This is a genomic window from Psychromonas saccharinae (genome assembly GCF_051201515.1).
Classification (GTDB): Bacteria; Pseudomonadota; Gammaproteobacteria; order Enterobacterales; family Psychromonadaceae; genus Psychromonas.
Window position 1 is genome coordinate 1 of the sequence record NZ_CP195153.1, and the last position, 57,671, is coordinate 57,671.

The window sequence follows — 57,671 nt, forward strand, 5'->3', positions numbered from 1 at the left end:
ATGTCCCTCGCAATTTGGCAAGAGTGCTTAGCACAATTAAAAGATGAACTGTCAATGGGAGACTTCAGTACTTGGTTACGTCCACTTCAGGCTGAATTTAGCAACTCAACACTGTCACTGTATTCACCCAATAAATACACCAGTGAATGGGTACGGAATAAATATATGGATCTGATCGAGAGCAAGATCCAATCATTAATTCAGCAAGAAAATCCGAATTTGACCATAAAAATTCGTTTATTAGTGGGTAATATTAATTCTGCGGAGCCAAAAGCAAATCCAAAGGAGACGGTAAAAAATAATACCTCTCAACCTTGGGAAGGTGAAAGTAAAGCTTCCAATATTATGCATAAAAGTAATTTGATAAAAAAATATACCTTCGATAATTTCGTGGAAGGTAAATCAAATAACTTTGCATTAGCAACCACCCAGCAAATTGCAGAAAATCCAGGCGACGTTTATAACCCGCTTTTTTTATATGCTCATCCAGGTTTAGGTAAAACTCATTTACTACACGCTGTAGGTAATGCAATCGTCACCAATAATCCAGAAAGCAAAGTTGTGTATATCCGTTCAGAACGTTTTGTTCAGGATATGATCAACTCAATTCGTAATAATACCATTGAACAGTTTAAAGAATATTACGCATCACTCGACGCTTTATTAATTGATGATATTCATTTCTTTGCCGGTAAAGATCGTTCACAAGAAGTATTATTCCAAACTTTCAACTCAATGTTAGATGCTCACCAACAAGTCATTCTAACCAGTGACCGTTTTCCTAAAGAAATCGAAGGTATCGATGAGCGCTTACGAACACGTTTTGGTTGGGGATTATCAATTCCAATCGATCCACCTGAATTAGAAACACGTGTTGCAATATTAATAACCAAAGCAGAAGAGCGCGGATTACAACTGCCTGATGATGTTGCTTTCTTTATTGCTAAACGTTTAACAATTACTGATGTACGTGTTTTAGAAGGGGCAATTGCAAATATCTCAGCAAAAGCACAGTTTACTGGTCAAGATATCACCATCTCCTTGGTACAAGATGCACTACGCGATATGCTTGCAGTACATACTAAACAAACTACTATCGAGAATATCCAAAAGGTAGTTGCAGAACATTACCGTATAAAGACATCAGATATGTCATCAAAACGCCGTACGCGCACCGTCGCACGTCCAAGACAAATTGCGATGGCTCTCGCCAAAGAATTAACCCAGCATAGTTTACCGGAGATTGGCGAAGCATTTGGTGGTCGTGACCATACAACGGTTTTACACGCTTGTCGTAAAGTTGAAGAATTACGTCGAGAAAATAATGATATTCAGGAAGACTACAAAATCCTGATCCGCACACTGTCGATGTAAGGTAAATTAGTCATGAAATTCACAATCTCTCGCGAACTTTTTCTCCGTCCATTGCAATTAGTTGTTAGTTCTGTTGCAGGCGGTCGCCCAGCATTGCCTATTATGGGAAATATTTTACTTAAAGTTCAAGATAATATTTTGAGCCTAACGGGTACTGATTTAGAAGTAGAATTAATCTCTCAAATCAATCTCGATTCACCTAGTGAAGAAGGTGAAATAACTGTTCCAGCAAGAAAGCTTTTAGATATTTGTCGTGGGCTCTCGGATCCCTGTGAAATCACATTTCAAGTAAAAGATGAGAGAGTAACAGTAAGGTCAGGAAGAAGTAGGTACTTACTATCTTCTTTACCAGCTGTTGATTTTCCTAATATTGAATCTTGGCAAAGTCTGATTGAATTAACCGTGGCACAGAATGAATTTAAAAAGCTCATCGAATTCACTCAGTTTGCTATGGCAAGTCAAGATGTGCGTTATTATCTTAATGGAATGTACTTTGAAGCATCGGGTAATACATTACGTAGTGTAGCAACAGACGGACACCGACTTGCTTCATGCTCTATTGCGTTATCGCAGACCATCGAAGAACAATCAGTTATCGTACCAAGAAAAGGGGTGATTGAACTGGTTAAGCTACTTGATAATGACCAAGCTAATTTGACCATTCAAATCGGTCAAAATAACTTACGAGCTGTTATTGATGGTTTTATCTTTACCACTAAATTAGTCGATGGGCGCTTTCCCGATTATCGACGCGTGATCCCGCGTAATGGTGATAAAGAACTGATTTCTAGTCGTGAAACATTAAAACAGGCCTTTTCTCGCGCAGCCATTCTATCGAATGAGAAATTTAGGGGGGTACGTTTAACATTATCTGAAAATTTATTGCAGATAACGGCAAACAATCCAGAACGAGAAGAGGCTGAAGAATATATAGACGTAAATTATCAGTCAGCAGATCTAGAAATAGGATTTAACGTTAGTTATGTACTGGATGTTTTAAATACCTTAAAAAGCGATCAAGTTAAAATGACCTTTAGCAGCTCCGATAATAGCGCTTTAATTGAATCAATCGATGATGATAATTCGCTTTATGTCCTCATGCCGATGCGTTTGTAGCACGGAGAATAGAGCTTTATGCCCTTAGAAAAGTTGATTATCAATCAATTTCGCAACATTAGCTCAGCCAATCTCACTTTTAACAATAAAATTAACCTTATTGTTGGCCCCAATGGAAGCGGTAAAACATCGCTTCTTGAAGCTATCTATTTTCTTGGTTTAGGTCGTTCATTTAGAACACGTTTAAGCAATAGGGTAGTCAATTATGAACAAAATGAATTTACCCTATACAGCGAGATTAATAACCATGACGTAACCATTCCTATTGGTTTACAAAAATCAAGAAGTGGCGAAAGCATACTGAAAATTAACGGTGCACTAAGCAATAAATTAGCAAATTTAACCCAATATTTGCCATTACAACTAATTACCCCCGAAAGCTACACACTACTGTCAGGTAGCCCCAAAAATCGTCGAGCATTCATCGACTGGGGCGTTTTTTACCATGATCCACAGTTTTATCTCAATTGGGCAAGAATAAAGCGCCTATTAAAGCAACGTAATGCAGCATTAAAGCAATGTAACGCTTACAAAGAGCTTCAATTATGGGATAATGAACTTTGTTTTTTAAGTGAAACAATCAGTAAACAAAGACAGGATTACTTTAATCTGTTGATGCCTTTGGTCAATGAGACCATTACTGAATTTTTACCTGAGTTTTCAATTAGTAGCAGTTTCTTTTGTGGATGGGATAAAAAAAATAAACCACTTCAAGAGTACTTAGCAGATAATTATTTGCGTGATAAACAACTTGGTTATACAACGGCTGGGCCACAAAAGGCCGATATAAAATTTAAAGTCAATGGATTGCCCATTGCAGATGTATTATCAAGAGGGCAATTAAAACTATTTGTTTATGCATTACGGTTAGCTCAGGGGCTTTTCTTAAATTCATTTAACGATAAAAAATGTATTTTTTTAATCGATGATTTTAGTTCTGAATTAGATCAGACTAAACAACAAATATTAGCAAAACACATTACAAACTCCGACGCTCAATTGTTTGTTACTGTTATTGATAAAAATAACATATCAACATTATTTGAGCAGGAACGCACCGTGTTTCACGTGGAACACGGCAAGATCACAGTAGAATAGGTGAAAGTTTTATGGCTGAAAATAGTTATGATTCGTCAAGTATTAAAGTACTAAAAGGACTCGATGCAGTACGTAAACGTCCTGGTATGTACATTGGCGATACCGATGATGGAACAGGTTTACACCACATGGTGTTTGAAATACTAGATAACTCAATCGATGAAGCTTTGGCGGGATACTGTGACGATATTGTCACCACCATTCATACCGATGGCAGTGTATCTGTACGTGATGATGGTCGTGGTATACCCGTTGGAATTCATGAAGAAGAGGGTGTATCTGCTGCTGAAGTTATTATGACAGTACTTCATGCCGGTGGTAAATTCGATGATAACTCTTACAAAGTATCAGGTGGCTTGCATGGTGTGGGTGTATCTGTTGTAAATGCACTATCAAGTAAATTACGCTTAACCGTTAAACGTGATGGCAAAATTCATCAACAAACATACGTTCACGGTGAGCCAGAAGCGCCATTATCCATTATTGGTGATTCTGAGCAAACAGGTACAGAAATTCGTTTTTGGCCAAGTGCTGAAACCTTTACAGATACACATTTTTATTATGATATTTTGGCGAAGCGATTACGTGAATTATCATTCTTAAACTCAGGTGTTTCAATTAAATTAATTGATAAGCGTGAAGAAGATAAATCCGATCATTTCCATTACGAAGGTGGTATTGAAGCCTTTGTTAATTACTTAAATACAAACAAAACGCCCATTCATAGTAAAGTATTTCACTTTTCTACAGAAAGTGACGATGGCACCTGTGTCGAAGTAGCAATGCAATGGAACGATGGTTTCCAAGAGAATATTTACTGTTTTACCAATAATATTCCACAAAAAGATGGCGGTTCTCACTTAACAGGCTTCCGTGGTGCACTAACACGTACCTTAAATGCGTACATGGAAAAAGAACTCGCAAAAGTTAAAAACAATAAAAATAAAGCAACCACAGAGGGCGGAGACTCACGAGAAGGTTTAACGGCTGTTATTTCTGTTAAAGTACCTGATCCGAAGTTCTCATCACAAACTAAAGACCGTTTAGTTTCTTCTGAAGTGCGTCCTATTGTAGAAAGTGCAATGGGTGAAAAACTACAAGAGTTTCTATTAGAAAATCCGTCTGAAGCAAAAATCATTACGTCTAAAATCATTGATGCGGCGCGCGCACGTGAAGCAGCCCGTAAAGCACGTGATATGACTCGTCGTAAAGGCGCATTAGACTTAGCAGGTTTACCGGGTAAATTGGCAGACTGTCAGGAAAAAGATCCTGCACTTTCTGAATTGTATATTGTGGAAGGGGACTCAGCGGGCGGCAGTGCGAAACAAGGCCGTAACCGTAAAAACCAAGCAATTCTTCCGCTTAAAGGTAAAATATTAAACGTAGAAAAAGCGCGTTTTGATAAAATGCTGTCTTCTCAAGAAGTAGCAACACTGATCACCGCACTAGGTTGTGGTATTGGACGTGATGAATATAACCCAGAAAAAACGCGTTATCACCGTATCATCATCATGACCGATGCCGATGTCGATGGTTCACATATCCGTACGCTATTACTGACATTCTTCTACCGCCAAATGCCGGAATTATTGGAAAATGGATATATTTATATTGCTCAACCACCACTTTATAAAGTGAAAAGAGGTAAGCAAGAAACCTACATTAAAGATGATCCTGCATTACAGACGTATCTAACGTCACTTGCATTAGAAGGTTCTTCTTTACATGTTAATGCTGATGCACCGGGTATTTCGGGTGTGTCACTAGAAACAATGATCCAACGCTACCGCAGTGTTCAAGATACGATTAAGCGTTTAGCACGTCGTTATCCATCGGTGATTCTAGATAAACTGATTTATAAATCAGCCCTAAGTGTTGAGCAATTAACAGATAAAGCATTCACTGAAACATGGATAAATGATATTACTGAAACACTAAATCATGAAGATTTACACGGCACAATCTATAACGCTGAAGTGGTTAAATCAGACGATGAGATCAGTAATAAAATTCTATTTACGGTGCGTATGCATGGTGTCGATAGCATATATACCTTTGATGAAGAGTTCTTTGCTTCCCATGAATACAAATCTTTTGTTTCTGTCGGTAATGAAATTCAAAGTCTGCTTGAAGAGGGTGCATACATCAAACGCGGAGAACGTACTCAACCCGTTGAGACTTTCATTGAAGCCGTTAATTGGTTAATGCATGAGTCTAAACGTGGTCTTTACATTCAACGTTATAAAGGACTAGGTGAAATGAACCCGGATCAACTATGGGAAACTACCATGGATCCAGAAGGTCGTCGTATGCTTCAAGTTACCATTGAAGATGCAGTAGGTGCCGATCAACTATTTACAACCTTAATGGGCGATAACGTTGAACCACGTCGTGCATTCATCGAAAACAATGCGCTACGCGTTGAGAACTTAGATGTTTAATATACGATAGTTGAATTAATCTAAAATAAAAAGCCAGCTTCTTGAAGTTGGCTTTTTTGTTTCTAAATATCAGTTATAAAAGAAGAGTCTATTTACAACGAACAATAAAAGGCCCGCTAATAATTAAATTATTAGCGGGCCTTTTTAGGGATGGCAAAAACGATTAAGTACTTGGTTTTTCTTCGTTTGAAGAGAAGATATCTGCAACGCTTTCTTTTTCAAGAGAGCCCTTCAGATTTCCTTCTTCGTCAACAACCGGTAATGAATAATCCGATGAAATACTGTCGGTTAACACTTCTTCAATGGCAGATTCAGGCGAAACCGTTGGTACGTCTTCGTAAATATCCGCATTGATAATATTAGAACCTTCACCATCGGCAACTTCTTGCAGACTTTCTTCGGTGATAATCCCTTGATAACCATCTTTAGTGACATGATAACCATAGTCTTCTTTGGTTTTCTTCATCTGTGCTAAGGCATCTGCAATGGTTGTTCCAGTAATCCGCATAGAAGGCTTCTGCATCACAGTCTCGACAGTCAACGCACGAGCACGATTAACGTCTTTTACGAAGGCTTCGACATAATCCGTTGCAGGATGAAGTAAAATCTCTTCAGGCGCTCCCTGTTGCACTAATTCGCCATCTTTTAATATGGCGATCTGGTCACCTAAGCGTAATGCTTCATCTAAATCATGGGTGATAAAGATAATAGTTTTTTGTAACTTTTCTTGAAGATCAATTAATTGATCCTGCATTTCACTACGAATAAGCGGATCAAGTGCGGAGAAAGCTTCGTCCATTAGCAGTATTTCAGCATTGGTACACAGTGCTCGCGCTAACCCAACACGTTGTTGCTGCCCACCGGAAAGCTGAGAAGGGTATTGCTCACCATAACCTTTTAAACCTACTGTTTCTAACCACTCATTGGCCATATCAGTTCGTTTACTTTTTTCTGTCCCTTGAATGTCTAATCCATAGGCGACATTATCGATGACTTTCCGATGAGGCAATAAACCAAAGTTTTGAAAAACCATCGACATTTTGTGGCGACGAAAAGCCATTAATTCAGCTTCGCCAAGTTCCATTACATCAATACCTTCTACATCAATTTTCCCCTCTGTCGGGTCAATTAAACGATTAAAGTGTCTGATTAATGTGGATTTACCTGAGCCAGATAACCCCATAATAACAAAGATCTCACCACGTTTTATTTCAAGGTTAATATCTTTCAATCCAACGGTATGACCTGTTTTTGCTAAAATTTCATCCTTACTTAATCCTTCTCGTACTAAGGGCATAACACTCTTTGGATTGTCGCCAAATACTTTATAAAGTCCTGATATTTTAATAAATGAATCGGTCATTTTTGATCTCCCAAGTGTGCTTGGCTACGTTTTGCATAAGCCTGCGTTGCTCGGTCAAACAAAATAGCTAAAGCGACGATCGCGAAACCATTTAATAAACCTAATGTAAAATACTGGTTAGTGATTGATTTTAAAACTGGTTGTCCCAGCCCTTTAACACCAATCATGGAAGCGATAACCACCATTGATAATGCCATCATAATGGTTTGGTTAATGCCCGCCATAATAGTTGGCATCGCGAGTGGTAATTGAACATCAAGTAATCGTTGTCGACGACTTGCACCAAATGCCATTGCGGCTTCCAGTACCTCTTTATCAACCAAACGAATACCAAGATTGGTTAAACGAATAACGGGCGGAATGGCATAAATAACCACCGCAATTAGTCCAGGAATTTTACCTATTCCTAGCAACATCACGACGGGAATCAAGTAAACGAACGCAGGCATAGTCTGCATCACATCCAAAAGCGGTGTCACTATTGCTTGTATTCTATTCGAACGCGCCATCGCAATACCAACGGGAATACCAATCGCAATTGAAACGAAGGTACAAACGGTAATAATGCTCAATGTCCGCATGGTGTCTTCCCACATACCAAAGTAACCAATCAACAGAAAGGAAATCACACAGGCAACGGTCAGTTTAATCGAACGACTAGCAAGATAAACCAAACCTGTTACAACAAGAAGTACAATCCACCAAGGTGTACTAAGCAGTAATTTTTCAAACCAGACGAGAAAAGAAAGAAGGGGATCAAAGATGGATTCAATAAAGTCTCCATATTCTCGAGAAAAACTTTTATAGGCGCCATCTAATGATTTACGGATAAGACGCATAGTTGAATGATCCATTTCTGGAAAGCTGGTTAACCAGCTACTATCAGCCATTTTTATTTCCTTGTAATGCAAAACCAATGCATCTAATTAACGACTCCCTAATATTTCGAAATGAATAGATAATTAAAAACATTGGCTTGGAAAAGAGCCATTCACACTGAATAACTCTTTTTATTTAATAGAAAGGGTAATTTACAGTTCAGCTGCCACTTTTTTAGCAATACTTTCAGGTAACCAAGCTTTCCATTTTTCAGGGTAGGTTTCTAGAAAATAATGCATTGCATCTTCTGATGTTGCTTGCTCATCTTCCATCCATGCTAATAATTGGTTCATCTCAGCATTGGTAAAGCTTCGTTTTGAAAGATAATCTAAAATTTCTGGATTAGTCGGTGCAAATTTCTTTGATACCATAGTGCTAACAGGTGCTTTAGGGTACATAGTCGCTTTAGGATTTTCACAACCGTCGATTGCTATACAGGTTGTAAATTGTTCCTCGTCGATACCTGTACCAAAGTCAACTTTAACCATATCGTATTTACCAAGAACAGCCGTTGGAGACCAGTAATAACCTAACCAACCTTCTTTACGTTCATAAGCTTTAGCAATAGAACCCGATAGACCAGCACTTGAACCTGGATCAATAAGTTCAAATCCAGCTTCTTCTAGCTTCATGGCTTTAAATAGATTAGCAGTAGAAATCTGACAGTTCCAACCAGCAGGACAGCTGTACAAACCACCTAAATCAGGATTTTCAGGGTGTTTGAATAATTCTGGATGTTGTTTCACACCTTCGATAGTTTTAAGTTCAGGATATTTATCAACGAGATAAGCAGGAACCCAAAAGCCTTCTTCACCGCCATCACTTAATGAATCACCCGTGTTAACTAATGTGCCATCTTTAATCGCATTATCAATGACTTCTTTCGCTGAGTTTGACCAAATTTCAGGAGCAATGTCTGGTTGGCCTTTTTCTACCATAGAGGTAATTGTAGGCATAGTATCGCCAGGCACTAATTCGGCCTCACAATCAAATCCCGAATTTAAGATGAATTGATCTACATTGGCAATAAAACTAGCAGAGCTCCAGTTCATATCCGCAATGGTGACAGCGCCACATTCAGCTGCTTGCGCAGTAGAACCCATAAATAAACTAAGTGCTGCAATTTTCCATTTCATAATCATTCCTTTTGAAGTTAGTTATGTATTGCTCATTAGCATACAGAAAAATTACTTTGTACTCAAACCATTCGTACTGTATGCATTTTTATAGACCGGTTAATAAATGTTTAAATACAGGAATTATTCGCCATTTTATTAACAGAAAGAGAGGGATTTTTATATTTTAGTTGATATAAGAAAAACATTGTATAAATAAAATACACAACGCATCACAAGTAAAAATTTAAATTAGTTTTTACACTAATCTTTTTATTTATTTCAACTAGAAAAAATCCCCTTGTAGCAAAAACCACAAGGGGATTAATCAAAAAAAACCAAAATTAAATTTAATTGTTTTCAGGAGGATCGGTAATATTACCCAAATCTAAAACAGGTGATACATCATAGCTTTCTGCATTCATCATACTTGCAATGCGTTGAACAGAAGAGAGCAATAAACTCTGTTCCCATTCTTCTAAGCTATGGAACTTATTAACAAAACTTTCCTGAAGCGGTAGTGGTGCTGTACCTAACAATAATTCGCCTTTTTCGGTAAGGTTTGCATGTACTTTTCGTTTATCAGATGTACTTCTAACACGTACAACTAAGCCATTCCTTTCTAACCGATCTAAAATAGTTGTTGCCGTAGCAGGGCTTACATTGGTATGTTCAGATAATTGACGAAGTGTCACTTTTCCGAGCTCTTTGATCGATCGCATCAAAATAAGTTGTGGCCCAGTTAGGCCAGATTCTTTACTCAATTTTTTTGAATATAAACCAATAGCGCGGATAATTTGTCTAAGAGAAACGAGAACCTCTTCATGTTTTTCCAATGCAGTACTCCAGAGATAAGCAATTTGCAAATTCTGCCTGAAATCAATGCACTTTAAAACCTTTGATTAATGAAAAAGTATTAAAATGAGAGAAGAGTAACTTAGCTGTTTTTCCAAAAAAGAAAATAAAATATATCCACAATTTAAAAACAACCCGTTAAAAAATCATAAAGTTATTATATAACCCACTAAATTTAAAAGAAAAAAACAATACTTTCAACTCTAATCATCTAGCAACACTTCATTGAAACTTAAATAAAATAAAATCTATAGACCTAAGGCGAATAAACACTTTAATCACAATAAATACATATTTTTACTTCAATACATTTAAATCACACAATTAAGCATAAAACATCGACAACATAAAATGATATATATTTAATTATTTTATTAGATTAATTTACGAAAAAAATCAATAAGAGTATAATTTATATAACTTCTTTGGAAATATATTTACCCTGAACTAATCCCATATTAGCGATCGTTATTACAAAGAAGTTATGGCTAGAGTAGATGGTTAAATGATTTATTTTACTCGTCAGTTCTAGCAATACATTTTTATTTAACGTAACTCTATCATTTAAGGAGAGTAACAATGAGTCAAAATACAACTAAAGTAGCAATGGTCACTGGTGGTGGACAAGGGATTGGAGAAGCAATTTGTAAAAGGCTAGCTAAGGATGGATTTGCCGTATCAGTCACTGATTTAAATTATGAAAATGCACAAAAAGTCGCTAGCGATATAAATAATAATGGAGGAAAAGCCATTGCAGTTAGAGTTGATGTAGCAGACCGAGAAAGCGTGTTTGCAGCAGTCGAAGAAACATCAACTAAATTAGACGAGTTTAACGTCATCGTGAATAATGCAGGCGTAGGACCAACAACCCCCATAGATACCATTACACCTGAACAATTTGATAAAGTTTATCGTATCAATGTATCTGGTGTGCTATGGGGAATTCAAGCTGCTCATAAAAAATTCAAAGCATTGGGCCATGGTGGTAAAATTATCAACGCAACGTCTCAAGCTGGTGTAGTGGGTAATCCTGACTTAGCCTTATATAGTGGAACTAAATTTGCAGTTAGAGGAATAACTCAAGTGGCAGCAAGAGATTTAGCTAAGGAAGGGATTACTGCTAATGCCTATGCACCTGGTATAGTAAAAACACCAATGATGTTTGGTATCGCCCATGAAGTTGGCCAACAAGCCGGTGAATCTGATGAATGGGGAATGCAAACATTTGCTAAAAGTATCGCATTAGGGCGATTATCTGAAACGGAAGATGTCGCAGCAGTTGTTTCTTTCTTAGCAGGACCAGATTCTAATTATGTAACGGGCCAAACCTTAATTGTTGATGGCGGTATGCAATTCCATTAAACCTTGTAACTGAAGATACAATGTATCAATTTCAACCTCTATCTAATCGATAATAAAATCCATCATCTGTAGCTTGTTTAATCAAAACAGATGATGGACATATTTCAGCTATTAATCTTCCAAAAAAGTTTCGCGATACTTTTATGAAAACAATTATCAACTGATATATTATCGATTAAATTTTTAGGCCTAACTAAATATATAAATACCCATAATCTAGAAAAATGATATTGCTTATATATTCGATAAATTTAGTTACTTTGATCAAATTTGGGAAGTGGTTATAAATCAACAAATCGATATAAGTTGATTACAAAGTGCAACATAGCAAATAATATTAGACTTCCCTCATCATTTTATTTTTCATAGGTGTAAAGCATCACTTTTAATTTTATAAGTCACATTTTCTATTAAAATAGCTCTACAACTCGATTAGACACCAAAAAACCGCGATAAACGCACTCAATAAAGCTTTTACTCCTAAACCAAACAAACATAAGAGAACTAAATTTAAATCGCTCACAATTCAAATATGAAAGCCTATTTTTTGTGCTAATTATTTTTTAATTTTATAAAAAATATTAAAAAGAAAAGAACAAATACAAATAACCCATTGTTTTTAAATGAAAAAATTTATTTTTAGCTATATTTTTATTTTTTTAGTTAATTTTCTTATTATTTTGGTTTTAAAGTTTGTTTCACGTGAAACAATGATAATCGAAAAATGAGTTTTAGAGTTTTACCGATCATAAAAGAAAAAATTATTATTAGTACAAATATCAAAAAGCCAGTTTTAAAAACTGGCTTTTAAGTTTCAGTAGAATAATAAACAGGTCTAATATTTAAGCGTACCACGGATTGGATAATCCGGTTGACTACGTACAAATGTAATACCACGAACAATAACATCAAGCTCAGGACGTAGAAGAGGGGCATTAGAAATATCAATTGCTTGAAGATTACCTTCTTCATTAACAATAAACAAACCCGGTTCAGCAAAGTTATGATCTGTTTCTTTCTCTGAACGGGGAACTGAAATGTATAAACCAAGTGTTTGCATCTGCTCTTGAGTTAATCCATAAGCAATCGGAAAGCTGATTGTTAGTTGTTCTAAATGTTTTTCTAATTGCGTTTTTGAGTCGCCAGAAACGGCCATAACACTTACACCTAGTTCTTCTAATGCTTCTTTATGTTGCTCTAATTGATTTAAGTAACGTGTACATAATGGACAATGAACGCCACGATAAACAACAATCATTTGCCATGTAGCATTACCACGAGCCTTACCTAACTCAACACTTGAACCATCGAGTAACATTGCGTTAATCACAGGAAAAGTATCACCTGTGGTTAGTTTTTTAGAAGTTGTCATTATTTATATCCTTAATAAGTAAGTGAACGAAATTAATTAGTGTTGCTTTTAAGTAAAGTTACATTACTGGATTTGATTGGCATATTGTTAACCAACAAGCTTAATCCAATTAAGATGAGACTGAAAATAGAGACACCGGTCCAACCAAGTTCAGCAAAAATTTTAACGCCAAATAACGACCCTAATGCACCACCAATAAAGTAAAACAGCATATAAATACCATTAATTCGACTTTGAGCTGCGGGGTCAATTGAGAAAACACGCACTTGATTAGAAACCTGTGCACTAAACACACCAAAATCAATCAGTGCAATACCGACGATTAAAGTAAATAAATTACCACCGAACAAACAGACAATAATAAAGCCTAAAGAAATAATCACGAGTGCCATGGAAATCATTAAGCGAGAGCCAAATTTATTAACATAAATCCCCGCCAACTTAGCTCCAATGATCCCTGCAAATCCGATCACTCCGAATAACCCAGCCTGTTGTGAATCATAGTCATAGGGTGGTTCATTAACATATAAGATAAGCGTAACACACAGAGCATTAAAAGCTGCAAACCATAATGCACCTGAAATGCCTGATTGGCGTAGTAATGAATGTTTTTTGACTAACCCAAGCGTACTACTTATGAGCGTTCGATAGGGCATACGATTAGTTGGTTGGTTATATGGTAAATATCGGTTTAAAAGTATCCCAAAAATAACAGCAATAATAGCAGAAATAAGAAAGACAGCGCGCCAACCATAGTACACACCGATTGAACCACTTAAGGTTCGAGAGAGTAAAATACCGAGCGTAAGGCCAATCATTAAAGTACCTATTACTCGACCCTTTTGATCTTCGTGGGCCAACGAGGCTGCAAAAGGTATTAATTGCTGAGTAATGTTTGCACTCAATCCTATAATAAAACAAGCGATCATAAGCGTGAAAACATTAGCGGCAACGAAAGCAAAAAGAGAGGCTATGATAAGAAAACAAGATAATATACTAATCAGTTTTTTACGGGGCATATTGTCACCTAATGGTGAAATAAGAAGTAATGCAACGGCGTAGCCTAATTGGCTTGCAGCAGGAATAACCCCTAATTTATCTGCATCAACGCCTAGCTCAGCCCCCATTAATGGTAGAATTGGCTGACTGTAATAAAGATTACCGACCGTTGCGGAAATAGCACACGACATCAATAACAATAATTTCTTACTCATGACTGGTATATTTACTTCATTCGTCTCTAGATTATCCATCTAATTCCTCGGGAGTTACTCGTTAAGCGGCTCATTGTTAGACTATTTCGATATCTTACCTACCCTTTAAAAATAACAAAAATGTTAGATTTGTATTGAATCTATATTATTTAGTTATAGTTAAAATAGTAGAAGAATAGCCAGTAACCGGTAAATAATGCCGATTTCTATTTTGTCATAGAATGTTGAATATGCGGGATAGCTGCTTGAACAATATTTTTAAAAGCTTCGGCACTTGGGGATAATTGATTTTTTCTATTATGTAACAGAAGTGGAATACTAGGAGTAACACCTTTAATTGGAATAAAAACACAGCCATCACTCACTAATTTTCTTATTGAACTCGGTGCAATTGAAATACCAATACCAGCTGAAACTTGCGTCAGTAATGTTTGCATCTGCGTCGGTTGGTTTTTAATATAAGGTGAAAACTCAGCTTGCTGGCATAAACTAATCACAGCATCAAAAATACCGACAGCTTCTGTTCGGGCAAACAACACAAATTTTTCATTTTGTAACAAAGGTAATTCAATAATAGTTTTATTTGCCAAAGGGTGATTACTTGGAATAACAGCTGTTAAGCTATCAATATATATTTCAAATGCCTGATAATCATTATGTATCGCTTTGGGCATTTGACGAGAAAAACCAAGATCAATTTTGTTTTGTTCGAAAGCTTCAATCTGTTCTGATGCGGTCATCTCAACTAAATTAATATAAACATTCGGATAGAGAAGGGTGTATTGACGCACTAAATCTGGAATAAATGAAAGGGTTGCACCGCCCATATAAGCAATCGTTAATGAACCAATTTCTCCCTTATAGGTATTAACTACATTCTCCTTCGCCAATGCTTCGCGTCGAAGTAACTCAATAGCATCACCTAATAAACGTTCGCCTGCAGTCGTAATTAGCACTTCTCTAGAATTACGAAAAAACAACTTCACATCGAGTTCATTTTCCAATCGCGTAATATGGCGACTAATAGCTGGCTGCACCGTATATAGCTCTTTAGCCGCAGCAGAAAAGCTTTTTAAAGTTGCAACTGCGACAAAGCTTTTTAACGTTTTTAGTTCCATTAACGACTCCTCTACATATATGCGATAGGGTTTTACCTAAATTATCAATAGTACTTAAAAACTGATTTATTAATATAATAGGTTATCAATCAATCCTATCACTGATAAGCTAGATTGTTACTACGATGTATCATTTCTTAAAGGAAAATATAAATGTCTAAATTAACTATTGTTGCTAACTTCATCGTTAAAACAGATAAAATAGAACAAATAAAAGCTGAATTTTTAACGTTAGTAAAGACAACTCGTGCAGAGGATGAAGGCTGTATTAGTTATGATTTATTTCAGGATAACACGGATTTATCAAAATTCACTGTCATTGAAACTTGGGAGTCAGACGCTCTTTTACAAAAGCATGCAGACTCCACACACTTTAAATCTTTTATGAAGACAACAGAGTCAATGGTAGAAAGTTTTACCATTAATAGCTTAACGCAAATAGCTTAGAACGAGTTAAATTGTTGCCCTTATCTTTACAGAAATTAAAGCAAAGCCAACGTTAACGTGTTGGCTTTTTAATCTTAAAAAGTATTTCACAACAGTTTCACGTGAAACAATTTATTTAATTTATTTAATTTATATTTATTATAATGCGCTCTTTGATTCGTATAAACTGTTTATTGTCTCAGCTAAAATAGCCACACCACGTTCAACAACATCATCGTCTTGTGCATAATTAAGACGAATACATTCTTGTGTATGCTGCCATTCTTGCTCTAAACCAGGAAAGAAGTAATGACCAGAAACTAAAATAACCCCTTTTTCTTTCAAAGTTTTATACAATTCATTCGATGTAATTGGCAAGTCTTTAAACCATAGCCAGAGAAAGAGGGCGCCTTCTGCTTTATGTATTCTGAAATTAGGTGTTGTTATTTGTTGTTGTAATAGCGCAATAGCCTTATTTGCTTTTGCTTGATAGAAAGGCTTAATAACTTCATCGCTTAATGTAATTATTTCTTTTGTTTTAACTAATGGCAACGCAATTTCAGGACCAATACTACCTGGTGATAGAGCCATAATCCCAGATAGATTGGCCATTGCTTTAATAATAGTAGGATTCGCAATAACAATGCCACAGCGTGCACCTGGTAAGCCAAATTTAGATAAGCTTAGACATAAAATAGTATTATTATTCCAAAATGGCGTTGCGTCGGCAAAAATCATATTAGGGAAAGGTGTGCCATAGGCATTATCAATAATTAACGGGACATTATTATCTCGAGCTAATTGATCAAGATGATGTATTTCCAGATCAGTTAATACATTTCCCGTTGGATTCGTCGGACGAGAAACACAAATAGCACCGATATCTTCCGTGATTTTTAATGCATCGAAATCAACATTATATTTAAACAAGCCATTTTCTAGCTCGGTTATTTTTGGTCTAACCGCAACAAAAGCATCTTCTGAAACACTCGCATCTGCATAACCGATATATTCAGGGGCAAGTGGAAATAGGATTTTTTTATTCACTTCACCGTTATAATTTCCACCTAACAAATTAAATAAATAAAAGAATGCATTCTGACTACCATTAGTAATCATTATATTTTCTGAACTTAACTTCCAATCATAAAGTTCGTTAAATAACTTAGCAAGTGCTTCTATAAAATCAGTTTTACCTTGAGGCCCATCATAATTTGATAATGTTTGAGTTAACTTTCCCTCATCCAATAATGATTGCATTAACGCTGTTATACGCGTTTGTATTTCTGGAATCGCAGCGGGATTTCCTCCGCCCAACATTAAGATATCATCGCCTCCTTGAACGCCTTCATTCAGGTCATCCATTAATTCAGTAATCCCTGAATGTTGAGTAAATTTATTTCCGAATATCGAATAGGGCATATTTATTCCTTTGGTCTTTTTCATTTAGATAAAAGTTCCACGTGAAACACTTATCTAAATAAAAATGGAGTGGTTTAAATAATACCAATTGTATTAAATATGAGATCTAAATTTTGAGCTGGAAAAATGGTTTAGTTTGAGGCGAAAGTTGCCACTACCGAGAGATTAACAAGTGAATCCTCTAACGTGAGAATTAATATAAAGACATTAATTCTTTAATGGTTGTTCCCTTAACGAAACTTTCAACAAAGAAATAAACTATTTTAACCAGCAAAATAGATCAGCTAATTATTACAATTGATATAAGTTTATAAAAACAAAAAAGCTCAGTATAAACTGAGCTTTTTTCGTATTCTTGGTTCTCTCATTATCGCAAGAATCTATTGCGCAAAATTATAAAACCGATACATCCGCAACCTGCAAGAACAGATTACGTAAACGATTTAACATCGCTAAACGGTTTTGTTTAACCGCTTCATCCTCAGCCATTACCATTACATTATCAAAGAAGGCATCTACAGGCGTTTGTAAGCTAGCTAACTCGAATAATGCAGACTCGTAATCACCTTGAGCAAACATTGGGCTTAACTTACTCTCTAGGGCCGATAAAACGTCCGCCAATGATTTTTCAGCATCTTCTTGAAGTAATGCGTTGTCAATATCTGTATTAATCTCACCAGTCACTTTTGCAAGAATATTACTAATACGTTTATTAGCAGCAGCAATAGGAGCAGCTTCAGGTAATGCGTGGAACTTAGCAACAGCTTGAATACGTTTTTCAAAATCAACAGGACTTGTTGGACGGCGATCTAAAACAGATTGAATCAATTCAACAGAGAAACCATTCGCTTGATAAGCCGCACGGAAACGGGCGAAAAGGAAATCAACAACGTCTTGTACAACATTCTCATTAGTCAATTTACTACCGTATTGTACTTTCGCTATTTCTGCTAATTCAACAATATCAAGCGGTAACTCTTTTTCAGTAATAATACGTAATAAACCAATAGCAGCACGACGAAGTGCAAAGGGGTCTTTATCACCTTTAGGTGCTTGGCCAATACCAAAAATACCAACCAAAGTATCTAGTTTATCGGCAAGTGCAACTGCACAAGCAACTAATGACGTCGGTAATTTATCGCCAGCAAAACGAGGTAAATACTGCTCATTTAATGCAACAGCAACTTCTTGTTCTTCACCGTCATTCTGTGCGTAATACATTCCCATCACGCCCTGAACATCGGGGAATTCCATAACCATTTCTGTCATTAAATCAGTTTTAGATAATAGACCAGCACGTTGTGCATGATCACCATCAGCATTGATTTGTGCCGCAATATTTTTAGCTACTTCAGAAATACGTTCTGACTTCTCTTTCAATGTACCCAGTTGTTTTTGGAATAATACAGTTGATAACGACGCTAAACGACTTTCAAGGGTTGTCTTTTTATCTGTTTCAAAAAAGAACTCAGCATCGGCTAAACGAGGACGTACTACCTTTTCATTACCCGTAATAACCTGTATTGGATCACGGCTAACAATATTAGAAACAAAAATAAAGCGCGGTAATAAGTTACCTTCTTTATCCAACACAGGAAAATATTTTTGATTATCTTTCATGGTGTAGATAAGTGCTTCTGAAGGCACTTTCAAGAATTTTTCTTCAAATGATCCAGCTAATGTAACAGGCCATTCAACCAATGAAGTCACTTCTTCTAGTAGGGCTTCATCAATCGCAGCAACACCATTTTCATGTGCAGCAACCGCTTCTACTTGTTCACGAATAATCGCTTTACGGCGCTCATAATCAACAATAACTTTACCACTATCATCCAATAATATTTCATATTGATCAGCGTGATTAAGGGTTAGTTCTGCTTCACCAAGGAAACGATGACCACGAATAACACGTTCAGACTGAACACCTAATAGTTCACCCTGTAAAAGTTGTGCACCAAATAACATACAAACCGTGTGAACAGGTCGAATAAACTGAGTACTTTCAGATCCCCAACGCATTGGTTTAGGAATAGGCAACTTAGTTAATGCGCGTGCAGCTATATCTGGAATGAGTTCAGAAACATCTAACCCTTTCACTTCAGACTTAAATAGTAACCACTCACCTTTGTCTGTAACCAGTCGTTCTGCCTGTTCAACAGTTATACCATTTGATCGTGCCCAACCCTGTGCAGCTTTTGTTGCTTGACCTTCAGCATCAAATGCGACATTCACAGCAGGTCCACGTTTTTCAACAATCTTATCTGCCTGTGCTTTTTCTAAGTTAGCAACAATTAACGCCAAACGACGTGGCGAGGCTAACCAACGGACATTATCGAAGGCTAATTCAGCTTTAACTAGTTCAGCTTCAACGTTACTTGCAAAGGATTCAGCAAGTTTGCGTAATGATTTTGGTGGTAACTCTTCGGTTCCCAATTCAATCAATAAATTTTCTTTTGACATGAAACTTGCCTCTATTTATCTTGTTCTTTACAAAGTGGGAAACCAAGCGATTCACGTTTTGCGTAATAAGCTTCAGCAACGGCTTTAGACAGTGCGCGTACACGCAGAATATAACGTTGACGTTCTGTAACAGAAATAGCATGACGCGCATCTAATAGGTTAAATACATGTGATGCTTTCATTACTTGTTCGTAAGCAGGCAGTGGCAAACCTGCTTCGATTAGCTTTTCACTGTCTTTTTCACATTGATCAAATTGACCAAATAATGCATCAACATCGGCATGCTCAAAGTTATAAGCAGACTGTTCAACTTCATTCTCGTGGAAAATATCACCGTAGGTCACTTTTCCCATTGGCCCATCAGTCCAAACAAGATCATAAATACTTTCAACGCCTTGCACATACATCGCAATACGTTCTAAACCGTAAGTAATTTCCCCCGTTACAGGAGAGCATTCTAAGCCACCAACTTGTTGGAAGTAAGTAAACTGTGTCACTTCCATACCATTAAGCCAAATTTCCCAACCTAACCCCCAAGCACCGAGTGTTGGTGATTCCCAGTTATCTTCTACGAAGCGAATATCATGGATAGAGGTATCAATACCAATCTCTTCCAATGATTTAAGATAAAGCTCTTGAATATTTTTTGGAGAAGGTTTTAACACAACCTGGAATTGGTAATAATGTTGTAGGCGGTTAGGGTTTTCACCGTAACGGCCATCTGTAGGACGACGACAGGGTTGTACATAGGCACTGCTCATTGGTTCTGGACCAATTGAACGTAGGAATGTTTGCGGGTGGAATGTACCAGCACCCACTTCCATATCGAGCGGTTGAACAATAGCACAACCTTGGCGAGCCCAAAAATCTTGCAGTGCAAGAATTAGCCCTTGGAATGTTTTAATATCGAATTTTTGCATGATTTAGGCTTCGAGTTGGTTATAGAAAATGATGGCTATTATACCTATTGAGGGCAATTATACCAATGGCAATCAACCACATGAACTCAGTTTGAAGGTAATAAATAGGATAATAATACGTAGGCAATAGCATTAGCCATTAACATGATAGGTTTTAGGCTTATATTTACCAAAAAGGTGAAAATGCACAATGTATTTTCACCTTAATAAAAACGTCCGTATTAAATTAAAGTTTAGATAATAACATCACTTCTAATTTACCTTGATCCACGGCGAAGTTGCGAATACCTTCAGCCAATTTTTCAACCGCCATTGGATCTTGATTATGTTCCCAGAGAAATTGATCGTGACTCATAATGGCAGGGCGTGTTTTCACAGTAGTAGTCGGTTTCAATTTACGTATGACTTCCCCGCTTGTCTCTTCTAATTCTTGTAAAAGTTGAGGAGCGATAGTAAGGCGATCACAGCCTGCTATTTCTAAAATTTCATCCATACTTCGAAAGCTTGCGCCCATTACAACGGTTTTATAATCGTGCTGTTTATAATAATTATAAATATTAGTTACCGAGATAACACCTGGATCTTCCATTGCAGAAAAGTCTTTATTTTCTTTAGCTTTGTACCAATCTAAAATGCGGCCAACAAAGGGAGAAATAAGGAAAACACCCGCTTCAGCACAGGCACGCGCTTGAGCAAATGAAAAAAGTAACGTTAAATTACAGTTAATACCTTCTTTTTCTAATACCTCGGCAGCACGAATACCTTCCCAGGTTGATGCGATTTTAATTAAAATACGATCGTTACTGATACCTGCATCGTTATACAATTTAATCAATTTACGGGCTTTCGCAATACTCGCTTCAGTGTTAAAAGATAAACGTGCATCAACTTCCGTGGAAATACGTCCAGGAACAACTTTTAAAATCTCTAAACCAATCGTGACCGCAAGCATATCTGCGGCATCAACAAGTTGCTGTTGTTTATCATCACTTTGTTGTTTTGCGTAAGCAATTGCTTGATCAATATATGGTTGATATTCAGGGATTTGTGAAGCTTTTAAAATAAGAGAAGGATTAGTTGTCGCATCTTCCGGTTGATATTGACCAATGGCATCAATGTCACCAGTATCGGCAACGACAGTCGTCATTTCGCTTAGCTGTGCTAGTTTTGATTTCATTTATATCCTCTACATTGTCTTTTTATTCTTATATTTTAAATAATTACCTTGTTATGTATTCCTATTATTAAAGGCTTAAGACGCATAAAGCAAGTAAAGCGCATCGAGTAATGTAATTTACCGCTAAAATTCGCTGCTTTTGTAAAAATTTGTCAAAAGGTTACCAGTAAGCAAAAGCGTGAAAGTAACCAATATTTATTATAATGTACCCATTTTCACTTCAACTACCGTGAGCACCTATGGCGCAAAAACTTCAGGAAAACGATCTTTATCTTCCCATTAAACGCTTTCTAACTAATCTTGATTATGAGGTAAAAGGGGAAATAAAAAACTGCGATATTGTAGCCAAAAAAGATGACGAACTGATTATTATTGAATTAAAGCTCACCCTAAATATAACCCTTTTATTACAGGCGGTTGATCGTTATTCCCTCGCTGATATTGTTTATATTGCTATCCCTAAGCAAGCAACCCTATTCAAAAAACAAAACAAACAGATAAAAAAATTACTGGCGCGTTTAGGATTAGGGCTAATTGTCGTCGATATACAACCAACCCAACAATACGTCGAAATAATTAACGATCCAAAGGATTACACACCTCGAAAGAATTTACGTAAACAAAAAGCATTACTTAAAGAATTCACTGAGCGCCAAGGTGACACACAAAAGGGCGGTTCAACACGTAAAAAATCGGGATTAACGGCCTATCGACAACGCAGTATTCGTATTGCAGCTTATCTATCTCAACAAACGACAGTAAAAGGGGTTGAAGTAAAAAATGCAATTAGCGAACCTCAGGCCACCAGCATGTTAAATAAAAACTATTATGGTTGGTTTGATAAAATTGAACGTGGTATTTACCAACTATCAGAAAAAGGATGTAATGAACTACCCGAATGGCAAGATAGAATGAATAAAATTACATGTTAAATTACTCCCTTGTTAACTTAAAAAGGCATAAGTAACACAATCAAAAAAATGAATATTCATTATTCTTAAATGTAATTGCATAGAAAATTGGGCTATGTTAGCCTAAACGTAATAATAACTATTATCATTTAATGTTTTAATCATTTACGGAAATGCACTATGCAACTAAAAACTAAAGTAATGGCATTAGCCACTGCAACTGCGCTTTTATTTTCTTCTGTTCATACCCTAGCAAAAACTTATCAACATGAACTAGGTGAAGTCTCCATTGAAAAAGTACCTCAACGAGTGGTTGTCCTAGGTTACGCGAGTTTAGATGTGCTGGATGCTTTAGAGATTGATCCTATTGCCATTCCTAAAAAACTACTTCCTTCTAACTTGAGTCAATACAAAGCAGATAAATATACAAATACAGGCAGTTTACAAGAGGTTAACTATGAAACGCTTTTTAAACTCAAACCTGATTTAATTATCGCAGAAGCACGCATGGCTAAAATCTATAAAGATTTATCAGAAGTTGCGCCCACTTACCTATTTAAAATCGATAATAATGATTATTGGCATACCACTAAACAGAACTGGACTAATTTAGGAGAGATCTTCAATAAACAAAATAAAGCAGAACAACTTATCAATGAAGTTGAAACTAAACTATCCGCACTTAATAAAAAAACAAATGAAAATAAGTCGAAAACATTAACCGTAATGAGTAATGGTAATAATATTTCAATGTTTGGCCCTTCAAGTCGTTTTTCTTTTATTTATCAAGAAGCAGGGTTTACACCTAGTACTTCAGAACAAGTAAATGCGGCACCACGTACTCACGGTGACTTAATTTCATTTGAATATATTGCCGATGCGAAACCAGATACATTATTAATACTTGATCGCGAACAGGCAATCGGCAAAAGCACTGGTAAAGCAAAATCTTTATTTAATAATGAGCTTATAAATTCAACGCCTGCAGCTAAAAACAAACATATTATCTACCTTGATCCTGCAGCATGGTATTTAGCAGCTGGTGGTTATCAATCAATATTAACCATGATTGATGATCTCAATAAAGCGATCAGCGAATAAGCTGTTTTTATCTTCAAGGTATAGCAATCGCTATACCTTTTATTAACTGTATTCATAATGAAAAATCAACATATCCTCGCCATTACTTTACTGCTAACCCTGTCCTCTGCTTCATTATTTACCGGTGTCGCAAACCTTTCATTTTCAGATATTTTAAATCAACAACCGCAAAGTTTATCAATACTCATTAATAGCCGAATTCCTCGCTTGATCGCGATTATGTTAGCAGGTGCGGGATTGAGTGTGGCAGGTCTTATAATGCAGCAAATAGTGCAAAACCGCTTTGCTGCACCATCAACCACCGGCACGATAGATTGCGCTATGTTGGGCTATATCGTCGCGCTTATCGTATTTACTGGAAGTGGTAACTGGGTGCATCTTGCCACTATTTTTAGCTTTTCAGTACTGGGTACTCTGCTATTTGTTCGATTTCTACAACATTTAAAATTTAAGAATACAGTATTAGTGCCATTAATCGGCATCATGTATGGCAATATTATCTCGTCAATAACGACTTTTATCGCCTACAAATACGATCTGATTCAAACGTTAGGCTCTTGGACAGTTGCCAATTTTGCTTCGGTATTAAAAGGTAATTACGAATTTCTGTATTTTGCATTACCCGTTTTAATTATTGCTTATGGTTATGCACATCGATTTAGTGCTGCAAGTGTAGGCGAGAGCTTCGCAAAAAATATAGGGATTAATTATCAGCGTGTTGTTTTAATTGGTGTTGTATTAGTCGCCGTTTTATCTGCTTCAGTCGTAATGATTGTTGGAATGATCCCATTTCTTGGGTTGATTGTCCCCAACATCGTTTCTATTTTTATAGGTGACAATATGCGCCGTAACCTTCCTTGGGTAGCCTATTGTGGAGTCATACTCGTACTGACCTGTGATATTTTAAGTCGGATTATTATATTTCCCTACGAAGTACCAATTTCAATGATTATCAGCATTCTGGGTGGATTAGTATTTATTTATCTGATACTAAAGGATAAAACAAATGCGTGATAAAACTAAACTTACCTTACTAATCCTATTAGCAATATTGCTTTGTACCGTTTTTATCACAAAGGGGTTAACGCCAGATAACTATCAGTTTTTTCTATCTCGTCGTATCCCAAAGGTCATTGCAATCATACTTGCGGCAATCGCTATTGGTTCCTCATCGCTCGTATTTCAGACTATCACTAATAATCGAATACTAACGCCCTCAATCCTCGGTTTTGATTCATTGTATGTCATGATTCAAGTGCTGTTAGTTGCCGCATTTGGTACTTATAGCCATTTTATTTTAAACAGTAAAGTTAACTTCTTAACGGCAACAACCATTATGCTTATTAGTGCAATGACGCTATTTAGTTTCTACTTTCGAGGAAAGCAAAAAAATATATTTACGTTGTTATTAATTGGTATTGTGCTTGGTAGCTTATTTCAAAGTGTTACGGGATTTTTCACCATGGTAATTGATCCCGATGATTTTGTGTTTATCCAAAGTGCAATGTTTGCTAGCTTCAATAATGTAAATAAAGAACTTGTCTATTGGTGTATTGCTCCTTTGCTATTGTGTTGTGCTTCTCTATTACGACTTTCACCTTATTTAGATGTTATGTGGTTAGGCGTTAATAATGCCACCAGCCTTGGTGTGAATACAAAAAAACTAACAATGAAGGTTATTTTTGTCGTAACACTGATGGTTTCTATCTCTACGGCATTAATTGGACCTATTTTATTTTTTGGACTCGTCATCGTCGCACTGACTCGCCAGTTTTTTAATAACTATCATCATCATTTCTTAATCGTAGCAAGTGCTATTTTATCTATCATTATGCTCCTTGGGGGACAATGGGTAGTGGAAAACTTACTTGATTTTGAAACAACCATTAGCGTCATTATTAATTTCTTTGGTGGCGGTTATTTTATTTTTTTACTGGTCAATAAAAAGCTCAATTAGGAATATGATTAATGATTAGAATTAACCAATTAAGTAAAAAATATAATGATAAATATGTTGTTAAAAATGCCAGTACACTTTTCCCTCTTGGGAAAGTAACCAGTATTATTGGCCCCAATGGTGCAGGGAAAAGCACTCTTTTATCCATGGCTAGTCGTTTGACTGATAGCGATAACGGAAGTGTCTTTATTGCTGGAAAAAATTTATCCGAATGGGATAGTCAAGCACTCGCTAAAAAACTATCGGTACTCAGTCAGTCTAATAACATTAACATGCGTTTTACCGTCAAAGAGCTGGTGGCTTTTGGCCGATTTCCTCATTCTCAAGGGCGATTAAATGATGATGATCAGGATATTATTGAAAGGGCAATGAGCCATCTTGGTATTCAGACAATTCAAGATAAATATATCGATCAATTATCAGGTGGACAGCGGCAAATGGCCTTTATTGCAATGGTTGTCGCACAGAATACTGACTACATTTTTTTGGATGAACCACTCAACAATCTCGATATTAAGCACTCCGTCGATATTATGTCGACGCTTCGCTCATTAGCAGAAAAGCAAAACAAAGCGATTGTCATCGTTATTCACGATATTAATTTTGCTTCTGCATACTCGGATCATATCGTCGCAATGAAGAAGGGGGAAGTTATTATTAATGGTGATGTTGAAAAGGTTATTGATGAAGACGTACTCGAAAATATCTATGAATTACCGTTTACCGTCCAACAAATTAATGGTAATCGAGTCGCACTTTATTATCGGTAATATACCAATATTTAAGAAATTGGTGTTTTTTGAAAACGGAAAATTCAATGAACCTTAAACAAATAGACCTAAATTTACTGTCTATATTGAAGCAATTATTAACAGAAAAACATGTAACTAACACTGCACTTACACTGGATATAAGTCAGCCAACGGTGAGTAGGTCGCTTAATAAACTTCGAAAATTGTTTAATGATTCTCTTTTAGTTAGAAGCCACACCAGTTATGAATTAACGCCAAAAGCTATTTTTATCAAACAAGAACTTAATCAACTTTTTGCTCATTTGGATAAATTGCTCGAAGGTGAAAGTTTTAATCCTAGCATTAGTCATAAAACAGTAAAATTATTTGGCTTATTACCACATATGGAATTGATTTCAGGAGAACTAATTCAACGAATCTGCCAACAGGCACCTAATATGATTGTCGACATTGATACCATTTCTAAACCACATTTCACAGCACTCATTGCCGGCGATGTGCACTTTGTAATCTCGGCATTACCGCCGCCTTCATCGGAACAAGAACTCTATAGGATGTCACTATATAAACAGGATTTTTGCCTATTAATGCGAAAAAAACACCCACTTACTAATCAAGAAATCACACCTAAAAACCTAAAAGCATGTAAATTTGGCCAAATATCACTACAAGGAGATAAACGTCTTACGATTGAAGCAAAATTTGAAAAAATAGGTTACAAAGATAAAATATTATCGCCCGTTAGACTTAATAACTTTGCTTCTGTTGCATCAATAACAGAGGCAACCGATATTGTATTTCATTTACCGACAAGCTACGGGAAAATGTTATGCAACAATAAAAATATTATTACCCGAGATTTACCAACCGAATTAACCAATGATAAATTCGATAATATTTCATTGTATTGGCATAAACGCCACCATAATGATCCAATGTGCTTATGGATACGTTCATTAGTTAAAGACATTGTATCTAATAGCAAAAATAACAATATATTATTACAAATGTAAATAACAGTAATTCGCATTTGTAATGGAACTTATGTTGAGTAAATAATTATAAAACTATTTAATGATAATGATTATCACAAGCATTAAGAATTAAATGGGTATAAAAATGACAAACTCACATCGTTTTATTCGCAAGCCGCTCGTTATTGCAATGGGTACTTTATTTTCAACATTACCATTACAAACATTCGCAGAACAAACAATTGAACCAGAAAAAGTGCAAGTATGGGGGACACAAATTAATAGTACATCATCATTATTCGATGAAGATATCGAATTAAAACAATCGGATCATCTTAGTGATTTACTACGTGATGAACCAGGAATCGATATCGGTGGCTCTCATTCAATGGTTCAAGGCATTAATATACGTGGTGTTGATGAACTTGATTTAAATATTAGTATTGATGGTGCTACTCAAAATAATAATATGTTTCATCATTCAGGAAATTTACTAATAAATGCCGATATTTTAAAAGAAGTTGATGTCAATATTGGTACGAATTCAGTATTAACTGGCGGACTCTCTGGTGGCGTTGCCTTTGAAACAAAAGATGCACAGGATCTTCTTTATGGAGATGAAAAATTTGGCGCCAGAATATACGGCAGTTATGGAAGCAATAATTATTACAACACCTCTACAACGCTATATTCACAGTTAAGTAAATCCATTGATACTTTGATGTATTTTACTTATACCGACAAACAAAACCCCGATGATGGAGATGGGAATGAGCTAACAGGTAATGAAGGTAAAGTTAAAAATGGATTAATCAAGTTAGGTTGGGATATCAATAACGCTAACCGTCTTGAATTATCTTACGATAAATATAATGATGCGGGTGATTACTACATTAAAACGAACTTTGGCAGTGGTTTCAATGAAAGCAGTGAAACTCAAGATATAGAATATGAACGTACCACCATCACCTTAAATTATGAACTTGATTTGGACGATACGATTGATTTAACAGCCACTATTTATGAAAACGAAATAGATTATAATCCCGGTACAACTGAAGGAAATTCAACTCATACGGGTTATAAAGTATTAGCAGAATCAAATCTCGCCCTAGCCAATATCGAAAATGCAATACGTTATGGTTTTGAAGGTTACGAGCAGGTGTCAAAAAGAATAGAAAGCGGCACAACAACGGAAAAAGAAAGTGCAAATTCCTTTGCTATTTATCTAGAATATGAAGTTGCATTAACCAACAACCTGTTTATTACGCCAGGCATTCGTTATAACCATTATAACGTTGATATGAACTCATCCGTCGATAACCTCGATAAAACCTTCACAAATACTTCATTTGCTTTAGCGGCTAAATATTTAATGACCAACCAATGGACGCTTAATGCAAGCGCTACGGAGTTATTTGAAGGGCCTTCATTACGTGAAACATACACGGCTTATAGCACAACATTCGACGATGATTTAAAAGCTGTCACAGGGTTAAATACAGAAGTAGGAATAGCATTTGCAGATAACAACATCATAGGACTTGACCACTTTAGCGTTGCAGTTAATGTATTTGAAACCAATATCGATGATTACATTGACGCATGGTCCGTCGGTAAAAGTGGTGATTACAGTAATGTCGGAGATTATGAAATTAAAGGTTTTGAGTCTAGTTTATCATTAACGAAAGCAGCAGTGGGAGCTCGACTAACTTACTCTCATTCAGATTCTGATAATAAAGACACTGGTGATGCATTACGCTACGAAGTAGGTGACAGTTTATCGCTTAACTTGGATTATCAATTCGATTCATTAGACTTATTATTAAGTTTAACAAGTCAAATAACCTTCGATTTAGATGCTGAGACCGAAGATGATGCTGATAAAGAAGGGTATAATGTCCATGGTATTACTGCTCGTTGGATCCCACAAAATATAGATAACCTGACAGTAACAGCAGGTATCGAGAATATGTTTAATGAGCAATATTACTCCCACGCTTCATTTAATACCGATAGCATTAATGACTACGAACCGGGTCGCAATATTAAAATTTCCCTCGCTTATATATTCTAATAAATAGAAACATACCAAAACAACCTATAGAGCATATAGGTTGTTTATATAGCATCACTAAAACTCTAACATCTATACCCGTTACCAATTAAGATGCGTCTATCAGTCACTAGCTCGGATACCAAGGCAAGGCGTAACATGATGACAATGGCGAGTCCTTATCGAATGTTATAACGCAGTATTGGTGTTCGAGCTAGTAACCCGCAGGGCAAGACGAGAGGCAAACATCTTCGTTGTTATAAAGTCTCGATTTAACCCGTTAGATCTTCACCTTTATGCCTAGAATCTGCTCACCTCTCGTCTTGCTGATTTCTGCATCTTGAATGGTAACGGGTATATATAAAATATAAATAAAGCATACTACGGTACCACATTAAAAAATCATTAAATAAAACATCAATAAATACAGTTTCATATCATGTTTATTTTATAACCAATTATTGATTAATACTAAAGCAATGAAAATTAAGATAAAGAATAGTCTCTGTAATTATAATTTTTTTATAGTCATATAAAATATATTCGTATATATTATGCGCTGACAATAATTTGATTGTTAATATGTTATAAAAATTTAGGATAAAACATGAAATCTATTAAACTTACTATCGCTGCTGTTGCTGTTGTTCTTCTTGCTGGTTGTACTGGTACAACTTACAACCAAGACAAATCTTGTTCAATGGACTACTTACTAGTTCCTGCACTTTCTGTACCAGCTATCATTGGCGCATGTGATAAATAATCTCAGTAAGTCTAGAATATAAAAGCGTGTTCAATTTGAACACGCTTTTTTTTATCCAAAATTAAAATAACAACTCGATAAAAAGTGGATCCGAACTAGTTTTAATTTTATAAATCTGCTAATTGATAAACTATTTAGCCGTAGGAATAGTCCATTAAAGCAAGGAATTGATTGTTGTTATTAGTTGCCTAATTACAAAATAAATAGACAATAATCGGATTTGGTATTATCTACAGATAACAAAAAAGCGACCCTTAGGTCGCTTTTTTTCAGAAAGTGAAAGGATCATTTTCTTCTAGTTAACTCAATAACACGTAATTTTGCAATTGCTTGTGCTAATTTTGCAGCAACGCGAGCATAGTCCATATCCTGACTCGGATTTGAAATTTGCTCTTCAGCCGCACGTTTAGCTTCTTCAGCTTTAGCTTGATCTAGGTCTTCACCACGAATAGCTGTATCAGCCAAAACAGTAACACCGCTTGGTTGAACCTCAAGAAACCCACCAGAAACATAAATGACTTCTTCATCTCCATGCTGTTTAACCATTTTAACCATACCTGGTTTAATTGGTGTTAACAGTGGAGTGTGACCTGGCATAATACCCAAATCACCTTCTTGACCTGATACTAACAAATAAGATACGCGTCCTGAAAAAAGTGATTCTTCAGCACTAACGACATCTAAATGCGTGGTCATTTTATTATTAGCCATAATGAACTCCCGTTGTTACAGGCCTTTAGCCTTTTCTACCGCTTCTTCAATAGCGCCAACGTAAAGGAATGCTTGCTCAGGGATATCATCATAGTCGCCGTTTAATAAACCACTAAAGCCAGCTAATGTGTCTTTTAGTGATACATAAACACCTTTCATACCAGTGAATACTTCCGCAACTTGGAAAGGTTGAGTTAAGAAACGCTCAATCTTACGCGCACGTGCTACAACAAGCTTATCTTCTTCAGAAAGCTCATCCATACCCAAGATAGCAATAATATCTTTAAGCTCTTTATAGCGTTGTAGAATACCTTTAACGCCTTCAGCTACATCATAATGCTCTTGACCAACAATAAGCGGATCAAGTTGACGAGAAGTAGAATCAAGTGGATCTACCGCAGGGTATAAACCTAGCGATGCGATATTACGAGATAGAACGATAGTCGCGTCTAAGTGAGCAAATGTTGTTGCTGGTGATGGATCCGTTAAATCATCGGCTGGTACGTATACCGCTTGGATAGATGTAATAGAACCCGTTTTAGTTGACGTAATACGTTCCTGTAACACACCCATTTCTTCAGCAAGAGTTGGTTGGTAACCAACGGCAGAAGGCATACGACCTAGCAATGCAGATACTTCTGTTCCGGCTAGAGTATAACGGTAGATATTATCGATAAACAATAGTACATCTTTACCTTCATCACGGAAACGTTCAGCCATCGTCAAACCAGTTAACGCAACACGTAAACGGTTTCCTGGTGGCTCGTTCATTTGACCGTAAACCATCGCTACTTTTGATTCTTCAGGTTTTTCGATGTTTACAACACCCGCTTCCTGCATTTCAAAGTAGAAATCATTACCTTCACGAGTACGCTCACCAACACCGGCAAAAACAGACAAACCTGAATGTTTAACCGCAATGTTATTGATAAGTTCCATCATGTTTACTGTTTTACCAACACCTGCACCACCGAATAGACCGATTTTACCGCCTTTCGCAAATGGACAGATTAAGTCGATAACTTTAATACCAACTTCCAGTGTATCAACAGATGAAGCTTGATCTTCATAAGAAGGCGCTTCACGGTGAATTTCGTAATTTTCTGTAGTGTCAATGGCACCACATTCATCAATAGGCTCACCTAGTACATTAACGATACGACCTAATGTACCAGCACCTACAGGTACTGTAATTGCTTTACCAGTATCTGTTACTTCAAGGCCACGACTCAAACCTTCAGTAGCACCCATAGCGATACAACGTACAACGCCGCCGCCAATTTGCTGTTCTACTTCCATAGTCAGGTTAGTTGAAGTAACGATCAATGCATTGTATACCTTTGGCACGATGTTTTGTGGGAATTCAACATCCACAACGGCACCGATAATCTGAACGATTTTACCTGTACTCATCTTTGATCCTCTAAAATCTTAATTTCATTTATTTGCTTATACCGCAGCAGCACCACCACAAATCTCAGAAAGTTCCTGAGTAATTGCAGCTTGACGCGCTTTATTGGCAACAAGTTGTAAATCATCGATCAAGTCACTAGCGTTATCAGTTGCCGCTTTCATCGCAACCATTCGAGAAACCTGTTCACAGGCTAAATTCTCAACAACACCTTGATACACTTGAGATTCTACATAACGTACTAACAGTGCATCCAAAATTGCTTTTGGTTCACCTTCGTAAATGTAATCCCAATGTCTCTTTGACATTTCACTATCACCTTCAGATTTTGGTAAAGGTAATAATTGACTGATTTTGGGTTCTTGGACCATCGTATTAACGAATTTATTATTCACTATATACAGGCGATCAATTTTTCCTTGATCGTAAGCATCTAACATAATTTTAACCGAACCGATTAAATCGTTAACGGTAGGTTGGTCACCTAAGCCAGAAGCTTGTGCAACAATGCTAGCGCCTAATCCATTGAAGAAACCAAGTGCTTTAGAACCAATTAAGGCTAAATCAACTTCGACACCCGCTTTAGAATGCTGGTGCATTTCTTCAATAACCGGTTTAAACAAATTAACGTTTAAACCACCACATAAACCACGATCACTTGAAATGATGATATAACCAACACGCTTCACTTCTCTTTCTAGTGTATAAGAGTGGTGATATTCCAAGTTACCAAGTGCAATATGACCAATCACGTTACGCATAGTGTCTGCATAGCCAAGATTACTTGCCATACGCTCTTGCGCACGACGCATCTTAGACGCAGCAACCATTTCCATAGCGCCCGTGATTTTTTGAGTATTTTTTACACTCGCGATCTTATTTCTAATTTCTTTATCGCCGGCCATCTCTTACTCCTAATTAATGCTTAATTAACGACCGAAGTCGCTAATTAATTACCAGGTTTGCGTCGCTTTGAAAGAATCCAAGATACTCTTGAATTGCCCCTCAATTTCATCGCTGTAATCACCAGATTCATTAATTTGAGCAAAAAACTCTGCATGCTCATTTTTAGCATAAGAAATTAAAGATGCTTCAAAGTCTAAAACTTTTTCTACATCGACATCATTAAGATAACCTTTCTCGGCTGCAAATAGTGATAACGCCTGCTCAACAACTGACATAGGAGCATATTGTCTTTGCTTCATTAATTCAGTTACTTTTTTACCATGATCTAGTTGCTTACGAGTCGCTTCATCAAGATCAGAAGCAAACTGTGCAAATGCTGCTAACTCACGGTATTGAGCCAATGCAGTACGAATACCGCCTGATAGTTTTTTAATTACTTTACATTGTGCACTACCACCAACACGCGATACAGATATACCTGGATCAACCGCTGGACGAACACCATTATTGAATAGTTCAGTTGTTAAGAAAATCTGACCATCAGTAATAGAAATTACGTTAGTAGGTACGAATGCAGATACATCACCTGCTTGTGTTTCAATGATAGGTAACGCAGTTAAAGAACCAGTTTGACCTGTCACAGCACCTTTAGTAAATTTCTCTACATAGTGGGCACTTACACGAGATGCACGTTCAAGAAGACGTGAATGAAGATAGAATACATCACCAGGATATGCTTCACGACCTGGTGGACGTTTAAGCAATAATGAAATTTGACGATATGCTACCGCTTGTTTAGATAAATCATCATAAACAATCAGTGCATCTTCACCGCGATCACGGAAGTATTCACCCATCGAACAACCTGCATAAGGTGCAAGGTATTGCAATGCAGCAGCTTCAGAAGCAGATGCAACAACAACGATGGTGTTTTCTAATGCGCCATGTTCTTCAAGTTTACGTACTACGTTTGCAATCGTTGATGCTTTTTGACCAATTGCAACATAAACAGAATATAGGCCTGTTGATTTTTGATTAATAATTGCATCGATTGCAATAGCAGTTTTACCTACTTGTCGGTCACCAATGATAAGTTCACGTTGACCACGACCAATTGGAATCATTGAGTCAATCGCTTTCCAACCCGTTTGTACAGGTTGATCAACTGATTTACGATCGATAACACCTGGTGCAATTACTTCGATAGGAGAGTAACCGTCATTTTCAACAGGTCCTTTACCATCAATAGGTTCACCTAGAACATTTACTACGCGACCTAATAGACCTTTACCAACTGGTACTTCTAAAATACGACCCGTTGATTTAACTTTTTGACCTTCAAGAAGATCTCGGTACGGTCCCATAACAACAGCACCAACAGAATCTCGTTCAAGGTTAAGTGCCATTGCAAAGCTACCATTTGGTAACTCAATCATCTCACCTTGCATACAGTCAGCAAGGCCGTTTATACGAATAATACCATCGCTTACGGAAACGATTGTACCTTCGTTACGCGCTTCACTTACTGCTTCAAATTTTTCAATTCGTTGCTTAATAAGATCGCTAATTTCAGTGGAATTCAGTTGCATGCCAATTTCCCATTAAGATTGTAAAGCATTAGATAAACGATGTAATTGACCTTTAGCTGTGCTATCAATTACTAAATCACCCGCAGTAATAACCATGCCAGTTATTAGGGTTTTATCTACACTACAATTTAGATTTACTTTTCGTGCGAGGCGTTTTGTTAACGATTTACTTAACTCTTTTTCCTGTGCTTTAGAAAGTGCATAAGCAGAAACAACATTAACGTCGACTTCTTTTTTATACTCATCTTCTAAATCACCAAAGAGTTCAGTTACTCGTGGTAACGCACTCAAACGTCCATTTTCAGCCATTATTTTAATGAAGTTTTGACCACTTTCATCAAGTTGGTCTCCACATACATCAATAAATAAACTGGCTAGCTCTTGTGCAGCTTTTTTGCCTTTTAGAAGCTCTGCCATCGTTGCATTATTAGCAACGCTTGCAGTAAACCCTAACATATCAGACCATGCTTCAATGTTATTATGCTCTACAGCAAATTCAAAAGCAGCTCTTGCATAAGGGCGCGCTACGGTAGTCAATTCAGACATAAGCTCGCTCCTTATAGTTCAGCAACCAATTTATCAATAATGTCGCTGTTCGCTTCTTTATCGATAGAACGCTTAATAATTTTTTCGGCACCGGCAATAGCAAGTGTTGATACTTGATGACGTAACTCTTCACGTGCACGATTGCGTTCAGCATTTACTTCAGCTGCACCTTGATCGACAATTTTACGTCGTTCAGATTCACCTTCCATTTTTGCTTCTTCAACAATTTGTGCACGGCGTTTATTCGCCTGCTCAATTATTTCAGCTGCCTGTGCTTTAGCTTCTTTTAATTTATCAGAAGCTTTAGCCTGTGCTAATTCAAGATTTTTTCCTGCACGTTCAGCCTGTGTTAAACCATCTGCTATTGTTTTTTGACGCGCTTCAATAGCGTTCATAAGAGGTGGCCACACATACTTCATGCAAAACCAAACAAAGATTGCAAAAGCAATTGCTTGGCCTAATAGGGTTGCGTTTATATTCACCGCATTATCTCCCGTGTTTGCAAGTTAGAAAAATACTGGAAATGACTATTTATTATCCGGCAACCGCAAACATAAGGTAAAGACCCAAACCAACTGCAATCATAGGGATCGCATCAACTAAACCCATAACGATGAAGAATTGAGTACGAATTAGAGGAATTAATTCAGGTTGACGCGCAGCGCCTTCCAAAAATTTACCACCTAACATACCGATACCAATTGCAGCACCTACAGCTGCTAAGCCCATCATAACTGCCGCTGCAATGTATAATAATTCCATACTGGTTACTCCTAAAAATAATAATAAATATCTTTGCTACTTTAAAATTAATAGCAAATGAAGGGTTAAAAAAAGATTAATGATCTTCTGATGCCTGTGACAAATAAACAATAGTCAACACCATAAATATAAACGCTTGTAATGTGATAATCAAAATATGGAAAATAGCCCAAGGAACCGATAGAACCCATTGTGACCACCAAGGTAATAACCCTGCAATCAGAATAAATATCAATTCACCTGCATACATGTTTCCAAAGAGTCGAAGACCTAAAGAGACTGGTTTTGAAACTAACGTAACACCTTCCAAAATTAAATTGAGTGGTATAAAAGCCCAATGATTAAATGGTTGTAGTGTTAGTTCTTTAGCAAACCCAGAGATGCCTTTAATCTTAATGCTATAAAATAGTATTAAGAAAAACACACCCAATGCCATTGATAATGTAATATTTACATCAGCAGAAGGCACAACCCTAAAGTGACTAATTCCCATAGCTTTTGCTGCTTCCGGTAAAAAATCAACCGGAATCAAATCCATTAAATTCATTAGAAATACCCATCCGAAGATGGTTAATGCTAATGGTGCAATTAATGCATTTTTACCATGGAAAATATCTTTAACAGTCCCATCGACAAATTCAAGTACCATCTCAACAAAGCACAAAAACTTTCCAGGTACACCTGTCGTAGCTTTTGTAAAAGCACGACGAAGCAACCAAAGCATCAGAACACCCAGCGTCACAGAGATAGCGATTGAATCTATATTTATAGACCAAAAACCTTCTCCAGAGCTTAGAAACGTTAGATGGTGAGCAATGTATTCCTGAGAAGTTAAAACTTCATTTGAACCAGTCATATAAATCCTGTCTAGTTACTCTTGTTTACAATAAACGACATAACACTTTGCATTACAAACATAGCTCCATATGCAATTAAAAACATACTAATTTCTATTGGGATATTTTTAAATATGTATATGAATAAACTAATTGTAATAATTATTTTATAGAGTTCGCCTAAATATGCTTTAGACAATGCTAAGGGTGCAGATTTATCACTCGCTCTACTCATAAAAATGCCTGCAAATAATGTAGGCACGCAATATGTCAGTCCCCCAGTAATAACTGAAATGCCAGTTATTTTATCTTTTGTGAAATAAAAGAAAAATGAAAAAAAGCCAATTATTACGATCTGACTAAAAAAAATAACCAATGTATTTTTCAACCATCGTACATCAACTGCCACAATATATTCCTTGATATTACGCAAGATAATCTAAAAGATTTGTAATACAATTACAAACTACTAATAGATTGAAGAACAATACCTCTCTTTTGCATTAATAACAAATAGCATATTAAGTTTAAAATTAAACTTTTTTAAAAGAGAAGGTAAAACTTTAATAAAATTTAATTAAATGTATATTTAATTGATCAATATTGCTTGTAACTTCATTTATAAAGTAAATTAAGTGTGACCAGACACATGTTTATTTAATTTTTAACATTACATATATATAAATTTAACAAAAATTTAAATTTCAATTTATCGATAAAATCAGAATCTTACTGATTACTTTTTGACCAATTTGTACTGTTTAAAAAATAATCGCATATTATATTCGTATTCTAAATCGGAACTCATTCAATGGAAGTACTCAATAAAGACCGAAAATTAATAAAAGATCGTATTCTGGCTTTAATTAAAGCACTTTCAAATGGGATCTATGAACGCGAGTCAACAATTAGATTGTGCCTATTAGCAGCACTTTCAGGTGAAAGTGTATTCCTTCTCGGCCCTCCAGGTATAGCAAAAAGTTATATAGCTAAACGTTTAATTCAAGCCTTTGATCAATCTTCTTTTTTTGATTATCTAATGACTCGATTTTCAACACCAGAGGAAGTATTTGGCCCATTATCAATACAAGATTTAAAAGATAATGGTAGTTATGTTCGTTTAACGGAAGGTTACTTACCAACAGCCGATGTTGTTTTTCTAGATGAGATATGGAAAGCAGGGCCTGCAATATTAAATACGCTATTAACCGTTGTAAATGAACGTACTTTTAAAAATGGGCAGGAAATAACACATATTCCTATGCGCCTATTAATTACCGCTTCCAATGAACTACCAGAAGCTGATAGCGGATTAGAAGCGCTTTATGATCGAATGCTTGTTAGAATCTATATAGACAGAATCCAAGAAAAGAAAAACTTTAAAGCAATGTTAATCGGTGAAGCTAAAACAGCTTCAATTCCACCTGAGTTAGCAATTAAAAACGATGAATTCCAATTATGGCAAGAAGAAATCAATAATGTAAAATTAAGCGATAAATTATTTGATAAAATTTATCTATTAAAATTACAGATTGAACTCGCAGAAAAATCAGATAAGCACAGTAATAAAACAGATATGTATGTCTCTGATAGACGTTGGAAAAAATCAATTCGTTTACTTAAAGCTTGTGCTTATTTTAATGGCCGCGATGAAATAAATCCGCTCGATTTACTTATTTTAAAAGATTGTTTATGGAATGATCATGCTTCACTTCAAGCAATTAATTCAATCATTGAATGTTTTGCAAGTACGATTGCATTCGATCAAAAAGATGCCGAAAACAATCTAATTCAATCTGAAATAGAATTAAACAAAGCTCATTCAACCATGTTGGCGGTATTAAGTACAAATATCTCACTTGATGTTGTCAGAAGAAAAGAAGCTTTTATTATTAATATTGATAATGCCAAACGGTATACAATCAATAACAATCCTAGAATGATTAAATTTGTCTTACTAGAAATGAATCCATCCGTGTCTGATACACAATCAGGCGATAGTGAGTGGGTATACGTTGATGGTGATGATTTTGCTAAAAAAATCCGCAAGGGAAAATGTGAAATATATGGCTATATTAATCGTCATCTAAAAATATGCCCATTAGAGTTTGAAGTCGATGCCAACCAACAGCTCGTCATTAAAGACATTACAAATCGTAATATTCAAATTAGCATGGTACTTCGTAATAATGAATTGCTTGCAGATCAACCAAACTGGCAACAAGATGTCGAATTAGCAAAACAAAACTTAACCGCTGCAAGTCAGTCCCTCACACAATCCCGTATCCAATTTCATTCCGCGTTACCTCATAATTTTTTAGATGACAAACTATCTATTAATATCGATAAAAGTTTTCTAGAAAGCTTAACTAAAGTAGAAGAGTTACAAACGCAAATAGAAATGAGTGCACAACGAATATTCAATATTGTTAAGTACTTTGAATAAATAGGCAGATGAATTTTGATTAGTGAAATAGAAGTTGCTATATCAGCAATAGAATCAGGTATTGTAGAAAACATCGCGAACCAAGCGCTAGCTTTCCACGAATCTATGGTGGCTGTTGGTGAAAAAAATGGTATCAAACATTCGCTAAACAACTGGAAATCAAAGATAAAAAAACAATTAAAAGCAACGCCTATTGAATCTAATATTCAAGAAGAAATGGATTACTACGAAGAAGTAAAAGATTACAGTAAAGCTTTCTTTTCAGACAATATCGAAGACATTATAAAAAAGATAGGTATTCACTCTCCATTTTATACTACTGCTATGGATTTATTTGAGCAGCAAAAAATTAAACATAACCCGTTATTCCAGCATCACTTTTGCGATCAGTGGTATCAATCACTATTTGATCATGTGAAGGAGGAACGTGTTGAAAAAATAGAAAAAGAAAAATTACTAAAGGAGTTATATCAACGGTCGGAAACGATTAGTCAGTTAAATGAAATAGAAGGCAATGCAAACGAACAAAAAAATCTTCGATTATGGGATATGGCAAAAGCTAAATTAAGCAAAAGAGATGTTAGCCAACTAAGTAAAATAACTCGATTTCTTCAACAAAATAATGACCTACACAAGATGGCTAAAAAACTTGGCCGAATGGCAAATGAAGTCGATAGTCCAGGTGCTAATAATGTCAAAATAGAGAAAACGAGAAAGGTAGAAACAAAGAGTACTTATGTGGCGGGTGATATTGTAGGTATTCATGATAGCGATGATATAGAACGGTTATTAGCCACAGAAACCATGTATTTAACTAACCCAGATCTAGAGACTATTTTCTATAAACATCTTGCAGATAAGCGTTTAGCAACTTATCAGTTACAAAGTACTGAGCAACGAAATGAAAAGATAATCACCTATGAAAAACAGGCGAAAAAAGCAACCTTAGATAAAGGACCTTTTATTGTCGCAGTTGATGCTTCAGGTTCGATGATGGGACAACCCGAACAATATGCAAAGGCTTTTGCTTATGCGTTAATGCAAATAGCCCTAATAGAAAATAGAGACTGCTACATAATCATCTTTTCAACACAAACCATTACCTATGAACTAACCAAGGAAAAAGGGTTATCCGAAATATTAAGCTTTCTTTCCTATACATTTAATGGCGGTACAGATTTAGCCCCTGTACTAGAACAATCGGTAGACTTAATGAATTCAGAAAAATATATTAATGCGGATTTAGTTATTATATCTGATTTCATCGCCCCAGCTCAATCTGAAGCAATGATAGAAAAAATGTCAGAATTAAAAAAGCGTAAAAACCGTTTTCACGCCTTAAATTTATCAAAATATGGTAACCCAGAATTATTAGCAACCTTTGACCATTATTGGCAATATACACCATCTAGACTGGGTCGTTTAAAGCAGTTATTTAAAGATTAGTTTTTAAGATTCTAAAAGCGCTAAAATTTCTTCTAATTTATCACTTTTATCAAAGTTAATAACTAATTTACCTTTACCATTTTTAGTTTGTGATAACGAAACCTTAGTCCCTAATCGTTCAGCCAATTTTTCTTCAATACCTATTAATTTTTGATCAACGACTTTTGCTTGAATAACAGGCTTATCAGCTAATTCATTCTTAACTAATTTTTCAGTATCACGAACGCTTAATTGTTTTTCAATAACAATTTTTGCAATAATTAATTGCTTTTCATTCACTAAGGGAAGCAATGCACGCGCATGTCCCATCTCAATATCACCTTGTTCGATAAATAATTTAACGGCATCATTAAGATTATTTAATCGTAATAAGTTACTGATAGTTGTGCGAGATTTACCAACGGCTTTGGCTACTTCATTATGAGTTAATTCAAATTCATCTAGTAGACGTTTAAATGCAATCGCTTCTTCCATTGCATTTAAATTTTCACGTTGAATATTTTCAATTAACGCAATTGCAATTGCCGCATTATCTTCAACATTTTTAATTAAGCAGGGTACATTTTCTAGTCCCACTAATTTAGCCGCACGCCAACGCCGTTCACCTGCAATAATTTCATACTTTTGATGACCGGTTTCTCTAACTACGATAGGTTGGAGTATACCTTGAGCCTTAATTGAATTGGCTAATTCTTCCAATGCATCATTAGACATATCTCGACGAGGTTGATATTTACCAGGTTGGAGTTGATTAACTTTTAGATCAGCTAACGCACCTTTACTATCATTGACCAATGCTTGAGTTTCTTCTGCATTACGATCATGTGAAACCTGTTTGTTACGGCTGACAGTGCTGCTGCTCAATAATGAATCAAGCCCTTTGCCTAAGCCTCGTTTTTTTCCTTGCATGGGGATCCTTATTTAGGCAGTTTCTTTTTCAATTGATGCCGACTGTTCTTCACGTCGTAATATCTCACCAGCTAGTGCTAAATAAGCCTTAGAGCCATTTGATGACTTATCATAATACATCACAGGAGTACTAAAACTAGGGGCCTCAGCAAGGCGGATATTGCGTGGAATAATAGTCCGGTAAACTTTATCGCCAAAGTGTTTCTTTAATTGATCAGAAACATCAGAGGATAAACGATTACGTGGATCGTACATAGTACGAAGAATGCCTTCGATCTTAAGATCAGCATTAATAACAGCCGCTAATTTACTAATAGTATCAACCAATGCAGTTAACCCTTCTAATGCATAATATTCACATTGCATAGGGACTAATACTGAATCGGCAGCAGTCATTGCATTGATAGTTAACATATTAAGGGAAGGAGGGCAGTCAATAAACACATAATCATAATTGTCTTTGTAATCTTTTAATGCACTACGAAGACGTGTTTCACGTGAAAACAGATCCATTAATCTAACTTCAGCAGCAGTTACATCACTATTCGCAGCAACGAGATCGTAATTACCGGTTGTTTCAGTTTCAATTACATCATTAAGAGGCAATTCATCGATTAAAAGATCATAGGCTGTGTGAGCAACTTCATATTTGTCGACACCACTTCCCATCGTAGCATTGCCTTGAGGATCTAAATCAATTACTAACACTTTTCGTTTAGTCGCAGCCATTGAAGCAGCAAGGTTAACACACGTCGTTGTTTTACCTACTCCACCTTTTTGGTTAGCGATTGCAATTATTTTACCCACAGAAACCCTACTTTTTAAATTAAATGATTAATACTAGCTATTAAATACGTTTTACTTTGACTAAACAACGTTCAGCTTCTAGATTTGGAACCTGTAAAGGAATTGAGTCTATAAATTCAAATTCTTTGTCTAATTCAGCGACTTCTAGTGCTGGGAATTGACCTTTTAACGCTAAGAAATGGCCATGTTCATTGGGTAAATGCTTACACCAAAAAAGCATATCTTGAAGTGAAGCAAAAGCACGACTCAATACAACATCAAATTTCTGTTCAGGGTTATATTCTTCTACGCGACTTTGCACAAACTCCACATTTTTTAAACCTAATGCTAAGACTGCTTGACGAATAAAACGCAGACGTTTTCCAAGACTATCTAATAAGACAAATTGTTTATCAGGATTTAAAATAGCTAAAGGTAAACCTGGTAAACCAGGTCCAGTACCTACATCAATTAAGCGTTGCCCCTGAAGATGGGGTGATACCACTATACTGTCCATGATATGTTTAACAAGCATATCATGTGGATCTCTCACAGAGGTAAGATTATAAGCTTTATTCCACTTGTTCAATAATTCAACTAATTCAACTAACTGATTTTGTTGATTTTTAGTAACATCAAGGTCAGTTTTAAGCAGCATTATTTGCAATTCATTCAACAAACTCATCTTAAACAGCCTTGCGCTTTACGTTATTTTTCTTCAAATAAATCAATAAGATTGAAATTGCTGCAGGTGTTACACCCGATATACGAGAAGCTTGCCCTATGTTTTCAGGTTTTACTGAATTTAATTTAAGCACAACTTCATTTGATAATCCTTTAACATCAGCGTAATCAATATCGGCAGATAATAACGTATTTTCATGACGTTTTAATTTAGCAATCTCATCAAGTTGACGGTCAATATAACCTTGATATTTAATTTTAATCTCAACTTGTTCTGCTGCTTGTACATTTTCAACAGCAGGGCCTAATCCATCAACAGACATTAAACTTAAATAATCGACTTCCGGACGACGGATCATCGCTTCTAAAGAGCTTTCACGTTGCATTGGGTTTTTAAGTAATTCATTAATTTGAGCGGCATTAATTGAATTAGGGTTAACCCATTGATCTTTTAATCGTTGCAGTTCTTTTTCAATGATTTCTTGTTTTTCACTGAAAGCTTTCCAACGAATATCATCAACTAAACCAAGTTCTCGACCTTTTTCTGTCAAACGAGCATCGGCATTGTCTTCTCGCAATAATAAACGATATTCAGCACGGCTTGTAAACATACGATAGGGTTCTTTTGTTCCTAAAGTGGCGAGATCATCCACTAGAACACCAATATAAGCTTGATCTCTTCGAGGACACCAACCTTCTTTTTCTTGTACTTTTAAGGCTGCATTTGTCCCTGCTAATAAACCTTGCGCAGCAGCTTCTTCATACCCCGTCGTACCATTAATTTGGCCAGCAAAGAAAAGTCCATCGATATATTTTGATTCTAATGTAGATTTTAAATCGCGAGGATCAAAATAATCATACTCAATGGCATAACCAGGACGGGTGATAAATGCATTTTCAAAACCTTTCATAGAACGAATGAAAGCAAATTGAATGTCAAATGGTAAGCTGGTTGAAATGCCATTTGGATAAACTTCGTGTGTTGTTAAACCTTCAGGTTCAACAAAAATTTGATGCGAATTTTTATCTGCAAAACGCATAATTTTATCTTCAATAGAAGGGCAATAACGAGGACCGACACCATCAATAACACCTGTGTACATAGGGCTTCTATCTAAACCACTTCGAATAATATCATGTGTTTTTTCATTAGTATGGGTAATAAAACAAGGGATCTGTTTCGGATGATCTTTTTGATTACCTAAAAATGAAAATACAGGCGTTGGATTATCACCATGCTGCGTTTCTAATACCGAAAAATCAATACTACGTGCATCTATTCGAGCTGGTGTTCCCGTTTTTAATCGTCCTACACGTAAGGGGAGTTCTTTCAAGCGTTGTGCTAAACCAACAGAAGCGGGATCTCCAGCACGACCACCTTGGTAGTTTTCTAAACCAATATGAATTAAACCATTTAAAAAAGTACCCGCAGTTAAAACAACGGATTTACCATAAAATCTAACACCCATTTTTGTTATTGCACCAGTAACGCGATCATTTTGAACAATAAGATCTTCTACTGGTTGTTGGAATATTTGTAAATTTTCTTGGTTTTCTAGTGCATATCTCACTGAACCTTTATATAAAATACGGTCAGCTTGAGCCCTGGTTGCACGAACAGCGGGACCTTTACTGGAATTAAGCGTTCTAAATTGTATGCCAGCTTTATCAGTAGCACTTGCCATGATCCCGCCTAATGCATCAATTTCTTTAACAATATGACCTTTACCAATTCCACCAATAGCAGGATTACAAGACATTTGACCTAATGTTTCAATATTATGGGTTAATAATAATGTATTCATTCCCATGCGGGCTGATGCAGCTGCGGCTTCTGTACCGGCATGGCCTCCGCCAATAACAATAACATCAAAATGTTCGTGGTAATTCATCAATATTCCAAAACTAGCAATTAAAAAAAGAAGTGTTGATTTTACTCTTTTCCCTGTCAAAGGAAAGTGTGAAGATGAGATAAGATCAAAACAATAATATTAGTATTATATATAGATCTTTAAAGATCTTTTATTACTATACTTATTAAGTAATTCACTTTCTGTGTAAAAACATCTTTTAAACTTAAAGATCAGGATCTTATATTAGATCTTTAAATGTGTGCAACAATGGATCTTAATGCGCGTATCTATTGGATATTATTGCTATTTATACACAGGTGAAACTATGCACATGTTTATGCAAAGGTTAAACAAAATTAGTTCAATAGTTATAAATGAACTATGCACAACGACCTGTGCATAACTTTTAAATTAATTTTCGACAATTTGAGTTAGATCTTCAATCCAAGATGGGATCCAATCTAAAACACGATCTTCAGGTGTTGGGTAATCCATAACATCAACTTCTAAACGATCACCAACACGAACAGCCGCCATTTCTTCTAATAAATAATCAATATTTTTAGCAGCTTCACAAAAAGTGTCATAGCTAGAATCACCGATACCTATAATGCCGTATTTAACATCACTAATAGCCGCATTGACTTGTTGTAATTGTTCTACAAATGGCTTGAAGTTGTCTGGGTAATCACCTGCACCATGAGTAGATAAACAAATTAACCATACTTGTTCACTTTGTAAGGATAGTGAATTTAAATCTGGTTCAAATTGAATTTCACTATCGAAGCCCGCTTCTTCAATAAGTGGTTGTATTGCTTCTGCAACATATTCGGTGCCGCCTAAAGTACTACCAACTAATATTTGTATATTGCTCATTAATCTTCTCCATAAAAAATAGTTATACTATATATAGCCATTTTAACTAAATATACAAAATCAATTATTATTTATAAGAAATGGAATACTTAATATATGAAAGCGTAACGAATCTAGATTATTACAAGGTTAAAAAAAACACTAAAAGCTCATTAGATAAGCGATTCAAGTTAACATTGTTTGTTAAATAAGCACTTAACATTTTTATTCAAAATATCGTTAATAAATACTTGCCAACACTATTCAGTTCTCTATAATGCGCATCCACGGAAACGGAAACGACGCAAGTCAAACCGGTTACCCAGAGCATAACAAACGCATAAGCGCTTCAAATTTTGATTTGAAATTAAGTTTAAATAAGTCGTTGACATTGTTCGAAAGGCGCGTAATATACGCCGCCTAGCCGAAAGGCTCGCTCTTTAACAATTTAATCAAACAATCTGTGTGCGCATTGATAGTCGATTTCAAAATAGTCCTTTGGGACAAAAATCAATATCAGTGACACACGAATTAATTCATTAATTCAGAATAACAAAAGAACGTAAGTTCTTTAGTTTTAGTCAGTAATATTGAGTCGCAACTTTGGTTGCAAATTAAACTTTAAATTGAAGAGTTTGATCATGGCTCAGATTGAACGCTGGCGGCAGGCTTAACACATGCAAGTCGAACGGTAACATAACTAGCTTGCTAGTTGATGACGAGTGGCGGACGGGTGAGTAATGCTTGGGTATATGCCAATAGGTGGGGGACAACAGTTGGAAACGACTGCTAATACCGCATAATCTCTTCGGAGCAAAGTAGGGGACCTTCGGGCCTTACGCCTATTGATTAGCCCAAGTGGGATTAGCTAGTTGGTAAGGTAATGGCTTACCAAGGCGACGATCCCTAGCTGGTCTTAGAGGATGACCAGCCACACTGGAACTGAGACACGGTCCAGACTCCTACGGGAGGCAGCAGTGGGGAATATTGCACAATGGGGGAAACCCTGATGCAGCCATGCCGCGTGTGTGAAGAAGGCTTTCGGGTTGTAAAGCACTTTCAGCGAGGAGGAAAGGGTAGTAGTTAATAACTGCTATCTGTGACGTTACTCGCAGAAGAAGCACCGGCTAACTCCGTGCCAGCAGCCGCGGTAATACGGAGGGTGCGAGCGTTAATCGGAATTACTGGGCGTAAAGCGCGTGTAGGTGGTTAATTAAGTCAGATGTGAAAGCCCAGGGCTCAACCCTGGAACTGCATTTGAAACTGGTTAACTAGAGTTTTGTAGAGGGTGGTAGAATTTCAGGTGTAGCGGTGAAATGCGTAGAGATCTGAAGGAATACCAGTGGCGAAGGCGGCCACCTGGACAGTAACTGACACTGAGACGCGAAGGCGTGGGGAGCAAACGGGATTAGATACCCCGGTAGTCCACGCAGTAAACGATGTCTATTAGAAGTTTGTGGCTATATGCCGTGGGTTTCAAAGCTAACGCATTAAATAGACCGCCTGGGGAGTACGGCCGCAAGGTTAAAACTCAAATGAATTGACGGGGGCCCGCACAAGCGGTGGAGCATGTGGTTTAATTCGATGCAACGCGAAGAACCTTACCATCCCTTGACATCCAGAGAATCTGTTAGAGATAGTAGAGTGCCTTCGGGAACTCTGAGACAGGTGCTGCATGGCTGTCGTCAGCTCGTGTTGTGAAATGTTGGGTTAAGTCCCGCAACGAGCGCAACCCTTATCCTTAGTTGCCAGCACGTAATGGTGGGAACTCTAGGGAGACTGCCGGTGATAAACCGGAGGAAGGTGGGGACGACGTCAAGTCATCATGGCCCTTACGGGATGGGCTACACACGTGCTACAATGGCAAATACAAAGGGTTGCTAACCTGCGAGGGTATGCGAATCTCATAAAGTTTGTCGTAGTCCGGATCGGAGTCTGCAACTCGACTCCGTGAAGTTGGAATCGCTAGTAATCGTGGATCAGAATGCCACGGTGAATACGTTCCCGGGCCTTGTACACACCGCCCGTCACACCATGGGAGTGGGCTGCACCAGAAGTCATTAGCTTAACCTTTCGGGGATGGCGATGACCACGGTGTGGTTCATGACTGGGGTGAAGTCGTAACAAGGTAGCCCTAGGGGAACCTGGGGCTGGATCACCTCCTTACGTAACGAAACGGCTATTAGTGCCCACACAGATTGTTTGATTGAAAGTAAAAGAGACTTAGATAGACCTAAATTGGGTCTGTAGCTCAGTTGGTTAGAGCGCACCCCTGATAAGGGTGAGGTCGGTAGTTCAAATCTACTCAGACCCACCAATCTTTTGGATTGGTAATAGATAATCTATCTAGACCATGTTGGGGCTATAGCTCAGCTGGGAGAGCGCCTGCCTTGCACGCAGGAGGTCTGCGGTTCGATCCCGCATAGCTCCACCACTTCATTTTAAATGAAATGAAACGGTGCCCAACTTGGATAGAAGCCTTAGATAAATAACACATTTATCTAAGGCTTTTTTTAACGAAAAAGTCTGCTCTTTAACAATTAGGAAAGCTGATAAAGTTCTTATTTATCAACTACATTACAATTTATTGTGATGTGTAGATAAGTATAAACGAAATTGTTCTCAATTATTAAAACTTAGGTTTTAGTAATTGTAATCAAGCAAAAATAAATGTTATTCAAATTGATACTTTGAGTAACGTACGTATCTACGAGTTAATTTAATTAACTCTAGGTGCACGAAAAGCGCAAATGCGTTTTTCATATGTAAAATATGAGAAATCGCAAGCGTCTTGGAAACAACATGCAATGTCTTTAGATATTGTATGGTTAAGTGAATAAGCGTGCACGGTGGATGCCTAGGCAATTAGAGGCGATGAAGGACGTGGTAATCTGCGATAAGTCCAGGGGAGTTGATAACAAACGTTATATCCTGGAATCTCCGAATGGGGCAACCCGGCACTTCGGTGTCATCGCTTAGTGAATACATAGCTAAGCGAAGCGAACGAGGGGAACTGAAACATCTAAGTACCCTTAGGAAAAGAAATCAACCGAGATCCCGAAAGTAGCGGCGAGCGAAATTGGGTCAGCCCTTAAGCTTAGTAAAAGTTAGTGGAATGCTCTGGAAAGTGCAACGGTACAAGGTGATAGTCCTGTACACCAAAACTTCTTCTAAGTGAAATCGAGTAGGTCGGAGCACGAGAAATTCTGACTGAATATGGGGGGACCATCCTCCAAGGCTAAATACTCCTAATTGACCGATAGTGAACCAGTACCGTGAGGGAAAGGCGAAAAGAACCCCTGTGAGGGGAGTGAAATAGAACCTGAAACCGTGTACGTACAAGCAGTAGGAGCGGATTTATTCCGTGACTGCGTACCTTTTGTATAATGGGTCAACGACTTAATTTCAGTAGCAAGGTTAACCATCTAGGGTAGCCGTAGGGAAACCGAGTCTTAACTGGGCGATTAGTTGCTGGGATTAGACCCGAAACTTGGTGATCTAGCCATGAGCAGGTTGAAGGTTGAGTAACATCAACTGGAGGACCGAACCCACTAATGTTGAAAAATTAGGGGATGACTTGTGGCTGGGGGTGAAAGGCCAATCAAACCAAGAGATAGCTGGTTCTCCTCGAAAGCTATTTAGGTAGCGCCTCGTGTATCACTGTTGGGGGTAGAGCACTGTTTGGGCTAGGGGGTCATCCCGACTTACCAACCCCATGCAAACTCCGAATACCAACAAGTGCAATCACGGGAGACACACGGCGGGTGCTAACGTCCGTCGTGGAAAGGGAAACAACCCAGACCGCCAGCTAAGGTCCCAAAGTATATGTTAAGTGGGAAACGATGTGGAAAGGCTCAGACAGCCAGGAGGTTGGCTTAGAAGCAGCCATCCTTTAAAGAAAGCGTAATAGCTCACTGGTCGAGTCGGTCTGCGCGGAAGATTTAACGGGGCTAAACATATCACCGAAGCTGCGGACGCATATTTATATGCGTGGTAGAGGAGCGTTCTGTAAGCCGTCGAAGGGAAAGGTGTAAACCATCCTGGAGGTATCAGAAGTGCGAATGTTGACATGAGTAACGATAAGGGGGGTGAAAAACCTCCCCGCCGGAAGACCAAGGGTTCCTGTCCAACGTTAATCGGGGCAGGGTGAGTCGACCCCTAAGGCGAGGCCGAAAGGCGTAGTCGATGGGAAACGGGTTAATATTCCCGTACCCTTATATTTTGCGATGGGAGGACGGAGAAGGCTAGGTGGGCCTGGCGATGGTTGTCCAGGTTCAAGTGCGTAGGCAGGTGTTTTAGGTAAATCCGGAACACTATATGCTGAGACACGATGTCGAGTCACTACGGTGATGAAGTCATTGATGCCATACTTCCAGGAAAAGTCTCTAAGCTTCAGGAATATAAGGATCGTACCCCAAACCGACACAGGTGGTCAGGTAGAGAATACCAAGGCGCTTGAGAGAACTCGGGTGAAGGAACTAGGCAAAATGGTACCGTAACTTCGGGAGAAGGTACGCCGATGGAGGTGATGAGATTTACTCTCTAAGCCCCTGTCGGCCGAAGATACCAGATGGCTGCAACTGTTTATTAAAAACACAGCACTGTGCAAAATCGCAAGATGACGTATACGGTGTGACGCCTGCCCGGTGCCGGAAGGTTAATTGATGGGGTTAGACTTAGGTCGAAGCTCTTGATCGAAGCCCCGGTAAACGGCGGCCGTAACTATAACGGTCCTAAGGTAGCGAAATTCCTTGTCGGGTAAGTTCCGACCTGCACGAATGGCGTAATGATGGCCATGCTGTCTCCACCCGAGACTCAGTGAAGTTGAAATCGCTGTGAAGATGCAGTGTACCCGCGGCTAGACGGAAAGACCCCGTGAACCTTTACTACAGCTTAGCAGTGAACTTAGAGCCTACATGTGTAGGATAGGTGGGAGGCTTTGAAACGTTGTCGCCAGATGACGTGGAGCCAACCTTGAAATACCACCCTTGTATGTTTTGAGTTCTAACCATGGCCCCTGAATCGGGGTTTGGGACACTGTTTGGTGGGTAGTTTGACTGGGGCGGTCTCCTCCCAAAGAGTAACGGAGGAGTACGAAGGTTGGCTAATCACGGTCGGACATCGTGAGGTTAGTACAATGGTATAAGCCAGCTTAACTGCGAGACAGACACGTCGAGCAGGTACGAAAGTAGGTCATAGTGATCCGGTGGTTCTGAATGGAAGGGCCATCGCTCAACGGATAAAAGGTACTCCGGGGATAACAGGCTGATACCGCCCAAGAGTTCATATCGACGGCGGTGTTTGGCACCTCGATGTCGGCTCATCACATCCTGGGGCTGAAGTCGGTCCCAAGGGTATGGCTGTTCGCCATTTAAAGTGGTACGCGAGCTGGGTTTAGAACGTCGTGAGACAGTTCGGTCCCTATCTGCCGTGGGCGTTTGAGAATTGAGAGGAGCTGCTCCTAGTACGAGAGGACCGGAGTGGACGAACCGCTGGTGTTTGGGTTGTCATGCCAATGGCATTGCCCAGTAGCTACGTTCGGAATCGATAACCGCTGAAAGCATCTAAGCGGGAAGCGAGCCTCAAGATGAGTTCTCACTGGAGATTTAATCTCCCTAAAGGGCCGTTGAAGACTACAACGTTGATAGGCAAGGTGTGTAAGTACGGTAACGTATTGAGCTAACTTGTACTAATTACCCGTGAGGCTTAACCATACAATGTCTAAGTACATTGGTTAGACCAAGACAACTTAAGAAATAAGCTTGCGAAGCGTATTTTACGAATGCAAAGATTAGATAAATAAAAGAACAAGAATCAAACAGCTTTTCTAATTACTTTTTATGCTTGGCGACACTAGCGCTGTGGTCCCACCTGACTCCATGCCGAACTCAGAAGTGAAACGCAGTTGCGCCGATGGTAGTGTGGGGTTTCCCCATGTGAGAGTAGGGCATCGCCAAGCGCCTAATAAACGATAAATCCCTGTTGACTGACGTCAGCAGGGATTTTTTCGTTTAAGCGCTAAAAACGATGACTGCTCGAGCATGGGGAATACAAAAAGTCGTTAAATTGATAGCTAAATTGATTATTCAGCCATTAGTAAATGGTCAATAATTCAAACTCAATTTTGGTTTGAATGAAAAGTGTAAATGTATAGGTTCTATTTTTTTGCAATCTTATTAATGTAATCAATTTGAGCTTGTTTACTAAAGGCTTTTGGTCGTAAGGCTCTTACTTCGTTTATTATTGTGTCTATATTCCAATTTAATTCGAGTAGCAGGTGTGCTGCAAGCATACCTGTTCGTCCAGAGCCACCCATGCAATGTAATGTGACTTTACCCCCTTGAGTCATTATTTTATGCAATTGTGGACTGACTATTTTCCATTTTTCTGAAAAATCACCTTCTGGTGCACAGTTATCTTCGATAGGAAGTTGAAACCAATCCATACCTAAGGCCTTAGCTTCTTTTCCTAATGCTCCAACACCTGCTTCTATCATTTCATCATTGTCTAATGCAGTTACAATTGCTTTTACACCCATTTCTTTTAATTGTGTTAATGAACTTATTAAACTGACTTTCTGTGTACCGGGGCATGGCGTTAACACTAAAGCTGATTTACCTTCTAATATAGGAAGTTGCCATACTGGGTGGGTCATCTTTTATTCCTTTCTATAATATGTGAATATTTAGTTAATATATGGATAGGCGAATATAATATAAAATGTTGTTAATAAGTCAAGCAGTTGGGTTGGTTGCCATAAAAGAGGATTTATTGTATAGAAAGAAGATGGAATTACGCTCTTTAGTTTGCCAAAGAGCGTGTATTGAGAATTTAAGACGTGATACGTTCGAACCCTTTTTCTAGATCTTCAATTAAATCATCGGCATCTTCTAATCCTATATGTAAACGTATTAATGTACCGGTAAAATCGACTTTTCCTGCTGGGCGAATCGCATTAAGTTCTTCAGGTTGTGTCGCTAATATTAAAGATTCATAACCTCCCCAAGAATAAGCCATACTAAAATGTTCAAAATTATCTAGATATTCTGCTAATTGTTCTCTGTTTAGGTGTTCTTTTAATACAATAGAGAATAATCCATTACAACCTTTGAAGTCACGGACATAAAATTCATGGCCTTTACAGCTTGGAAGTGCTGGGTGGTTTACACGTTCTACTTCTGGGCGTTCACTTAACCATTTGGCTATTTTTATACTATTTTCTTGATGCTGTTTTAAACGTACTGCCATGGTTCTTAAACCACGAGCAGCCACGTAAGCAGTATCTGCATCTACCATCTGTCCCATTAGGTATGAACGTTCACGTAGGCGCTCCCAGCAGCGCTCATTGGCGACAGCTGTCCCAATCATTGCATCGGAATGGCCTACTATGTATTTAGTACCTGCTTGAATTGAAATATCAATATCATGATCGAATGCGCTAAATAAAATCCCTGCTGCCCAAGTGTTATCTAACATGATAATTATTTCTGAATTAATTGCTCGAATTGCTTTTACTATCGCAGGAATATCTTGAATTTCCATGGTAATAGAACTTGGTGATTCTAGAAATACGATTTTAGTGCTTGGTTTGATGAGTTCAGCAATTCCTGATCCAATAAGTGGATCATAATAGGTTGTTGTGACATTCATATCTTTAAGAATGACATTACAAAAGTCTTGAGTTGGCTCGTAAGCTGCACCGGTCATCAAAATATGATCACCTGTTTTAACAAAAGAGAGGATCGAGTTTGCAATCGCTGCTGCACCACAAGGATATAATGCACAGCCAACTCCTCCTTCTAATTCCACCATTGCATCTTGAAAAGAGAAATGTGTAAGTGTGCCGCGACGACCATAAAATAATTCACCTTTAGCACGGTTAACGGTGGCGAACTTTTTAGCTTTTACAGAATCAAATACCAGTGAAGAAGCACGTTGTATTACCGAGTTAACGGATCCTTGGCAATATTTTTTAGAGCGACCTGCATTGACTAATGCTGTGTTGATTTTATCTGTAGACATTATTATTCGTCCTTAAACTTGTGGGTGTTGGTTTGAGATGATTAATTTGCTATTAAACTAGTAATAACATTTTCAATTAATATTGCCAATAATTTTAATTATTGTGCTTCAATTGATATTAATACCTATTGATGATGCAGTTTAGAGGGGAATTATTAAGGATACTGAGTTAGCAACGTGTTATACAAAAAGACACACCGATTTAAGTGTGTCTTTTAGATAGTTAATTGAATAACTTATTCTTTTTTATAATATATAGCGGCTTAGATCTTGGTTATCTACTACTTCATCAAGTGCGTTACCTACATAGGCTTCATCAATGATAATCGTGTCACCGTGTCGATCTGAAGCTTCGTAGGATAGTTCATCCATAATACGCTCCATTAAAGTATGTAAACGTCGTGCACCAATATTTTCGGTGGTTTCATTCACATACCAAGCAGATTTAGCAATTTTATTGATGCCGTCTTCGGTGAATTCAATCGTTACACCTTCAGTGGCTAACAGCGCTTGATATTGTTCACTCAGCGATGCTTTTGGTTCTGTTAATATACGTGCAAGATCAGCTTCTTTAAGGACTTCAAGTTCTACACGAATCGGTAAACGACCTTGTAATTCTGGGATCATATCGGAAGGTTTAGCAACCTGGAAAGCACCCGATGCAATGAATAACATATGATCTGTTTTGACCATGCCGTGTTTAGTATGAACGGTTGAACCTTCAATTAATGGTAATAGATCGCGTTGAACACCTTCACGAGATACATCTGGACCAGAACTTTCACCACGTTTACAGATTTTATCAATTTCATCAATAAAGATAATACCGTTATTTTCAGCAGCATAAATTGCTTTTTCTTTTAAATCTTCTTGGTTAATTAGTTTTGCTGCTTCGTCTTCAACTAAAGATTTTAACGCATCTTTAATTTTCATTTTGCGCTTTTTAGTTTCATTTTTACCGGATAAATTTTGGAACATGCCTTGAAGTTGATTGGTCATTTCTTCCATGCCTGGAGGCGCCATAATTTCAACACCAATTTGTTGTACAGGTACATCAACTTCGATTTCTTTATCGTCTAATTTACCTTCACGTAATTTTTTACGGAAAGACTGACGTGCGGCTCCGTCTTCAATTGCTGGTGTGTCAGGATTCCATTCCGTTGTTGTTTTAGCGGGTGGAATAAGAATATCTAAAATACGGTCTTCAGCTAAATCTTCTGCTTTCGCTGTTACTTTTGCTAATTCTTGTTCTTTGGTTATTTTTATCGCGGCTTCAACGAGATCTTTAACGATACTTTCTACTTCTTTACCCACATAACCGACTTCGGTGAATTTAGTTGCTTCGACTTTAATAAAAGGGGCGTTGGCTAATTTTGCTAAGCGTCGTGCAATTTCTGTTTTACCCACACCGGTTGGACCGATCATTAGAATATTTTTTGGGGTAACTTCTTGACGGATTTCTTCATCAAGTTGCATACGGCGCCAGCGATTACGAAGTGCAATAGCAACAGCTCGCTTGGCTTGATCTTGACCTATGATATGGCGATTTAGCTCAGCAGCTATTTCTTTGGGAGTCATATTAGACATAATTGTTTATTCCTATTGATTGCTTTCTAGTTCGGCTGGAACATCATATTCAATGCATTCGATGGTTTGATTACTATTGGTAAATACACAAATATTGCCAGCAATCGTTAGTGCTTTTTCTACGATGGTTTTGGCATCTAAGTCTGTATTTTCTAGTAATGCAGTTGCAGCTGATTGTGCGAAATTACCGCCTGATCCAATGGCAATTAGATCATTTTCAGGTCTAACTACATCGCCATTACCGGTAATGATATAAGAATGTTTAGCATCCGCTACTGCTAATAAAGCTTCTAATTTACGTAGCATTCTGTCGGTACGCCAATCTTTAGCTAGCTCTACCGCTGCGCGTTCTAAATTACCCTGATGGGCTTGTAATTTCGCTTCGAATCTTTCTAATAGTGTAAATGCATCTGCTGTACCACCAGCAAATCCTGCAATTACTTTGTCGTTGTATAATCGGTGTACTTTACGCGCGTTACCTTTCATAACGGTATTGCCGAGAGAAACTTGACCGTCACCACCAACAACGACTTGGTTGCCGCGACGTACTGAAACAATAGTAGTCATATTAATACCTTTACTTGGAATTTGAAGGAGTCATCGATCCCAAAATGAATTTTCAAGTAATTTGGGAGACTATCTTAAATATATATGGGGGGACGATAGTATTTTCAAGGGAGATAAAAATGAAAACATCAAATTGTTTACTTACATTGATTAACTGTATGGTTTATTTGATATTTATTACCGATGCTCGGCGTACTAATGTCGGTACAAATAATTTATTTGTTGTCCGTTGTGCCTTTTCATTATTTGCTAATTGTAAAGATAGTTTAACCGCTTCCTTTGCCATCACTTGAATCGGGTAATGAATCGTTGTGAGTCTTGGATAAATATAACGTGCAATGTGGCCATCATCAAAACCAATAACAGACATATCTTCCGGTATACGTATGCCATTTTCATGAAGCAACACTAAGCAGCCCGCAGCCATATCATCGTTATAAGTGGCAACGGCAGTAATTGGAGTATTTTTAGCAATAAGGTTAACCATTGCTTGTTCTCCGCCTAATTCGTTGGGTTCATTATATTCAATATATTCATCCCTTATTTCTAAACCATTATCACGTAGAGCATCCATATAACCCGCTTTACGATCGTCTGCATCTTCTATGGTATGACTCGAACAGATATAGCCAATGTGTTGATGACCATTTTTAATTAAGTATTCGGTCGCCATATAGGCACCTTTATGATTATCTAACGCAATACAATGATCGGCGATGGCTGGTACAATCCGATTAATAATGACCATTCCCGGAATTTCACTGGCTAGTTCAGTTAATTCTGAATCCGATAGCCCTTTACTATGGATAACAAGGGATTCACAACGGCTATTAATTAATAGGTTAATGGCATTTCGTTCTTTTATCGGATCGTGGTAACCACTGCCGATTAATAGTTGTTTTTCCTGTTCGCTTGCGATGGTTTCAATGGCTTTTACCATTGTGCCAAAGAACGGGGAAGATACATCGTTAACGAGTACACCTATGGTATTTGAAGACTTACTCACGAGTGCTCGGGCATTGGCATTGGGGCGATACCCTAACTTAGCCATTGCTTTTTTTACCGAAGCAATCGCTTCTTGGCTCGTGTGTGGTGCATTATTAATGACTCGAGATGTAGTCGCAATTGATACGCCTGCTTCCCTTGCAACATCTTTTATCGTCGCCATGTTATCCCCTTAATTAACTATTGGTTTTATTAAACAACGGATATAAGCATAAAACAAATACAACCGATGGGATTTTAAGAAAAACCCGACATGAAGCCGGGCTTGCGATTAATTAATATTATTGAGGTGTTAAGGTTATTGAATATTGGTAATGTTTATCGCTAAGTTGGAATTCTTTATGCACACTTGGACTCCATGAATCATCGCCACCAATTCCCATATGCTGATGATCAATACAAACATAAATTTTGTCCTCGGTCGTTAATTCATTAGTGTGTTTAGCCTGTGTGAGTTGTTGCTGACTAAATTGACTGACCGCAAACATAAAGTTACCAGATATTTGTAATGAATTGATATCCAA

47 protein-coding genes, 2 tRNA genes and 3 rRNA genes (1 of these 52 running past the window's edge) are annotated in these 57,671 nt (G+C 37.3%); 21 read left to right on the top strand and 31 right to left on the bottom strand.

Features of this window, described 5'->3' with window-relative positions:
- Genes dnaA through gyrB form a run of 4 tightly spaced genes read left to right on the top strand, consistent with a single transcriptional unit; the run spans position 1 to position 6,029 of the window.
- The gene (gene dnaA / locus ACR30L_RS00005; protein ID WP_435236012.1) at positions 1-1,374 is read left to right on the top strand and encodes a chromosomal replication initiator protein DnaA; all 1,374 of its coding nucleotides are present in this window, start codon (positions 1-3) and stop codon (positions 1,372-1,374) included.
- A gap of 12 nt (positions 1,375-1,386) precedes the next feature.
- Positions 1,387-2,490 carry a DNA polymerase III subunit beta gene (gene dnaN, locus ACR30L_RS00010; RefSeq protein WP_435236013.1) on the top strand — a complete coding sequence of 368 codons (1,104 nt, stop codon included), beginning with the start codon at positions 1,387-1,389 and terminating at the stop codon, positions 2,488-2,490.
- 18 nt (positions 2,491-2,508) lie between these two features.
- Complete coding sequence (gene recF, locus ACR30L_RS00015; protein ID WP_435236014.1) at positions 2,509-3,588, top strand: DNA replication/repair protein RecF; 1,080 nt, start codon at positions 2,509-2,511, stop codon at positions 3,586-3,588.
- An 11-nt stretch (positions 3,589-3,599) separates the two neighbouring features.
- Positions 3,600-6,029, top strand: a complete 2,430-nt coding sequence (gyrB, locus tag ACR30L_RS00020; RefSeq protein WP_435236015.1) for a DNA topoisomerase (ATP-hydrolyzing) subunit B — start codon at positions 3,600-3,602, stop codon at positions 6,027-6,029.
- A gap of 163 nt (positions 6,030-6,192) precedes the next feature.
- Here the strand turns inward: gyrB and ACR30L_RS00025 are convergent, their stop codons facing one another.
- From ACR30L_RS00025 to ACR30L_RS00040, 4 genes are all read right to left on the bottom strand, one after another.
- Positions 6,193-7,392 (bottom strand): quaternary amine ABC transporter ATP-binding protein, encoded by a 1,200-nt coding sequence (locus ACR30L_RS00025; protein WP_435236016.1) that lies wholly within the window; start codon positions 7,390-7,392, stop codon positions 6,193-6,195.
- The gene (locus ACR30L_RS00030) at positions 7,389-8,282 is read right to left on the bottom strand and encodes an ABC transporter permease (protein WP_435236017.1); all 894 of its coding nucleotides are present in this window, start codon (positions 8,280-8,282) and stop codon (positions 7,389-7,391) included. The genes ACR30L_RS00025 and ACR30L_RS00030 overlap by 4 nt, the downstream gene beginning before the upstream one ends.
- Before the next feature lie 141 nt (positions 8,283-8,423).
- Positions 8,424-9,407: an ABC transporter substrate-binding protein gene (locus ACR30L_RS00035; protein ID WP_435236018.1), complete on the bottom strand. Its 984-nt coding sequence runs from the start codon at positions 9,405-9,407 to the stop codon at positions 8,424-8,426.
- A 329-nt stretch (positions 9,408-9,736) separates the two neighbouring features.
- Positions 9,737-10,222, bottom strand: coding sequence for a MarR family winged helix-turn-helix transcriptional regulator (locus ACR30L_RS00040; protein WP_435236019.1), 486 nt, complete (start codon positions 10,220-10,222; stop codon positions 9,737-9,739).
- 598 nt (positions 10,223-10,820) lie between these two features.
- Between ACR30L_RS00040 and ACR30L_RS00045 the strand changes: the two genes are divergently transcribed.
- Positions 10,821-11,603 (top strand): (S)-acetoin forming diacetyl reductase, encoded by a 783-nt coding sequence (locus tag ACR30L_RS00045; protein ID WP_435236020.1) that lies wholly within the window; start codon positions 10,821-10,823, stop codon positions 11,601-11,603.
- An 835-nt stretch (positions 11,604-12,438) separates the two neighbouring features.
- Here the strand turns inward: ACR30L_RS00045 and ACR30L_RS00050 are convergent.
- From ACR30L_RS00050 to ACR30L_RS00060, 3 genes are all read right to left on the bottom strand, one after another.
- Positions 12,439-12,975, bottom strand: coding sequence for a redoxin domain-containing protein (locus ACR30L_RS00050; protein ID WP_435236021.1), 537 nt, complete (start codon positions 12,973-12,975; stop codon positions 12,439-12,441).
- Between the two features lie 32 nt (positions 12,976-13,007).
- Positions 13,008-14,228: an MFS transporter gene (locus ACR30L_RS00055; protein WP_435236022.1), complete on the bottom strand. Its 1,221-nt coding sequence runs from the start codon at positions 14,226-14,228 to the stop codon at positions 13,008-13,010.
- Between the two features lie 167 nt (positions 14,229-14,395).
- Positions 14,396-15,307: a LysR family transcriptional regulator gene (locus tag ACR30L_RS00060; RefSeq protein ID WP_435236023.1), complete on the bottom strand. Its 912-nt coding sequence runs from the start codon at positions 15,305-15,307 to the stop codon at positions 14,396-14,398.
- 153 nt (positions 15,308-15,460) lie between these two features.
- Between ACR30L_RS00060 and ACR30L_RS00065 the strand changes: the two genes are divergently transcribed.
- Positions 15,461-15,754, top strand: coding sequence for a putative quinol monooxygenase (locus ACR30L_RS00065; protein WP_435236024.1), 294 nt, complete (start codon positions 15,461-15,463; stop codon positions 15,752-15,754).
- A gap of 138 nt (positions 15,755-15,892) precedes the next feature.
- Here the strand turns inward: ACR30L_RS00065 and ACR30L_RS00070 are convergent, their stop codons facing one another.
- From ACR30L_RS00070 to tal, 4 genes are all read right to left on the bottom strand, one after another.
- Positions 15,893-17,155, bottom strand: coding sequence for a valine--pyruvate transaminase (locus tag ACR30L_RS00070; protein WP_435236025.1), 1,263 nt, complete (start codon positions 17,153-17,155; stop codon positions 15,893-15,895).
- A gap of 393 nt (positions 17,156-17,548) precedes the next feature.
- Entirely contained in the window at positions 17,549-19,615 is a 2,067-nt protein-coding gene (gene glyS / locus ACR30L_RS00075) for a glycine--tRNA ligase subunit beta (RefSeq protein WP_435236026.1), read from the bottom strand.
- Positions 19,616-19,626: 11 nt separating this feature from the next.
- Positions 19,627-20,535 (bottom strand): glycine--tRNA ligase subunit alpha, encoded by a 909-nt coding sequence (glyQ, locus tag ACR30L_RS00080; protein ID WP_435236027.1) that lies wholly within the window; start codon positions 20,533-20,535, stop codon positions 19,627-19,629.
- 226 nt (positions 20,536-20,761) lie between these two features.
- Positions 20,762-21,712: a transaldolase gene (gene tal, locus ACR30L_RS00085; RefSeq protein ID WP_435236028.1), complete on the bottom strand. Its 951-nt coding sequence runs from the start codon at positions 21,710-21,712 to the stop codon at positions 20,762-20,764.
- Positions 21,713-21,951: 239 nt separating this feature from the next.
- Here tal and ACR30L_RS00090 point away from each other — a divergent pair, with 239 nt between their 5' ends.
- The 8 genes from ACR30L_RS00090 to ACR30L_RS00125 all read left to right on the top strand — a co-directional run bounded on the left by ACR30L_RS00090 (position 21,952) and on the right by ACR30L_RS00125 (position 30,226).
- The gene (locus ACR30L_RS00090; protein ID WP_435236029.1) at positions 21,952-22,644 is read left to right on the top strand and encodes a DUF2161 domain-containing phosphodiesterase; all 693 of its coding nucleotides are present in this window, start codon (positions 21,952-21,954) and stop codon (positions 22,642-22,644) included.
- A 159-nt stretch (positions 22,645-22,803) separates the two neighbouring features.
- Positions 22,804-23,724 carry a siderophore ABC transporter substrate-binding protein gene (locus ACR30L_RS00095; protein WP_435236030.1) on the top strand — a complete coding sequence of 307 codons (921 nt, stop codon included), beginning with the start codon at positions 22,804-22,806 and terminating at the stop codon, positions 23,722-23,724.
- A 57-nt stretch (positions 23,725-23,781) separates the two neighbouring features.
- Complete coding sequence (locus ACR30L_RS00100) at positions 23,782-24,738, top strand: ABC transporter permease (RefSeq protein WP_435236031.1); 957 nt, start codon at positions 23,782-23,784, stop codon at positions 24,736-24,738.
- Positions 24,731-25,681 (top strand): iron chelate uptake ABC transporter family permease subunit, encoded by a 951-nt coding sequence (locus tag ACR30L_RS00105; RefSeq protein ID WP_435236032.1) that lies wholly within the window; start codon positions 24,731-24,733, stop codon positions 25,679-25,681. The genes ACR30L_RS00100 and ACR30L_RS00105 overlap by 8 nt, the downstream gene beginning before the upstream one ends.
- An 11-nt stretch (positions 25,682-25,692) precedes the next feature.
- On the top strand, positions 25,693-26,451 hold the full coding sequence (locus ACR30L_RS00110) for an iron ABC transporter ATP-binding protein (RefSeq protein WP_435236033.1): 759 nt from the start codon (positions 25,693-25,695) through the stop codon (positions 26,449-26,451).
- 47 nt (positions 26,452-26,498) lie between these two features.
- Entirely contained in the window at positions 26,499-27,446 is a 948-nt protein-coding gene (locus tag ACR30L_RS00115; RefSeq protein ID WP_435236034.1) for a LysR family transcriptional regulator, read from the top strand.
- A 106-nt stretch (positions 27,447-27,552) separates the two neighbouring features.
- Positions 27,553-29,484: a TonB-dependent receptor domain-containing protein gene (locus ACR30L_RS00120; protein WP_435236035.1), complete on the top strand. Its 1,932-nt coding sequence runs from the start codon at positions 27,553-27,555 to the stop codon at positions 29,482-29,484.
- Positions 29,485-30,070: 586 nt separating this feature from the next.
- On the top strand, positions 30,071-30,226 hold the full coding sequence (locus ACR30L_RS00125) for a DUF4223 family protein (protein ID WP_435236036.1): 156 nt from the start codon (positions 30,071-30,073) through the stop codon (positions 30,224-30,226).
- Positions 30,227-30,511: 285 nt separating this feature from the next.
- Here the strand turns inward: ACR30L_RS00125 and ACR30L_RS00130 are convergent, their stop codons facing one another.
- From ACR30L_RS00130 to ACR30L_RS00170, 9 genes are all read right to left on the bottom strand, one after another.
- On the bottom strand, positions 30,512-30,937 hold the full coding sequence (locus ACR30L_RS00130) for a F0F1 ATP synthase subunit epsilon (protein ID WP_435236037.1): 426 nt from the start codon (positions 30,935-30,937) through the stop codon (positions 30,512-30,514).
- 15 nt (positions 30,938-30,952) lie between these two features.
- Positions 30,953-32,350: a F0F1 ATP synthase subunit beta gene (gene atpD / locus ACR30L_RS00135; protein WP_435236038.1), complete on the bottom strand. Its 1,398-nt coding sequence runs from the start codon at positions 32,348-32,350 to the stop codon at positions 30,953-30,955.
- Between the two features lie 36 nt (positions 32,351-32,386).
- On the bottom strand, positions 32,387-33,253 hold the full coding sequence (gene atpG, locus ACR30L_RS00140; RefSeq protein WP_435236039.1) for a F0F1 ATP synthase subunit gamma: 867 nt from the start codon (positions 33,251-33,253) through the stop codon (positions 32,387-32,389).
- A gap of 48 nt (positions 33,254-33,301) precedes the next feature.
- A complete protein-coding gene (gene atpA / locus ACR30L_RS00145) occupies positions 33,302-34,843 on the bottom strand; it encodes a F0F1 ATP synthase subunit alpha (protein ID WP_435236040.1) in 1,542 nt (513 codons plus the stop codon).
- 12 nt (positions 34,844-34,855) lie between these two features.
- The gene (atpH, locus tag ACR30L_RS00150) at positions 34,856-35,389 is read right to left on the bottom strand and encodes a F0F1 ATP synthase subunit delta (protein ID WP_435236041.1); all 534 of its coding nucleotides are present in this window, start codon (positions 35,387-35,389) and stop codon (positions 34,856-34,858) included.
- Positions 35,390-35,400: 11 nt separating this feature from the next.
- Complete coding sequence (gene atpF, locus ACR30L_RS00155) at positions 35,401-35,871, bottom strand: F0F1 ATP synthase subunit B (protein ID WP_435236042.1); 471 nt, start codon at positions 35,869-35,871, stop codon at positions 35,401-35,403.
- Positions 35,872-35,923: 52 nt separating this feature from the next.
- The gene (gene atpE, locus ACR30L_RS00160; protein WP_435236043.1) at positions 35,924-36,151 is read right to left on the bottom strand and encodes a F0F1 ATP synthase subunit C; all 228 of its coding nucleotides are present in this window, start codon (positions 36,149-36,151) and stop codon (positions 35,924-35,926) included.
- 76 nt (positions 36,152-36,227) lie between these two features.
- Entirely contained in the window at positions 36,228-37,007 is a 780-nt protein-coding gene (gene atpB / locus ACR30L_RS00165) for a F0F1 ATP synthase subunit A (protein ID WP_435236044.1), read from the bottom strand.
- 11 nt (positions 37,008-37,018) lie between these two features.
- Entirely contained in the window at positions 37,019-37,396 is a 378-nt protein-coding gene (locus tag ACR30L_RS00170) for an ATP synthase subunit I (RefSeq protein WP_435236045.1), read from the bottom strand.
- 402 nt (positions 37,397-37,798) lie between these two features.
- Here ACR30L_RS00170 and ACR30L_RS00175 point away from each other — a divergent pair, with 402 nt between their 5' ends.
- Positions 37,799-39,433: an ATPase RavA domain-containing protein gene (locus ACR30L_RS00175; protein WP_435236046.1), complete on the top strand. Its 1,635-nt coding sequence runs from the start codon at positions 37,799-37,801 to the stop codon at positions 39,431-39,433.
- Between the two features lie 15 nt (positions 39,434-39,448).
- Entirely contained in the window at positions 39,449-40,879 is a 1,431-nt protein-coding gene (locus ACR30L_RS00180) for a VWA domain-containing protein (protein WP_435236047.1), read from the top strand.
- Between the two features lie 3 nt (positions 40,880-40,882).
- Here ACR30L_RS00180 and ACR30L_RS00185 read toward each other — a convergent pair whose 3' ends face one another.
- The 5 genes from ACR30L_RS00185 to mioC form a co-directional block, all read right to left on the bottom strand.
- A complete protein-coding gene (locus ACR30L_RS00185; RefSeq protein ID WP_435236048.1) occupies positions 40,883-41,788 on the bottom strand; it encodes a ParB/RepB/Spo0J family partition protein in 906 nt (301 codons plus the stop codon).
- Positions 41,789-41,800: 12 nt separating this feature from the next.
- Positions 41,801-42,595, bottom strand: coding sequence for a ParA family protein (locus tag ACR30L_RS00190; protein WP_435236049.1), 795 nt, complete (start codon positions 42,593-42,595; stop codon positions 41,801-41,803).
- Positions 42,596-42,635: 40 nt separating this feature from the next.
- On the bottom strand, positions 42,636-43,259 hold the full coding sequence (rsmG, locus tag ACR30L_RS00195) for a 16S rRNA (guanine(527)-N(7))-methyltransferase RsmG (RefSeq protein ID WP_435236050.1): 624 nt from the start codon (positions 43,257-43,259) through the stop codon (positions 42,636-42,638).
- 1 nt (position 43,260) lies between these two features.
- On the bottom strand, positions 43,261-45,150 hold the full coding sequence (mnmG, locus tag ACR30L_RS00200; RefSeq protein ID WP_435236051.1) for a tRNA uridine-5-carboxymethylaminomethyl(34) synthesis enzyme MnmG: 1,890 nt from the start codon (positions 45,148-45,150) through the stop codon (positions 43,261-43,263).
- A 372-nt stretch (positions 45,151-45,522) separates the two neighbouring features.
- Complete coding sequence (gene mioC / locus ACR30L_RS00205; protein ID WP_435236052.1) at positions 45,523-45,987, bottom strand: FMN-binding protein MioC; 465 nt, start codon at positions 45,985-45,987, stop codon at positions 45,523-45,525.
- Positions 45,988-46,589: 602 nt separating this feature from the next.
- Here mioC and ACR30L_RS00210 point away from each other — a divergent pair.
- The 5 genes from ACR30L_RS00210 (at position 46,590) to rrf (ending at position 51,925) form a co-directional block, all read left to right on the top strand.
- Positions 46,590-48,132: ribosomal RNA gene (locus ACR30L_RS00210) — 16S ribosomal RNA — on the top strand.
- Between the two features lie 74 nt (positions 48,133-48,206).
- A tRNA-Ile gene (locus tag ACR30L_RS00215) sits at positions 48,207-48,283 on the top strand.
- A gap of 41 nt (positions 48,284-48,324) precedes the next feature.
- Positions 48,325-48,400 (top strand) — tRNA-Ala (locus ACR30L_RS00220).
- 392 nt (positions 48,401-48,792) lie between these two features.
- Positions 48,793-51,680: ribosomal RNA gene (locus ACR30L_RS00225) — 23S ribosomal RNA — on the top strand.
- Positions 51,681-51,809: 129 nt separating this feature from the next.
- A 5S ribosomal RNA gene (gene rrf / locus ACR30L_RS00230) occupies positions 51,810-51,925 on the top strand.
- Together the 16S, 23S and 5S rRNA genes with 2 tRNA genes alongside form the textbook arrangement of a ribosomal RNA operon.
- 198 nt (positions 51,926-52,123) lie before the next feature.
- Here the strand turns inward: rrf and ACR30L_RS00235 are convergent.
- From ACR30L_RS00235 to ACR30L_RS00260, 6 genes are all read right to left on the bottom strand, one after another.
- Positions 52,124-52,621 (bottom strand): cyclin-dependent kinase inhibitor 3 family protein, encoded by a 498-nt coding sequence (locus tag ACR30L_RS00235; RefSeq protein ID WP_435236053.1) that lies wholly within the window; start codon positions 52,619-52,621, stop codon positions 52,124-52,126.
- Positions 52,622-52,797: 176 nt separating this feature from the next.
- Positions 52,798-53,988: a cystathionine beta-lyase gene (gene metC / locus ACR30L_RS00240; RefSeq protein ID WP_435236054.1), complete on the bottom strand. Its 1,191-nt coding sequence runs from the start codon at positions 53,986-53,988 to the stop codon at positions 52,798-52,800.
- 246 nt (positions 53,989-54,234) lie between these two features.
- Positions 54,235-55,575, bottom strand: coding sequence for an ATP-dependent protease ATPase subunit HslU (gene hslU / locus ACR30L_RS00245; RefSeq protein ID WP_435236055.1), 1,341 nt, complete (start codon positions 55,573-55,575; stop codon positions 54,235-54,237).
- A 12-nt stretch (positions 55,576-55,587) separates the two neighbouring features.
- Positions 55,588-56,142 carry an ATP-dependent protease subunit HslV gene (gene hslV / locus ACR30L_RS00250; protein ID WP_435236056.1) on the bottom strand — a complete coding sequence of 185 codons (555 nt, stop codon included), beginning with the start codon at positions 56,140-56,142 and terminating at the stop codon, positions 55,588-55,590.
- A 163-nt stretch (positions 56,143-56,305) separates the two neighbouring features.
- Positions 56,306-57,310 carry a substrate-binding domain-containing protein gene (locus tag ACR30L_RS00255; protein ID WP_435236057.1) on the bottom strand — a complete coding sequence of 335 codons (1,005 nt, stop codon included), beginning with the start codon at positions 57,308-57,310 and terminating at the stop codon, positions 56,306-56,308.
- A gap of 118 nt (positions 57,311-57,428) precedes the next feature.
- A protein-coding gene (locus ACR30L_RS00260) for a beta-galactosidase (protein ID WP_435236058.1) crosses the window boundary here: on the bottom strand, positions 57,429-57,671 show its 3' portion. Its footprint extends 2,844 nt past the window's final position; the window shows 243 of its 3,087 coding nt (coding positions 2,845-3,087); its start codon lies off the right edge, out of view — the gene reads right to left on this strand; the stop codon is at positions 57,429-57,431.

What these genes read in the sequence shown, in the direction of transcription:
- rsmG (WP_435236050.1), bottom strand. Translation starts at nt 43,259, where the DNA reads ATGAGTTTGTTGAATGAATTGCAAATAATGCTGCTTAAAACTGACCTT.
- ACR30L_RS00035 (WP_435236018.1), bottom strand. Translation starts at nt 9,407, where the DNA reads ATGAAATGGAAAATTGCAGCACTTAGTTTATTTATGGGTTCTACTGCG.
- hslV (WP_435236056.1), bottom strand. Translation starts at nt 56,142, where the DNA reads ATGACTACTATTGTTTCAGTACGTCGCGGCAACCAAGTCGTTGTTGGT.
- ACR30L_RS00110 (WP_435236033.1), top strand. Translation starts at nt 25,693, where the DNA reads ATGATTAGAATTAACCAATTAAGTAAAAAATATAATGATAAATATGTT.
- metC (WP_435236054.1), bottom strand. Translation starts at nt 53,988, where the DNA reads ATGTCTACAGATAAAATCAACACAGCATTAGTCAATGCAGGTCGCTCT.
- recF (WP_435236014.1), top strand. Translation starts at nt 2,509, where the DNA reads ATGCCCTTAGAAAAGTTGATTATCAATCAATTTCGCAACATTAGCTCA.
- ACR30L_RS00025 (WP_435236016.1), bottom strand. Translation starts at nt 7,392, where the DNA reads ATGACCGATTCATTTATTAAAATATCAGGACTTTATAAAGTATTTGGC.
- atpH (WP_435236041.1), bottom strand. Translation starts at nt 35,389, where the DNA reads ATGTCTGAATTGACTACCGTAGCGCGCCCTTATGCAAGAGCTGCTTTT.
- atpA (WP_435236040.1), bottom strand. Translation starts at nt 34,843, where the DNA reads ATGCAACTGAATTCCACTGAAATTAGCGATCTTATTAAGCAACGAATT.
- ACR30L_RS00060 (WP_435236023.1), bottom strand. Translation starts at nt 15,307, where the DNA reads ATGGAACTAAAAACGTTAAAAAGCTTTGTCGCAGTTGCAACTTTAAAA.
- ACR30L_RS00175 (WP_435236046.1), top strand. Translation starts at nt 37,799, where the DNA reads ATGGAAGTACTCAATAAAGACCGAAAATTAATAAAAGATCGTATTCTG.
- ACR30L_RS00255 (WP_435236057.1), bottom strand. Translation starts at nt 57,310, where the DNA reads ATGGCGACGATAAAAGATGTTGCAAGGGAAGCAGGCGTATCAATTGCG.
- ACR30L_RS00120 (WP_435236035.1), top strand. Translation starts at nt 27,553, where the DNA reads ATGACAAACTCACATCGTTTTATTCGCAAGCCGCTCGTTATTGCAATG.
- ACR30L_RS00235 (WP_435236053.1), bottom strand. Translation starts at nt 52,621, where the DNA reads ATGACCCACCCAGTATGGCAACTTCCTATATTAGAAGGTAAATCAGCT.
- mnmG (WP_435236051.1), bottom strand. Translation starts at nt 45,150, where the DNA reads ATGAATTACCACGAACATTTTGATGTTATTGTTATTGGCGGAGGCCAT.
- mioC (WP_435236052.1), bottom strand. Translation starts at nt 45,987, where the DNA reads ATGAGCAATATACAAATATTAGTTGGTAGTACTTTAGGCGGCACCGAA.
- ACR30L_RS00050 (WP_435236021.1), bottom strand. Translation starts at nt 12,975, where the DNA reads ATGACAACTTCTAAAAAACTAACCACAGGTGATACTTTTCCTGTGATT.
- ACR30L_RS00125 (WP_435236036.1), top strand. Translation starts at nt 30,071, where the DNA reads ATGAAATCTATTAAACTTACTATCGCTGCTGTTGCTGTTGTTCTTCTT.
- atpB (WP_435236044.1), bottom strand. Translation starts at nt 37,007, where the DNA reads ATGACTGGTTCAAATGAAGTTTTAACTTCTCAGGAATACATTGCTCAC.
- ACR30L_RS00115 (WP_435236034.1), top strand. Translation starts at nt 26,499, where the DNA reads ATGAACCTTAAACAAATAGACCTAAATTTACTGTCTATATTGAAGCAA.
- glyQ (WP_435236027.1), bottom strand. Translation starts at nt 20,535, where the DNA reads ATGCAAAAATTCGATATTAAAACATTCCAAGGGCTAATTCTTGCACTG.
- atpG (WP_435236039.1), bottom strand. Translation starts at nt 33,253, where the DNA reads ATGGCCGGCGATAAAGAAATTAGAAATAAGATCGCGAGTGTAAAAAAT.
- gyrB (WP_435236015.1), top strand. Translation starts at nt 3,600, where the DNA reads ATGGCTGAAAATAGTTATGATTCGTCAAGTATTAAAGTACTAAAAGGA.
- ACR30L_RS00130 (WP_435236037.1), bottom strand. Translation starts at nt 30,937, where the DNA reads ATGGCTAATAATAAAATGACCACGCATTTAGATGTCGTTAGTGCTGAA.
- ACR30L_RS00065 (WP_435236024.1), top strand. Translation starts at nt 15,461, where the DNA reads ATGTCTAAATTAACTATTGTTGCTAACTTCATCGTTAAAACAGATAAA.
- ACR30L_RS00105 (WP_435236032.1), top strand. Translation starts at nt 24,731, where the DNA reads ATGCGTGATAAAACTAAACTTACCTTACTAATCCTATTAGCAATATTG.
- ACR30L_RS00070 (WP_435236025.1), bottom strand. Translation starts at nt 17,155, where the DNA reads ATGCCCTATTCGATATTCGGAAATAAATTTACTCAACATTCAGGGATT.
- ACR30L_RS00090 (WP_435236029.1), top strand. Translation starts at nt 21,952, where the DNA reads ATGGCGCAAAAACTTCAGGAAAACGATCTTTATCTTCCCATTAAACGC.
- ACR30L_RS00045 (WP_435236020.1), top strand. Translation starts at nt 10,821, where the DNA reads ATGAGTCAAAATACAACTAAAGTAGCAATGGTCACTGGTGGTGGACAA.
- dnaN (WP_435236013.1), top strand. Translation starts at nt 1,387, where the DNA reads ATGAAATTCACAATCTCTCGCGAACTTTTTCTCCGTCCATTGCAATTA.
- ACR30L_RS00095 (WP_435236030.1), top strand. Translation starts at nt 22,804, where the DNA reads ATGCAACTAAAAACTAAAGTAATGGCATTAGCCACTGCAACTGCGCTT.
- glyS (WP_435236026.1), bottom strand. Translation starts at nt 19,615, where the DNA reads ATGTCAAAAGAAAATTTATTGATTGAATTGGGAACCGAAGAGTTACCA.
- tal (WP_435236028.1), bottom strand. Translation starts at nt 21,712, where the DNA reads ATGAAATCAAAACTAGCACAGCTAAGCGAAATGACGACTGTCGTTGCC.
- atpE (WP_435236043.1), bottom strand. Translation starts at nt 36,151, where the DNA reads ATGGAATTATTATACATTGCAGCGGCAGTTATGATGGGCTTAGCAGCT.
- atpD (WP_435236038.1), bottom strand. Translation starts at nt 32,350, where the DNA reads ATGAGTACAGGTAAAATCGTTCAGATTATCGGTGCCGTTGTGGATGTT.
- ACR30L_RS00185 (WP_435236048.1), bottom strand. Translation starts at nt 41,788, where the DNA reads ATGCAAGGAAAAAAACGAGGCTTAGGCAAAGGGCTTGATTCATTATTG.
- dnaA (WP_435236012.1), top strand. Translation starts at nt 1, where the DNA reads ATGTCCCTCGCAATTTGGCAAGAGTGCTTAGCACAATTAAAAGATGAA.
- ACR30L_RS00100 (WP_435236031.1), top strand. Translation starts at nt 23,782, where the DNA reads ATGAAAAATCAACATATCCTCGCCATTACTTTACTGCTAACCCTGTCC.
- ACR30L_RS00030 (WP_435236017.1), bottom strand. Translation starts at nt 8,282, where the DNA reads ATGGCTGATAGTAGCTGGTTAACCAGCTTTCCAGAAATGGATCATTCA.
- ACR30L_RS00055 (WP_435236022.1), bottom strand. Translation starts at nt 14,228, where the DNA reads ATGGATAATCTAGAGACGAATGAAGTAAATATACCAGTCATGAGTAAG.
- hslU (WP_435236055.1), bottom strand. Translation starts at nt 55,575, where the DNA reads ATGTCTAATATGACTCCCAAAGAAATAGCTGCTGAGCTAAATCGCCAT.